We start from the raw sequence: 54,821 nt of genomic DNA, 5'->3' as shown, positions 1-54,821 counted from the left end.
GCTGCTGCTCAGGTCCGGCGCGCCACCACGAAGATCCGGCGGAACGGGAACCAGGTGCTGCCGTCGGCGGTGCGCGGGTAGGCCTCGCGCAGCCGCGGGGCGAGCTCGGCGACGAAGTCGGCGTAGGCGTCGTCGTCGAGGGCGTCGCGGACCGGGCGCAGCGCGGTGCCGGAGATCCACCGCAGCACGGGGTCCTCGCCGTCGAGGCGCTGCAGGTAGGTCGTCTCCCAGGCGTCGACGGTGCAGCCCGCGGCGGTGAGCACGTCGGCGTAGCCGGCCGGGTCGAGCACGGTCTCGGTGCCGCGCAACGAGATCCGGTCCCGCCAGCGCGGCTGCTCGGCGACCTCGCGGGTCAGCACGTGCGAGGGCGCCCCGAAGTTGCCGGGCACCTGCACCCCCAGCCACGCGCCCGGCGCGAGCGCGGCGGCCCAGTCACGGAGCACGTCGACGTGCTCGGGAACCCACTGCAGCACCGCGTTGGAGACGACGATGCCGGTGCCCGCGGGCGGCGTCCAGTCCCGCACGTCGGCCTGCTCGGCGGCCACTCCGGCCTCCCGGGCGGCGGCGACCATGTCCGGCGACGAGTCGAACGCGGTCACCGTCGCGTCCGGCCACCGGCGGGCCAGAACCCCGGTGAGGTGTCCGGGCCCGCAGCCCGCGTCGACCACGCCGTCGAGCCCGGCGGGCGGGTCACCGATCCGCGCCACCAGGTCCAGGAACGGGCGGGACCGGTGGTCGTCGAACGCCCGGTACAGGGCCGGGTCCCAGCTGACCGTCGTCATTCGTCGCCTCCCGGCCGGAGTTCCCCGAGCCGCCCCGCCAGCCCCTCGGCCAGCCGCCGGACGGCGATCGGATCGGTGCCCGGGTCGGGCCGCACCTGCAGCACCAGACCGCCCCCGCCGGGTACGCGGCGTTGCAGCACCCACGCTCCCCCGCCGGGCAGGTCCCGGCGGTGGCGGCTGCGGATCGACTGGGTCACCCGGTCCTGCACCGCCTTCGGCACCGGCCCGGGCCCGGTCAGCCGGAACCGGCGCGGGCGGTCGTCGGCGAGCAGCTCGATGCCGGGCGCGACCTCCTCGACGGCCGCCGGAGTGACGACCAGCGTCGAGGAGCCCCTGTCCCACACCGCCTTCGCGATCTCGTGCCAGCCGATGCGGCCCCCGCCGGGAGGGTGGACCCCCCAGGAGGTGACCACCAGCGTCCCACCGCCGGCGACCGTGGCGGTGCCGGCGACGGTCTCGTCGGGGGCCAGGGCGACGTCGTCGGGCAGCGGGTCACCGCCGCCCAGGATCCGCCGCCACAGGCTCACGAGGCGACCCCGGCCGCCTGTTCGCGCAGCTGGATCTTGTACTGCTCCAGCGGGACGAGGACACCGAACAGGTCGTTGTACTCGTCCGGGTCGGTCGTGTAGTTGGTGCGCTGCAGCTGCGACTTGAGGTCGGCGATCTCCCGCTCGACCAGTGCGAGCCGGATGCCCGCGAGGATGCCGCCGACGTAGCGGACCTCGTCGGAGTTGCGCCGCGGCAGCTCCAGCTCCTCCACCGCCAGCTCGCTGACCAGGCCCTTCACCTCCTCGGTCGGGATCTCGGCGACGATCGCGTCGAGCCACTCCGGACCGTCCAACCCGGACTGCACCCCGCCCGCGAGCATGATCGCGTGCCGGACGGCGGCGAACTGCGGGTGCGTGAAGCCGGACTCGGGCAGCTCGTCGAAGCCGGGGCCGACGACGCCCGGGATCTGCAGCGCGGCCTTGAGCGCCTCGCGCTGCAGGTGCAGCTGCGCGTCACCACGCTTGGGAGCCGGCGCGGCAGGCTTGCGACCGCCACGGGCCGGGACCGATGCACCGGCGGTCTCGCGCACCCGCCGGACGACGGCCTGGATGTCCTCCCAGCCGACCCACCCGGCGAGCCGGCGCGCGTACTCGTCCCGCAGGTCCTCCCGCTTGATCTGGGCGACGATCGGGACACAGCGCTGCAGCGCCGCCACCCGGCCCTCGGCCGTGTTCAGGTCGTGCTCGCGCAGCTCGGTGCGGATGACGAACTCGAACAGCGGCTCGCGGCGCGCCACGAGGTCCTTCACCGCCGTGTCACCGGACTTCAGCCGCATGTCGCAGGGGTCCTGGTTGTCCGGGGCGACGGCGACGTAGAGCTGGGTGGCGAAGCTCTGGTCGCCGGCGAACGCCTTCTCCGCGGCCTTCTGCCCCGCGGCGTCGCCGTCGAAGACGAAGATGACCTCGCCGCGGTCGAAGGAGTCGTCGCCGATCAGCCTGCGGATCACCGACACGTGCTCGGAGCCGAACGCGGTACCGCAGGACGCGACCGCGGTCGGGACGCCGGCCAGGTGCATCGCCATCACGTCGGTGTAGCCCTCGACGACGACGACCTGCCGCGTCTTCGCGATCTCACGCTTGGCCAGGTCGAGGCCGAACAGCACGTGGGTCTTGCGGTAGACCGGCGTCTCGGAGGTGTTGAGGTACTTGGCCTCGATGCCGTCGTCGTCGAACAGGCGGCGGGCGCCGAACCCGACGACGTCACCGCCGAGATCGCGGATCGGCCACAGCAGCCGCCGGTGGAACCGGTCGATGGCGCCGCGGCGGCCCTCCTTCGCGATCCCGGACTTGATCAGCTCGTCGAGCTGGAAGCCCTGGCCGAGCAGGTGCTTGGTGACGGTGTCCCAGCCGCCCGGGGCGTACCCGCAGCCGAAGCGCTCGGCGGCGGCGGAGTCGAACCCACGGTCGGCGAGGAACTGTGCGGCCGGGCGCCCGGCCGGGGTGCGGAGCTGCTCGGCGTAGAACGCCTGGGCCTTCTTGTTGATCTCCAGCAGGCGGGAGCGGGTGCCGCGGTCGCGCTGCACCGACGCGCCGCCGCCCTCGTAGGTCAACCGGACCCCGCAGCGCTCGGCGAGCCGCTCGACGGCCTCGGGGAACCCGATGACCTCCATCTTCATGACGAAGTCGATGACGCTGCCGTGCTCGCCGCAGCCGAAGCAGTGGAACGTGCCGTGCGAGGGACGGACGGTGAACGACGGCGACTTCTCGTCGTGGAAGGGGCAGAGCCCCTTGAGCGAGCCCGCCCCGGCACGGCGGAGCGCGACGTACTCCTCGACGATCTCCTCGATCCGCGTGCGGTTGCGGACCTCGGTGATGTCGGCGTCCCGGATCCGTCCTGCCACGGGGTCGAGTCTAGGTGCGTGGCCGTGCCTGCAGGCGCGGGGTTCCGTCGGCGTTCGCAGTCGTATCCGGATCGGAGCCGGTCGCCGCGGTGGGCTTCCGGCGGCGGCCGAGGCGGCCGATCCCGACGTACATGCCGACCAGCGCGATCACGAGGCCGAGGACGGCCTGGGCGGTGAGCGGCTCGCCGAGCACCGGGACGGCGGCCAGCGCGGTCGTCGCCGGGATGAGGTTGAGCAGCGCGGAGACGTGCACGGTGTCGCGCAGCCGCAGCAGCAGGAACATCAGCGCGAACGCGCCGGCCGAGTTGAAGATCCCCAGCCAGCCGACGGCCAGCCAGCCCCCGCCCGACGACGGCAGCCAGTGCGCCCCGAGGAACGGCCAGGCCACCAGCGTGGCGACCAGCGACGTCGCCATCTGGACCACCACGCTCGTCACGACGGGCGTGTCGTCGTTGAACCGTTTCTGGTACAGCGTGCCTGCGGTCAGCGACGCCATGCCGAGCACCGGGAAGACCACGGCCGCGCCGACGCCGCCACCGAGCTCGTCGGACAGGACGACGTAGACACCGGCCGCGCCGATCAACAGCCCGAGCACCGGTGCGACGCCCAGCTTCGTCCGCAGCAGCAGCGGGGTCAGCAGGCCGACCAGCAGCGGCGCCATCCCCAGGATCAGGCTCGACAGCCCGGCCGGGACGCCCGCCGCGAGCCCGGTGTAGACGCAGGTGAACTGCCCCACCTGCAGCAGCAGCGCGGTGACGGCGAGGTGCAGCCAGGCCCGCCCGTGCGGCAGTGCGGGCCGGGCGACCAGCGCGACGCCGAGCATCACCACCAGCGCGATCAGGAAGCGCCAGAACAGGACGGCGGGGACGTCCAGATACCCCGTCGCGATCTTCCCGGCGATGAAGCCGGACGCCCACAGCGGGACGAACAACACGCTGAGCACGGGAACGATCCACCGCGAAACGGTCACGCCACCACTTCAACGCAACGCTAAGGACCCGGCAAGCGGGGGTGGGAGACGACTCAGTTCGCCGTGCGACCAGGCCCGCACGGCGCGGCACCGGCGCGGCACCGGTGCGGAGCCACGGGGGCACCTCCGAAGTACCTCAGCAGGTGAAGCATCTCCCGGAACCCGTACTCGTGCCGGCAGGCCCCCGGCCGACGCCCGCTCCCCCGGGCACCGCCCCCGACCTCACACCCCTCGGCCGGTCGGCACACCTGAGATATCGGGTGTGCGAACCGGGGCAGGGGTGTGTGGTGCCGCCGAGGAGTGCGGGGACCGCCGGTCACGGCGCACCGCACCGGCTCGGGCGAGGCCGTCCTGTTCGTGGCGGGCGAGCCATGGCGCGGCGGCGACGAGCACCAGCACCAGGAGTGCCGGCGCCACCGCGGCGGCGGCGAGTGCGGTCGTCGTGATCATGGCTCCACCGTGCCCGCCGAACCTGTGCACTTCCTGGGAGTCGTCTGGCAAGAACCTTCACCCTGTGTGATTGGCGACCGGATCGTGACGGCGTGTCCACCCGGGCGGTCGCGCACCCCTCGGAGACGATCACTCTCGTGCGAGGACGACGGTGGCTGGTGCCCGCAGTACTGGGCGCGACGGTGTTGATGACGACGGCCTGCGGGCCGAACGACTCGGTGGGCTCGGCCTTCGGGAGCAGCGACGAGGTCACCCCGGTCGCCGCGGGCAGCGGTTCCGCCGCGGGCGAGCTGGCAGCGCTGCCGGTGAAGGGCCGCGCCCCGAAGACCGGCTACGACCGCAAGCAGTTCGGGCCGGCCTGGGCCGACACCGACCACGACGGCTGCGACCAGCGCAACCAGGTCCTCAAGCGGGACATGGAGAACGAGACCTTCAAGCCGCGTACCCACGACTGCGTGGTCATGTCCGGCGACCTGCACGACGCCTACACCGGCCGAAAGATCAACTTCCATCGCGGGAAGACGAGCTCGGCGGTGCAGATCGACCACGTCGTCGCGCTGTCCGACGCCTGGCAGAAGGGTGCCCAGGCGCTCGACGCGGACACCCGCGAGCGGCTGGCGACCGACCCGCTCAACCTGATGGCCGTCGACGGCCCGACCAACAACAACAAGCGCGACGGCGACGCCGCGACCTGGCTGCCGCCGTACTCGGACTACCGCTGCGCCTACGTCGCCCGACAGGTCGCGGTGAAGACGAAGTACAAGCTCTGGGTGACCGCCGGCGAGCGGGACGCCATCGGACGAATCCTGCAGAGCTGCCCGAAGCGCCCGGCCACGACCGAGGCCGACGCGACGAAGCCCGCGTACACCCTGCGCTGACCACACCCGCTCCGAGCTCGCTCGGAGGTGGCGGCGGTCACACCGTCGTTGCCTTCGAGCGCGCTCGAAGCCCTAGCGTCGTCGCCATGACGACCACGCCCCTCCCCGCCGCCGATGCGACGGCCCGCCTCGAGCGGCAGGAGGTCGGCGGTCCGGCACCCGGCGAGACGCTGGACATCGCCGCGACCGCCGAGCGCTCCGGCGTCACCGCGCACACGCTGCGCTACTACGAGCGGATCGGCCTGATCAGCGTCGACCGCGACGCCGCGGGCCACCGCCGCTACTCCCCCGCGGCCTTCGCCCGGGTCGTGTTCCTGTCCCGGCTGCGAATGGCCGGCATGTCGATGCGCGACCTGCAGCGCTACGTCGCTCTCGCCGAGGACGGCGAGCACACCGTGCCCGAACGCCTCGCCATGCTCCACACGCACCGCGACGCCGTCCGCGCACGGCTCGCCGAGCTGCAGTTCGCGCTCCGCACCATCGAATACAAGATCGACACCTACGGCGGCGAGCTGGCCCCGTAGGGCCGCCCTTCGCACCACCCAGCCCCGCACGGCGACCTGCGTCGTGCGGTGATCCGTCCTGCCCGCACGAAGGAGCACCACCATGACCACCGCTTCGCGCACCCTCGGTTCCCTGACCGTCAGTGCCCTCGGCCTCGGCTGCATGGGCATGAGCTTCGCCTACGGCCCTGCCGACCGCGGCGAGTCGCTGCGGACGCTGAACCGGGCCCTCGACCTGGGCGTCACCTTCCTCGACACCGCCGACATGTACGGCCGCGGCGCCAACGAGGAACTGCTCGCCGAGCTGCTGCGGACCCGTCGCGACGAGGTCACCCTGGCCACCAAGTTCGGCATCCTCGTCGGTGACGACGGCCGTGCCACCGGCGCCGTGGACGGCAGCCCCGAGTACGTGCGCCGTTCGATCGACGGGTCACTGTCCCGGCTCGGCACCGACCACGTCGAGCTCTACTACCTGCACCGGCCGGACCCGGACGTCCCGGTCGAGGAGACCGTCGGTGCGATGTCCGAGCTGGTCACGGCCGGGAAGATCGGCGCGATCGGGCTGTCCGAGGCCTCCGCGGACACCGTCCGGCGAGCCGCCGCCGTCGCCCCGGTCGCGGCGCTGCAGAGCGAGTGGTCGGTGTTCAGCCGCGACATCGAGCACGACGTCGTACCCGCCTGCCGCGAGCACGGCATCGGCCTCGTCCCCTACAGCCCGCTGGGCCGCGGGATGCTCACCGGCTCGTTCTCCGTCGACGAGCTGCCCGCCGGCGACTTCCGGCGCACGCTGCCGCGGTTCCGCGGCGAGAACGCCGACACCAACCTCGCGCTGGTCGACGAGCTGCGCGCGATCGCCGACGCCCGCGACGCCACCGCAGGCCAGGTCGCGCTGGCCTGGCTGCTGAGCCGTGGCGACGACGTCGTCCCGATCCCGGGGACCAAGCGGGTGCGCTACCTGGAGGAGAACGTGGGCGCCCTCGATCTCGTCCTCGACGACGCCGAGACCGCCCGGCTCGACGCGCTGCGCCCGGCCGGCGACCGCTACGACGACATGAGCTGGACCTCGCGGGACACCCTCGCCGTGCGCTGAACCCTCGCCGTGCGCTGGGCCCTCACTGTGCGCTGGGCCCTCGCCGTGCGCTGGGCCCTCACTCTGCCCGGCAGAGCTTCCGGTGCCAGGTGAGGGCCTGGTCGTCGGTCAGCACCGCGACCTGGTCGATCACCACCCGCAGCCGGGCGCCGTCGTCGCCTGCGGCGGCCCAGTCCTCGGCGCGGGCCGGGTCGAGCGCCGCCGGTGCCTGCACGGTGAGCACCGCGACCAGGTCCGCCAGCACATCGCGCTGGCGGGCCTGCTTCGCCAGGTGTGCCGGGTCGCTGAGCACGTAGCGGGTCGCCAGCGCCTTGAGCAGGACGACCTCGGCGCCGGCCTCGGCCGGGACGACCAGGTCGGCGCGGTGGCGGGCGAGCGGGGCGTCGCCGTAGTGGTCGAGGGTGGCGTCGGTCGCCGCGAGCGCGAACCGGCCGACGAGCTCGCTGGTCAGCCGCTTCATCGCGACCAGGTCGTCGCCGGTCGCCTTCGCCACGTCGAACCCGCGCACCGCCTGCACCACCGGCAGCGCGTCGAGCAGCGCGGCCGCCTCGGCGCAGGCCCCGGCGTCGGCACCGAACCGGACCGCGGCCTCCCCGGCGAGCGCCTCCCGCTCGGCGGGTGAGGACAGCACGGCCAGGTCCATCCGGCCGGCGAGCACCGCGTCCTCGACGTCGTGCACGGAGTAGGCGACGTCGTCGGCCCAGTCCATGACCTGCGCCTCCATGCTGCGCACCCCCGGGCGGCCCCCGATCCGGATCCACTCCAGGGCGGGCAGGTCGTCGGCGTAGGCCCCGAACTTGCGCTCGGCGCCACGGCGCGGCCACGGGTACTTCGTCGATGCGTCGAGCGTGGCGCGGGTCAGGTTCAGCCCGCCCGGCATCCGCTTCGGCTCCAGCCGGGTGAGGATCCGCAGGGTCTGCGCGTTGCCCTCGAACCCGCCGCAGTCCGCGGCCGCGATGTCCAGGGCGCGTTCGCCGTTGTGCCCGAACGGCGGGTGGCCGATGTCGTGGGCCAGCCCCGCGGCGTCGACGACGTCGGGGTCCAGGCCGAGCTCCTCCGCGATCCCGCGGCCGATCTGGGCGACCTCGAGGGAGTGCGTGAGCCGGGTGCGCGGCATGCCGGTGATCTCCGCGCCCTCCCCCGGCCCGACGACCTGGGTCTTGCCCGCCAGCCGGCGCAGCGCCGCGGAGTGCAGCACGCGGGCGCGGTCCCGGGAGAACGGGCTGCGCCGCTCGACCCGGCCGCCCTCCCCCAGACCGGACCCCTTGGGCGGCTCGGGGTGGCGGCGTTCGGTGTCCGCGGGGACGTAGCCCTGCTCGCCGCGGACCGCGAGGGTGCTCATCCCAGCTCGTTGGTGGCGGTGTCCACCGACGCGTGCGTCAGCTCGTAGAACAGCAGGCCACCGGTCTCGCGGTAGATGTAGTGCAGCTGCGCCTCCCGGGTCTGCACCACGGGGCCCGTCCGGGTCGGCGACGTCGAGGCGTCCAGCCCGGCGTCGCGCGCCATCGTGCGGGCCCGCAGGCTGTGCCACGGGTCCGACACCAGCAGCGCGGACTCCCAGCCCTGCTCCCGGGCCGTCGCGGCGACCGCCTGCAGGCTGCCCAGGGTGTCCGCGCCCTGTGGCACGGCCTCCACCGCCGAACGCGGGACGCCCTGCTCGATCAGCCAGTCCCGGCTGGCCTCGGCCTCGGTGTAGCGGTCCCCGGACTTCCCGCCGCCGACGGTGACGATCCGCGGGGACACGCCGTCGCGCCACAGCTGCTCGGCGTGCTTGAGCCGTGCGGCCAGGACCGCGCTGGGCTGGCCGTTGTACTGGGCGGCCCCCAGCACGACGACGGCGTCGGTGTGGCTCCGGTCGTCGGTCCGGGCGACCTGCCAGACGCGCGCCGCCGTCACCCCGACGACCAGCAGCAGCACGACCAGCCCGCCGACGACGATCCGGGCACCCCAGGTCATGCCCTCCCGGACGTGGCCACCGCGCGGCGGCGGCATGACCGGCTGCGGATCGCCGCCACGCGGGGACCCGATACCGCGGCGCGAGGACGGGGCGCTCATCCGCCGATCCGCCCGCTCGTCCCGGCCAGCGCGGACGCCGTGCGCCCGGCCCGCAGCGCGATCACCTCGGCGACGATCGACACCGCCGTCTCCGCGGGGGTGCGCGCGCCGAGGTCCAGCCCGACCGGGCCGTGGATCCGCGCGAACCCGGCCTCGTCGACGCCTGCGGCGGTGAGCCGCTCGTGACGCGCGGCCTGGGTGCGGCGCGAGCCGAGCGCCCCGAGGAAACCGCGGCCGTGTGCGAGCCCGTCGAGCAGCACCGCGTCGAACGCCGGGTCGTGGTCGAGCAGGACCAGCACGTCGGCGTCGGTGAACGCGGCGACGGCGGCGCGGGCCTCGTCGAGCCCGGTGACGGTGTGGGCCTGCCAGCCCAGCAGCCCGGCCTGGCCGTGCAGCGCGGCACCCAGCGCACCCTCCCCGACGACGAGCATCGTCGGCACCGGCACCCACACGTCGACCAGGACCTCGGCACCCGCGGCCGTCGTCCGCTCGGTGGTGGTCGCACCGCGGCGCAGCAGGGCGCGGGCGACCTCGGCAGCGGCGTCGGTCACGCCCGGTTCGCCCAGGTCACCGACCTGGTCGGCCAGGTCCTCGCCGGTCAGGACGAGCACCGGGGCGCCCTGCGGGGCGTCGGTGACGAGCGAGACCAGGGCGGCCGGGCGGGACGCCTCGAACGCCTCCCCGAGCGCGGCCGCGGCGGACGCGGGCAACGGGTGCCCGACGAGCGTCGCCCCACCGGCGCACGCGAGCCCCGCGGCCAGCGCGTCGGGCTCGCCGGCGTGCGCCTCGCGCACCAGCTCCTGCCCGGCGGCGGCCTCGGCCACCAGCGGACGGGCGACACCGTCGAGCGCACCCAGGTACAGCTCGCCGCCGACGTCACCGGAGCCGGTGCCGGCGAGCAGCTGCCCCGGCTCGACGGCGCCGAAGCCGTGCCGGTCGAGCACACGGACGACGCCGATCCCGGCCGGATCGGCGCCGGAGGACCAGCGGCGCAGCTCGGCACCCAGCCGGCGGCGGGGGTCGCGCGGCTGCTGGTTCGGCACCTCGGTGGTCAGCACGTCGTCAGGGTATCGACGGGTACCGACATTCCCCGTTCGGGCGGGGGTTTCCCGCGCCGCGCCGCGCCGGGTCCGGGCAGAATCACCGGCGGGATCAGCAGTGGCGGGAACCGGGGCGACCCGGTATCCGTTGACCTCACACGCGGTGTCGTATTCGTCCGGGTCGGCCGTCGCCGATCCCCGGGCACGCCCGCGCCGATGTCCGCCGATCATCAGCCCGACCACGAGTCAGGAGTCATGGACCCCTCCGAGAGTCCCTGCGCCGTCCGGCACCTCGCCGGGCGGCGACCTTCGTCCCCCTCCCCCTGCGCCCGCGAGCGGGTGGCCCGGTGATCCTCACGATCGGCGGCATCCTGCTCGGCGTCCTCGCCGTGCTCGCCATCACCGTGCTGACCGGCTGGTTCGTCGCGCAGGAGTTCTCCTACATGGCCGTCGACCGGTCGCGGCTCTCCGCCCGCGCGGCCGCGGGCGACGCCGGCGCGACGCGCGCCCTGGACATCACCCGCCGGACGTCGTTCATGCTCTCCGGTGCCCAGCTCGGCATCACCGTGACCGGCCTGCTGGTCGGCTACGTGGCCGAGCCGTTGATCGGTGCCGGTATCGGCGAGCTGCTCGGCCTGGCGAGCGTGCCCGCCGGGGTCGGCGTCGCGGTCGGCACCGTCATCGCGCTGCTGCTGTCCACGGTGGTGCAGATGGTGTTCGGCGAGCTGTTCCCGAAGAACCTGGCCATCGCCCGCCCCGAGCCGGTCGCCCGCCGCCTCGCCCTGTCCACCCGGGCCTACCTGGCCGTCACCGGGCCGATCGTGAAGATCTTCGACGCCGCCTCCAATGCGCTGCTGCGGGTGCTGCGGATCGAGCCGGTGCACGACGTCGAGCACGCCGCGACCCCGCGCGACCTGGAGGCGATCATCGACGGCTCCCGTGCCTCCGGGGACCTCGCCCCGGAGCTGGCGCTGCTCCTCGACCGCGCCGTCGACTTCGCCGACCACACGGCCGAGGAGGCGATGATCCCGCGCCCGCGGGTGTCCTGGGTCGCCGCCGACGCGACGGTCGCGAGCCTGATGAGCCGGATGGGCGACCAGCACTCCCGCCACCCGGTGCTGTCCGTGCCGGCCGACGGCGGAGGGGACGCGGAGCCGGTCGGCGTCGTCTGTCTGCGCGACGTGCTGGCCCTGACCGGCCGCGACCCGGCGGATGTGCCGGTCTCGGAGATCATGCGCCCGCCGGTGCTGGTCCCGTCGTCGCTGCCGCTGCCGCGGGTACTGGACCGGCTGCGGGAGGCCGGTGAGGAGCTGGCCTGCGTGCTCGACGAGTACGGCGGCCTGGCCGGCGTGATCACCGTCGAGGACGTGGCCGAGGAGCTCGTCGGCGAGATCACCGACGAGCACGACGCCGCCGGCACCGACCGCGACGTCCGCGCCGGTGACGGCTGGATCGTCGCCGGGGACCGGCACGTCGACGAGGTGGGAAGGCTGATCGGCGCCGAGCTGCCCGAGGGCGAGTTCAACACCGTCGGCGGTCTGGTGACCGCCGAGCTGCAGCGGCTGCCCGAGCCCGGCGACGCCGTCGAGGTGACCGTGCCGGCCCACGACCCGGACGACGACGACCGCACCCTGTGCCTCACCGTCCGCACCGTGGACCGGCGGGTCCCCTCCTCGGTGCACCTGACCTGGGCCGACACCGGCGAGGACAGCACCGAGGGCACCGGGAACACCGGCCGTGGGCAGGGGGTGCGCTCGTGAGCGTCACCGAGATCGTCGTGTCGGTCGCGCTGGTGGTGCTGAGCGCGTTCTTCGTCGCTGTGGAGTTCGCGATCGTCGCCGCACGGCGGCACCGCCTCGAGGAGGCCGCCCGCACGTCGGTGGCCGCCCGCGCCGCGCTGCGCAGCGCCAAGGACGTGTCGCTGCTGCTCGCCGGGTCCCAGCTGGGCATCACGCTGTGCGTGCTCGGGCTGGGTGCGGTGACCAAACCGGCCGTCGACCACGCCGTCGGGCCACTGCTGACCGGCTGGGGGCTGCCCTCGGCCGTCGCCGGGGTGCTGTCGTTCGTGTTCTCGCTGGTCGTGGTCACGTTCCTGCACCTGGTCGTCGGCGAGATGGCGCCGAAGTCGTGGGCGATCGCGCACCCGGAGCGGTCGGCGATCGCGCTGGCGCTGCCGATGCGGGCGTTCATGGTGCTCGCGCGGCCGCTGCTGGTGCTGCTCAACGGGGCGGCGAACCGCTGCCTGCGCGCCGTCGGCGTCGAGCCGGTGGACGAGATGGCCGAGGGCCGCGACGCGGACGACCTGCGCCAGCTCGTCGACCACTCGGCGACCGCCGGGGCGCTCGACGCCGGGCGCCGCGACCACCTCGTCGCGGTGCTGGAGCGGGAGCGCACGCCGATCGGGGAGCTGGCCCGCGAACCCAACACCGTCACCCCCGACGACGACGTCGCCACCATCCAGGACGTCACCCGCACCACCGGGCACCTGCGCCTGGTCGTGCGCGACGGGAACCGCCCGATCGGCTACGTCCACGTCCGCGACACCCTGGTCCGCCCGCCGGCGACGACCGCGCGGGAGCTGCTGCGCCCGCTGGTCGCGCTACCGGCGGACCTGCCGTTCCACGCGGCGGTGAACACGATGCGCGAGCGGCGGGCGCACCTGGCGCTGGTCGGCGACGCCGAAGCACCGCTCGGCGTCGTCACGCTGTCCGACCTGGTCGAACGACTGCTGCCCGCGTCGGGGTGAGCCCGTCACCCGGTCCGGTCGCGTGCGCTGCGACCGGACCGGCGCGGTCCTCCGCTCAGGCACCCCCGACCAGCACGAACGCCCCTGCCGGAAGCCGGCAGGGGCGTCGGACGTGCGGGCGGATCAGCAGCCGATGAGGCGCGTCGCCAGGTAGGCCTCGACCTGGTCGAGCGCCACCCGCTCCTGGGCCATCGTGTCCCGCTCGCGGATGGTCACGGCGTCGTCGGTGAGGGTGTCGAAGTCGACCGTGATGCAGAACGGCGTGCCGATCTCGTCCTGGCGGCGGTAGCGGCGGCCGATGGCACCGGCGTCGTCGAAGTCGACGTTCCAGTGCTGCCGCAGCGTCGCGGCCAGCTCCTTCGCCTTCGGCGTCAGGTCGGCGTTGCGCGACAGCGGGAGCACCGCGGCCTTCACCGGCGCGAGGCGGCGGTCCAGCTTCAGCACGACGCGCTTGTCGACGCCGCCCTTGGCATTCGGCGCCTCGTCCTCGGTGTAGGCCTCGATGAGGAACGCCATCATCGAGCGCCCGACGCCGGCCGCCGGCTCGATCACGTACGGCTTGTAGCGGGTGTCGCTGGCCTGGTCGTAGAACGACAGGTCGACGCCCGAGTGGTTCGAGTGCGTCGTGAGGTCGTAGTCGGTGCGGTTCGCGATGCCCTCGAGCTCGCCCCACTCCTGCCCGGTGAAACCGAACTTGTACTCGATGTCGACGGTGCGCTTCGAGTAGTGGGAGAGCTTCTCCTTCGGGTGCTCGTACTGGCGCAGGTTCTCCGCGTCGATGCCCAGGTCGGTGTACCAGCGGAAACGCTGGTCGATCCAGTACTGGTGCAGCTCCTCGTCCTGGCCCGGCTCGACGAAGTACTCCATCTCCATCTGCTCGAACTCGCGCGTACGGAAGATGAAGTTGCCGGGGGTGATCTCGTTGCGGAAGCTCTTGCCGATCTGGCCGATGCCGAACGGCGGCTTCTTGCGCGAGGTCGTCTGCACGTTCAGGAAGTTCGTGAAGATGCCCTGCGCGGTCTCGGGCCGCAGGTAGGCCATGCCCTCCTCGGACTCCACCGGGCCGAGGAAGGTCTTCAGCATCATGTTGAACTCGCGGGGCGCGGTGTACTGACCGCGGGTGCCGCAGTTCGGGCAGGGGATCTCGGCGAGGTCGTTCGGGTCGGCCTGCTCCGGGTCGCGCCCCTTGCGCTCGGCGAACTCCTCGGCCAGCTGGTCCGCGCGGAACCGCTTGTGGCACGAGGTGCACTCGACCAGCGGGTCGGTGAACGCGTTGACGTGCCCGGACGCGACCCAGGTCTGGCGCGGCAGGATCACCGAGGAGTCCAGGCCGACGACGTCGTCGCGGCCGGTCACCATCGACTTCCACCACTGGCGCTTGATGTTGTCCTTCAGCTCGACGCCGAGGGGGCCGTAGTCCCACGCCGAGCGGGTACCGCCGTAGATCTCTCCGCTGGGGAAGACGAATCCGCGCCGCTTGGTCAGAGCGACGATGGTCTCGATCTTGGCGGAGGTGGGCTTGCTGGCCACGGGCGGAACTCCAGGAAGATGGACGGCTGCTCCCGGTCCGAGCGCCGGACCGGGCACCCCAGATTACCGACCCGCCATGAGTCGGCCGCCCCCGCCCGTACCTGCGGGGTCCTTCCCCCTTGTCGCCTCGCGAGCCCGTCCTCCGTGTGGCGGTCGCGGCGTGGTCCACGAGCCCGGTCCGGGGTCCCGAGGTCCGGGGAGTCCGGGGAGTCCCGGCCGGCGCCCGAGGCCAGGAGGCGCGCCGTCCGCAGCGAACGCTCACGCGTTGCGGGGAACGCGCACCTGATCCGGTGAGCGTGCACGGAACCGGTGAGCGTTCACCGCAGGAGAAGACGTTTCAGGCGGGTCGCGGTCGCGGTGAAGTCGTCGAGGTCCTCCCAGGTCCAGCGCACCACCGCGCGTACCCGGGGCTGCGCCCGCAGCGCGTCCTCGCGACGCTTCTCCCGCACCAGCGCCTCCTGCGGTGACTCGCCCGGCTGCAGCGAGCGCCCGTACTTGGTCAGTCCGTCGAACTCGCCGATCACGCCGGCGTCCTCCCACCAGAAGTCGACCTGCCCGACACGTCTGCCGCCATGATCCCGGACGGCGTGCTGGATCCGCGGCGCCGGGATGCCCAGCCGGTGCATGCACACCCGACTGCGCGACTCGCCCGGGCCGTCGGCCGGCTCTGTGAAGGCGAGCACCGCGCGGGCACCGGCGATACCGCGACGTCCTGCCGCCGTTCGCACCACCTCTTCGAGTTCGGTCACGGTGACCAGATGCCGCCACAACGCCGCGTCGGCGACGACGACCGCGGTCTCGAACGCGCAGGACCGGGCGACGTCGACGACGGTCCGCGCCACCGAGGTCACGGCGAGCCCGTCGAGCAGCACGACCTCGTCGGGAGGCAGCGGGGCCGCGTGCAGGACGACGTTCGCCGTGCTGCGCCCGCCCGATCTGCGGTCCCGGGTGACGTGGATCCGGCGCAGCGGTGTCCGCCAGATCGGCAGTCCGTGCAGGACGGCCGCCGAGATCCCGCTGAACACGCTCCCCGGAGTGAGCACCGGCGCCGTGGCATGCACCAGAAACCGATGTCGCGCAACGGGATCACGGGCCGACGCGGGCGCGGGTAGATACGTTCCCGGGCGCACCCGCAGCAGCGCGCCGGTGGCGACCGCGCGGCGCAGGCTCTCGTCGGTGTGGCCCTCGGTCAGCAGCGACGGCCGGCGGAGCAGCTCTGTCATGCCGGTGACGCTGCCCTGTCCGCGACGACCTGCACCCACGACATCGCCGGCTGTGGATCGCGAGGCAGGGTGTGGACACCGGCAGCACCGCCCCCGGACGCTCACCCGTTTCGGCAGACGCGCACCTGATCACGCGAGCGTTGGCGGAATGGGTGAGCGTTCGCGGAGGAGGCACCGATACGGGCACGCCCGGCAACGGCAACGGCGGACAGCGGCGGGAGTCGCGCCGTGCGGCGGGCACCCGGGCGGACGACCGGGCAGGCGGACGACCGGGCAGGCGGACGACCGGGCACGCGGACGACCGGGCACGCTCAGGCGGGGTCGCTGCGCAGCGACGCGTGGGCGACGGGCGCCGCACCCGGCTCCACCGTCACCAGCGACTCGTAGGTCTGCGGCACGGTGATGTCGGCCTCGGCGAGCAGCGGGTGCACGTGCTCCCGGATCTCGAAGGGGCTCAGCGCGCGGCGGTAGGCGTCGACGGAGGCGAACCGCAGCGTCAGCACCCAGTGCCCCGGGTCGTCGACGGCCCGGCCGGCCTCCCCGCCGAGGCACCCCGGCCGGGCCGCGAGCAGCTCCAGCGCCCGCGTCGCACGCGCGGTGAACCGGGCCTGCTCGCCGGGTGAGTCGGGGGACACGGAGAAGCGGCACACCAGCAGCACGACCGCACGGTAACGAACACGCCTACCATGTGCGGTGCGGTCGGCAGGGCGATGGGAACGCCGGGGGCGGGGCCGCAGCTCCCGGCGGAACGGGACGGTGCACATGTCGACCACAGCGGACGCGACGTCGGAGGCCGACATCGAGAGCGGACGGCACACGGGAGCGGGGCACCCCGACTCCCCCGCACCGGCACCGACCCGGGACCCGCGGACCCTCTCCGCGGCCGGTGACCTGCTGCGGGCGCTCGCGGCACCGGTGCGGATCGCGATCGTCCTGCAGCTGCTGGAACACTCCCGGTGCGTGCACGACCTGGTCGACGCGCTCGGCGTCACCCAGCCGCTGATCAGCCAGCACCTGCGGGTGCTGAAGGCGGCGGGTGTGGTCGAGGGCGAACGCAAGGGCCGCGAGGTGCTCTACTCCCTGGTGGACGACCACCTCGCCCACATCGTCGTGGACGCCGTGGCCCACGTGGAGGAGGAGATGACGTGAGCGAGACGGTGCAGACCGGTCCGGAGCGCTCGACCGCGGGGCCCCGCGGCATCCGCGCGACCCGCCAGCGTGCGGCGGTGATCGCACTGCTCGACCGGCTGGAGGACTTCCGCTCCGCCCAGGAGATCCACGAGGAGCTACGCCGGACCGGCGACGGCATCGGCCTGACCACGGTCTACCGGACCCTGCAGACCCTCGTCGACGGCGGCGAGGTCGACGTGCTGCGGACCTCGTCCGGCGAGGCCGTCTACCGCCGCTGCGCCACCGAGCACCACCACCATCACCTGGTCTGCCGGCGCTGCGGCGCCGCCGTGGAGATCGCCGGCCCGGCCGTCGAGTCCTGGACCGAGAAGATCGCCGCCGAGCACGGCTTCACCGACGTCTCGCACACCCTGGAGATCTTCGGGATGTGCGCGCGCTGCTCCGCCCGGAGCTGACCCCCCGCTCAGCGGTCGCAGCCGGGCAGCCCCGGCCGCTCCCCCAGGCCGAACGGGTCCAGCGGGCGCGGGTCCGGCGTCGGCGTCCACCGGCCGTCGACGACGGCGTAGGTCCACACCGGGCCACGCGCGGCGATCGCGGTGAGCGCCTCGACCAGCCGGTCCACGTCGGCGGTCGTGGTGCGCAGCCCGAGGCTGACCCGGACCGCGTCGTCGCCGCCGGTCAGGCGGGCCAGCAGCGGGTGCGCGCAGAACCGGCCGTCGCGCACCCCGATCCCGTGCTCGGCGGACAGCGCCGCCGCGACCAGCCCGGCCGGGAGATCGCCCAGCACGAAGCTCACGGTCGCGGTCCGGTCCTCGACCTGCGGGAACAGCGACAGCGTGCGCAGTCCCGGGACGGTCGCGAGCCCGGCGTGCAGCCGGTCCGCCAGCTCCCGCTCGTGGGCGGGGACCTCGTCGTCGATCAGCGGGTCCAGCTCCCGGCAGGCCGCCGCCAGCGCCGCGGCACCGACGACGTTCGGGGTGCCGCCCTCGTGGCGCTGCGGCGCGGGCAGCCAGCTCACCTCGGTGGTGTCCCCGGCGACCGCGACCGAGCGGACCGCGCCGCCCCCGGCCAGGTGCGGGTCGGCCGCGTCCAGCCAGTCCCGGCGCCCGACGAGCACCCCGGCACCGTAGGGCGCGTAGATCTTGTGTGCGGACAGCGCGACGTAGTCGGCGTCCCAGCCGGCCAGGTCGACGCGACGGTGCGGCGCGAGCTGTGCGGCGTCCACGCAGACCCGGGCCCCGGCGGCGTGCGCCAGCGCGACGACGTCGGCGACCGGGAGGATCTCGCCGGTCACGTTCGAGGCGCCGGTGACCGCGACCAGCGCGGCCGGGCGGGCGGCGAGCTCGGTGCGCAGCGCGTCCAGGGTGTCGTCGACGGTGCGCCCGGCCCGCACGACGCGGTGCTCGCCGTCCCGCCAGGCCAGCAGGGTCGCGTGGTGCTCCAGATCGAGGGTGACGACCGGGCCCGGCACCGCCCCGGCCAGCAGCGACAGCGCGTCGGTGGTGTTGCGGGTGAACACCACGCAGTCCTCGGCGCGGGCACGGACGAAGCGGGCGACGTCGGCGCGGGCGTTCTCCAGCAGCGACGTGCAGACCCGCGAGGTGTAGCCGGCGCCGCGGTGCACGCTGCCGTAGTAGGGCGCCAGCTCGGTGACGTGGTCGGCGACCGCGCGCAGCGACGGGGTCGACGCGGCGGAGTCGAGGTCGCAGTAGCGGGCGTGCGTGCCGTCGACCAGCGGGACGGTCAGGTCGTCGCCGACGACGCTCGGAAGAAAGTCGGTGCGCGACAGGGCGATGGTCATGATCCGGCCTCCGGATCCAGGGATCCGGGAACGGCGCCACGGATCCGCGCTTGCCGGTCGCGGTTCCGCGCCGGCCCGGTCATCACCCGGGGCACCCCACCGCGGAGGAGGGTTGCCGGCCAGCAAGCCGGGGCTTCGCGCTGGCACTCGTGACCTTCGAGGCGAAGATAGCAAAAGCGTCTCAGAACGCGACAGGTGGCCGCGGTCACAGCGGTTAGGTTGTGATCGGGAGGTGGGCCGATGACGACCGACACGCAGGCACCCACGGAGGTACGCCGGCTGGACACGCCCGAGAGCGCCGAGCTGGCGCGGCTCGCGGGCGTCTTCGACGACCTGCAGTACGTGCTGCGGTGCTGCGAGCACCTGGTCACGGCCGTCGCGAACCCGGATCCGGCGCTGGTCGAGGCACTGTGGACCGGGGCACTGCTGGGCTACGCGCGGTGCTTCTCCGGGCGCACCGCGGTGCTCACGGCGAAAGATCTCGGCGAGCTCGACCTCGAGGGCGCCGTCACCTCCGAGGCGGACGTCGAGAAGATCCACAAGACGTTGCTGAACCTGCGCGACCACTACGCCTCGCGGCACGTGAACCCGCGCGAGGACTACTCGGTGGGCGTCGCCCGGGGCGCGGACGGGACGCCGAGCGGCGTCGCGATCGTCTCCGCGCCGCGGCCCGCGGTCGACGAGCAGACCGTCCGCCTGCTCGGCCGGATCGCCTACGGCCTGTCCGCGCTGGTCGACGCGCGTATGCGCAAGGCCCAGAACGACGTGCTCGGTGTCGCCCGGGACCTGACGCTCGACGAGCTCAACGCGCTGCCGGAGGTGGACCTCACCGCCGAGGAGGCCTGATCGAGTCACCCTGGGCGGGATTGGAACGGCGCACAGCGGCAATGCCACTGCCGACAGTACGACCGTTCCACCGAGAGGTTCCGCCATGACGTCCCGCACGACCACGCCCGACGCCGTCCACGCCGCCCTGAGCGGGGTCTCCTTCCCCGCAGGCAAGGACGAGCTGGCCGCCGGCGCGGAGCGCAACGGCGCCGACGGCGCCACCGTCGAGGCGCTGCGCGCGGTACCGGCGACGGACTACGAGTCGGAGGCCGACGTGCTCGCCGCCGTCGACACCCGCGACGAGTCCGACGAGGAGACCGAGCAGCTGCGCCACCAGCGCCGCACCGAGCACACCCACGACGGGCTGTCGGAGGCGACGAAGGACGTCGACCCGGTCAACCCGATCGAGGAGGAGCTGGGCACCAACCGCAAGAAGTGACCGGCGTCCACGCGGCGTCCCGGGGCCCGGGGCGCCGCGTCGCCGTGTGTGCCGCCGTGCGTGCCGACCTCAGTCGTCGACCAGCTCGGCCCGCATGCTCGACGCCGAGGACACCACCAGCATGAGCAGCGTCCCCATCGGACCCTCCTCCAGCCCGGCGGCCGGGAAGGCGTAGCGCAGGGTCACGTCCCAGCCGTGCTCACCGCGCACCACCCGCGGCGTCCCGAACAACCCCTCGCCGACGCCGAGCCCCACCCGGGCCGGCACGTCGTGTGCCGGGTCGTCGGCGGCCGGCAGGTCCCACGCAACCACGCAGGTGAGGTTGAGGACCGGCAGGCCCTCCTCCAGCTCGGTGCCCTGCACCACGCACAGCACGCCGCCGTGGGCGAAGGTGAGTGCGCCGTCGTCGTCGGTGGTGACGTCGTGGAAGCGCTCCAGCGCCCCCTTGGCGGTGGCGAGCATCCCGGCGAGCACGTCGCCGGTCACTGCGCCGCTCCTGCGCTGTCTGCGCTGTCTGCGCTGTCGACGGCGCCGCCGAAGCGCCGGTCCCGGCGCGCGTAGATCTCGATGGCCTGCCAGATGTGGCGGCGGTCGAAGTCCGGGAACAGCGTGTCCAGGAAGACCATCTCCGCGTACGCGGACTGCCAGAGCAGGAAGTTCGACGTCCGCTGCTCCCCCGACGACCGCACGAACAGGTCGACGTCGGGCATGTCCGGCTCGTCGAGGTACCGGGCCAGCATCTTCTCGTCGATCTTCGCCGGGTTGACCTTGCCGTCGGCGACGAGCTGGGCGATCCGGCGGACCGAGTCGACGATCTCGGCACGGCCGCCGTAGTTCACGCACATGGTCAGGTTCAGGACGTCGTTGTGCTTCGTCTTCTCCTCGGCGACCTCGAGCTCCTTGATCACCGAGCGCCACAGCCGGGGACGCCGCCCGGCCCAGCGGACGCGCACCCCCATCTCGTGCATCTCGTCGACGCGGCGGCGGATGACGTCGCGGTTGAAGCCCATCAGGAAGCGGACCTCGTCCGGGCTGCGCCGCCAGTTCTCGGTGGAGAACGCGTAGGCCGACAACCAGTTCACACCGATGTCGATGCAGCCGCGGGCGACGTCCATCAGCGACGCCTCGCCACGCTTGTGGCCCTCCGTGCGCGGCAGGCCGCGGGCGTTGGCCCAGCGGCCGTTGCCGTCCATCACGAGGGCGACGTGGTTCGGCACCAGCTCCGGCGGGATCGCCGGGGGCCGCGCGCCGGACGGGTGCGGCGGAGGGGGCTGGAACGGCACGCCGCCACCCTACGTCCGCCGCACCCGTCGCTCAGTCGCCGGGAGCGGTACGGGCCGACGACGGCGGCGCGGGCGTGCCCGGCCCGGCCCCGGCGGGCCCGAGATCGTGCACCAGCAGCCCGACGACCGCGGCCAGCCCGGCCGCGATCAGCAGCAGCGCCTTCAGGCCGCCGAGCGCGCCGGCGATCGCCACCCCGGCGACGGCGGCGAGCGCGGCCATCGACCGCATGACGACGGCGGCGGCGATCAGCAGGGCCCCGATCGCGGCGAGGCCGAGCAGCGTGGCCCCGGCATCGACGGTCGTGGCTGTGGTGGCGGTGTTCTCGGCGTTCTCGGCGGTGGCTCTCGCGAGGTGGTGGTCGATCATCGTCGGTCTCCCCTGTCCCCGGGCCGCTGCGGGTCGCGCGCGGCCTCGCTCCGGGAACCAGTAGGGAGTTCAGCCGTTCCAGCGGCAAGCATTCTCATTTCCATCCGGATCCATCCGGCTCCCGCCGGAGCCGCAGACCCGTGCCCGGACTCCGGTGGACTCCAGCGGGCTCTACTCAATTTCACCGAACTCCGGCTCCGGTGGCCGGAGAGCGCCGTACCGTTCGGTGCAGGAGCCGGGGATCGGGGTGTCGGCGATGAGCCTCAGGGAACGGAGCGCGGTGGCCACCGGAACGGGACCGCCCGCGGCGGAACGGCTCGCGTTCCGGCTGCGTCAGCTGCGCAAGACCCACTGGCCCGACCGCTCGGTCACCCAGGAGGAGCTCGGCCGCGCCTGCGGGGTGAGCACGTCGAGCATCTCGTCGTGGGAGAAGGTCGAGCAGCCGACGCTGCCGCCGGAGACCCGCCTCGACGCCTACGCCCGCTTCTTCGCCACCCGCCGCTCGGTCGCCGGGCCGCGCCCGCGGCTGTTCGACGCCGGCGCCCTCGACGCAGAGGAGACCGCCACCCGGGAGGCGATCTACCGGGAGCTGCTGGGCCTGCACGAGATGGTCACCGGCGCCCAGCTCATCGTCCCGGAGCCCCCCGGCGACGTCGACGACGACGTCTGGACGTTCCCGGACGGCGCCCCGATCCGGATCATCTGCGGGGTGCTGCCCGCGGCCCGGCGCTCCCCCACCGCCAGCACCGACGACCCGGACTACGTCGAGCTCGCCGCCACCGCGGACCTCGACGCGCTGTTCGAGCTGCACGGGCACCTGCGCATGCGCAACCCGTCCTCCGACGTCCGCGCGATCCGCTCCGACGTCGCCGACGCCGGCGACATGCAGTCCCACGTGGTGCTGCTGGGTGACGCCGCCGCGGCCCTCGACTGGGCCTGGATCGAGGCCCTCCCGGTGCGGCGCGTCGACCCCGGCGAGGGCCGCGGGCCCGCGTTCACCGCCGACGGCGTGCCGGAGCCGTTGCACGGGCGCCACGAGAACGGCCGGATCCGCGAGGACGTCGGGCTGTTCGCCCGCACCCGCAACCCGTTCCACGTCACCCGCACGCTGACCGTCTGCGCCGGGCTGCACACCCGCGGGGTCTACGCCGCCGTCCGGATCCTCACCGACGGTGGCCTGGCCGAGGCCAACGCCGGCTACCTGCGGGACCGCGCTGCGGGCGCCGAGACGTTCGGGGTCGTCATGCGGGTGCTGACGATGGAGCACACCGTTCCCACCCCGGACCTGCGGAACCCGGCGAACCGGCTGTTCGAGTTCTGAGCGTGGAGCCCGCGGGCCGAGCTCAGATCCGGAACTCCTCGTCGGGTTCCTCGCGCTCGGGCCAGGCCGGGACCTCGCCGTGCTCCAGGCGTTCGACGGTCTCGCGCAGCTCCCGGTGCCGCTCGGGGTCGGGCCGGCGGTCGCTCTCCTCCGGGCGGATCACCGGCAGCATCGGGATCGCGGGCCAGGCACCGTCCTCGGTGCGGGCCCGGACCTGGCGCATCGCGCGGGTCGGCCCGTCGGGGCGGCTCTCCGGTAGCAGCTCGGTCGTGGCGGGGATCTGCTGAGTGGGGGGCAGCGGGATCCGGCGGGTGGACTCGGGCAGGGCGCGGGTCCGGTCGTCGCGGGGGTCGGGCGCGTGGTTCGGGCGTGGGGGAGTCACGGGCACCTCGGGTCGCCGGCGGGGAGGATCGGCTCGGTCAGAGGCTAGCCCGGACCGGACACCACGTCCCGCCCGGCACCCGCGACGGGCCGCTCAGGCACCCGGACGGTCGCCCGGCGCCACCGGATCGAGACCGGCCGCCTCGGCCGCCGCCTCGGCGTCGGCCCCCGTGCCGGGGCGCAGCCGCGCCCGGCGGTCGACCAGCGGCAACGACCGCAGCTGACGTTCCAGGTGCCACTGCAGGTGCGCGGCGACGAGCCCGCTGGCCTCGCGCCGGGTCGGGTCCGCGGAGCCGTCGGCGGTGGCCCAGTCGCCGTGCAGCAGCGCCTCCAGCAGGCCGACCGTCTCCGCCGCCGGGGTCACCGAGCCGGGCGGGCGGCAGCGCGGGCACACCATTCCGCCGCCGGCGACGGTGAACGCCCGGTGCGGGCCCGGCACCGCGCACCGCGCGCACTCGCTCAGCGACGGCGCCCAGCCTGCGTAGCTCATGGTGCGCAACAGGAACGCGTCGAGCACCAGGGCCGGCTCACGAGCGCCGTCGGCCAGCGCCCTGGTCGCACCGACCAGCAGCAGGTACATCCGCAGCGCCGGCTCGCCCTCCTCGGAGACGAGCCGGTCGGCGGTCTCCAGGATCGCGCAGCCGCACGAGTACGCCGACCAGTCCGCGACGACGGCCGGCGCGAACGCGTCGAGCGTCTGGGCCTGGGTGACGACGTCGAGCGTGCGGCCGGTGTAGCACTGCACGTCGACATGGTTGAACGGCTCCAGCCGCGCACCCCAGCGGGACCGGGTGCGGCGCACGCCCTTCGCGACGACCCGGATCTTGCCGCGCTGCTTGGTCAGCAGCGTGATGATCCGGTCGGCCTCGCCGAGCTTCTGCACGCGCAGCACCACACCGGTGTCGCGGTAGAGCTGGGCCATGGTTCCGAGGGTAGCCCCCGGCCCCCGGGAGCCCTCAGAAGCCGAGCTTCCCCAGCTGCTTCGGGTCGCGCTGCCAGTTCTCGCTGATCTTCACGTGCAGGTCCAGGTACACCTTCGTGCCGAGCAGCGCCTCGATCTGACGCCGCGCGTCGGATCCGACCTGCTTGAGCCGGGACCCGCCGCGGCCGATCACGATGCCCTTCTGGCTGGAACGTTCCACGTGGATCACCGCGTGGATCTCCAGCAGGTTCCCCTTGTCGATCATCTCGTCGACGGTGACGGCGATGGAGTGCGGCAGCTCGTCCCGCACACCCTCCAGCGACGCCTCGCGGATCAGCTCCGCGATCAGGGTCTCCTCCGGCTCGTCGGTGATGTCGCCGTCCGGGTAGAGCTGCGGGCCCTCCGGCAGCTTCGCCACCAGCAGGTCCGCCAGCAGGTCGACCTGGAACCCGTCCTGCGAGGACACCGGGACGATGTCGGCGAAGTCCATCAGCCCCGACACCTCCGACAGCCGCTCGGCCACCTGCTCCGGCGGGGAGAGGTCGGTCTTGGTGACCACGGCGATCACCGGGGTGCGCGCAGCGATCTTGCGCAGCTCCTCGGCGATGAACCGGTCACCCCGGCCGACCTTCTCGTTCGCCGGGACGCAGAACCCGATGACGTCGACCTCGGACCAGGTCTCGCGCACGACGTCGTTGAGCCGCGACCCCAGCAGCGTCCGCGGCCGGTGCAGGCCCGGGGTGTCGACGAGGATCAGCTGCGCGTCCTCGCGGTGCACGATGCCGCGGATGGCGTGCCGCGTGGTCTGCGGCCGCGACGACGTGATCGCGATCTTCTTCCCGACCAGGGCGTTGGTCAGCGTGGACTTGCCCGCGTTGGGCCGGCCGACGAAGCAGGCGAAACCGGAACGGAAACCGTCCCCGCCGGGCTGGGGAACCGTCACGCCGCGTCCGCCGCCCCGAGCCGCCCGAGGATCTCCCGGCCGATGGGCAGCGCCGCGGTCGCCGCCGGGGACGGCGCGTTCAACACGTGCAGGATCGACCCCGCACCACCGGCGCCTGCCGGTCCGGGCTGGTCGAGGAACAGGAAGTCGTCGACCAGGGTGCCGTCGGCCTTGACCGCCTGTGCCCGCACACCGGCACCGGCCGGGTGCAGGTCCTCGGCGGTGACGTCGGGCAGCAGGCGCTGGATCTGGCGGACCATCGCCTTCTTCGACAGCGAGCGCTGGACCTCACCGATGCCGTAGCGCCAGTGCTTCTGCGCGACCTTGAGCATCCCCGGGTAGGTCAGCGTCCCGAGCAGCTCCTTCGGCTTGATCGTCGACCAGTCGTAGCCCTCCCGCGCCAGCGCGAGGACGGCGTTCGGGCCGGCGTGCACGTGGCCGTCGACGCCGCGGGTGGCGTGCACCCCGAGGAACGGGAACGCCGGGTCCGGCACCGGGTAGATCAGGCCGCGGACCAGCGACGCCGCGCGGTCGGAGAAGCCGGAGTACTCCCCGCGGAACGGCACGATCCGCACGCCCGGGTCGGCCCCGGCAAGGTGGGCCAGCTCGTCGCAGCGCAGGCCGCCACAGACCACCACGCGCGACCCGAGCAGGTCACCACCACCGGTCCTCACCACGACGTCGCCGGGCCGGCGCGCGAACCCGGTGACCGTGCGGCCGGTGTGGATCTCGCCGCCGTTCTTCCCGATCAGCTCACCGAGCTTCTCGGCGATCGAGCGGTAGTCGCAGATGCCGGTCGAGGGCACCCACAGCGCGGCCAGGCCGCGGACGTCGGGCTCGTGCTCGCGCATGCCGGCCTCGTCGAGCCGGTGGTTCTCGACGCCGTTGGCGTCGCCGCGGCGCTGCAGCTCCTCCATCCGGGGCAGCTCCTCGGGCTCGGTCGCGACGACGAGCTTGCCGCACACCCGGTGCGGCAGGTCGTGCTCGCGGCAGAACTCGACGGTCTCCCGGCACCCGGCGACGGCCAGGCGCGCCTTGTAGCCGCCCGGCGCGTAGTACAGGCCGGAGTGGATGACGTTGGAGTTGTTGCCGGTCTGGTGGTCGGCCAGCGCAGGCTCACGCTCGACGACCGCCACCGACAGCCCGGCGTTGGTCGCGGCGTACGCGGTGGCCAGGCCGACGATCCCGCCGCCCACCACCACGAGGTCGTACGACGGCGTGGCCGGCAGGCCACCTGCCGGGCTCGCTGCTCCTGCGGTCATCGCTGTCCTCCCCCTCGGCCCGCGCTCGTCGTCCCGGGCCGTTCCCTTCGGTCGTTCCGCGCCGGGCGCGGAGGTCGTGTCGTGCTCGTTCCGGTGGTGCGGTGCGGTGCCGTCTGTGCGGTACCGGTGGTGCCGTACCGGGTGCGGCTGCTCAGGTGCGACCGGCCGGGCTCGTCCCGCCGGTCGGCTCGGACGGGTCACCGGCATGGTGCACCGGCGTCGTCGGTTCCGCGGGGACCGCACCGGCGCTGCGGGGCCGCTCGCGATCCGCGGAGCCGTCACCCGAGCCATCCTCGCCGTCGGAGTCGTCGGGCTCCTCGGGCGGGTCCAGCGGGCTGACCAGCACCGACGTGATGCGGATCCGGCCGCGGGCGTCCTTGCCGCCCTCGCCCTGCAGCCGGAGCAGGCCATCGACCTCGGCCGCGGAGCCGGGCAGCGGCACCTTCCCGAGCCGCTGCGCGAGCAGGCCGCCGACGGTGTCGACGTCGGCCTCCTCCAGCGCGGTGCGCAGCTCCTCCTCGCGCGGGGTGCCCTGGAACCGGCCGGCGAACAGCTCCTGGAGGTCCTCGGCGGGCAGCCGCGCCGCGACCCGGAACGCACCGTCCTCGACCTCGGCGACCTCGGGGACCTCGGCGGTGTCGTACTCGTCGGCGATCTCGCCGACGATCTCCTCGAGGATGTCCTCGATCGTCACCACGCCGGCGGTGCCGCCGTACTCGTCGACGACGACGGCGATGTGGTTGTGGCTGCGCTGCATCTCGCGCATCAGGTCGTCGCTGCGCTTGGAGTCCGGCACGAACGACGCCGGGCGGATGATCTCCGGCAGGGACTTCTCCCGGGCGCCGCCGAACTGGGCGTCGTCCCGGGCCCGGACGAGGTCCTTGAGGTAGGCGACGCCGATGACGTCGTCGATGCCCTCACCCAGCACGGGGATGCGCGAGTAGCCGCTCTTGAGCGCGAGCCGGACGACCTTCGCGACCGGGGTGTCCCGCTCGGTCCACACGACGTCCGGGCGCGGCACCATGATGTCGCGCACCGGGGTCTCCCCCAGCTCGAACACCGAGTGGATCATCTTCCGCTCGCCCTCGTCGACGACGCCGCGGTTGCTGGCCATGTCGACGAGCTCGCGCAGCTCGACCTCGGTGGAGAACGGGCCCTCGCGGAAACCGGGGCCCGGGGTGATCGCGTTGCCGATCAGGATCAGCAGCGACGCCAGCGGGGACAGCACCGTGCCGAGCACCCGGACCGGCGCGGCCAGCGCCAGCCCGATCCGGTACGGGTGCTGGCGGCCGAGCGTGCGCGGCCCGACCCCGGCCAGGACGTAGCTGGCCACCACCATGATCACCGCCGCGAGCAGCAGCCCGATCCACGGCGCGGAGAACAGCGGGGCGAGCGCGGCGGCCAGCAGCACCACCGCCGCGGTCTCCCCGGCCACCCGCAGCAGCAGGAGCAGATTGACGTGCCGGGGCCGGTCCGCGACGACCGCGGCCAGCGCCTTCGCCCCGGTCCGCCCGGCGCGCACGGCGGCGTCCACCCGGGCCCGGGACACCGACATCAGGGCCGAGTCGGCCGCGGCGAACACGCCCGCGAGCAGCACGAGCAGGACCGCGAGGACGATCAGCCAGAGGGTGCTCACCGGCCGGGCTCCTCCTCGAAGCCGGCGGCACCGAGCAGCCGGTCGTCGCTGGCGCGCTGGGCGTCGCGGGCGCGCGCCTGGGCGCGGTCCTCACGCCACCGGACGAGCAGCCGGTTCTGCAGTGCGAACATCTCGCGCTCCTCCTCCGGCTCCAGGTGGTCGTAGCCCAGCAGGTGCAGCACGCCGTGCACGGTCAGCAGGTGCAGCTCGTCGGCCAGGGTGTGCCCGGCCTTGCGCGCCTGGTCCCGGGCGAACGGCGGGCACAGCACGACGTCACCGAGCAGCGCCGGCCCGAGGTCCGGTGCGTCGGGACGGCGGGTGTCCTCGGCCATCGAGTCCATGGGGAACGCCATGACGTCGGTGGGGCCGGGCTCGTCCATCCAGCGGACGTGCAGCTCCTCCATCGCGTCCAGACCGACGGCGGTGACCGCCAGCTCGGCCGCCGGGTTCACCTTCATCGCATCCAGCGCGTACCGGGCGACCGACACGATCTGTGCCTCGTCGATCGCGATCCCGGACTCGTTGACGACCTCGATGCTCACGCCGCCGCTGCCCTACCCCGTCGCTCGGTTGTCGTACCCGTCCGTCTGACTGAGGAAAGGGTAGACGGCACCACCGACACTATCGGCGGCGCCCGCCGGGACGGGCCGACGACGCCGTGCCGTTGTGGCTGCCGCCGACCGCCGGACGGCGCTCGTTCTCGGCGTCGAACCGGGCGTAGGCGTCGACGATGTCGGAGACCAGCTTGTGCCGGACGACGTCGGCGCTGTCGAGCTGGGAGAAGTGCACGTCGTCGACGCCGTCGAGGATGTCCCGCACGACCTCCAGGCCGGACCGCGCGTTGCCGGGCAGGTCGACCTGGGTGACGTCACCGGTGACGACGATCCGGGACCCGAACCCGAGCCGGGTCAGGAACATCTTCATCTGCTCGGGCGTGGTGTTCTGGGCCTCGTCGAGAATGATGAAAGCATCATTAAGCGTGCGGCCACGCATGTACGCCAGCGGCGCGACCTCGATCGTCCCGGCCGCCATCAGCTTCGGGATCGACTCCGGGTCCAGCATGTCGTGCAGCGCGTCGTAGAGCGGGCGCAGGTACGGGTCGATCTTCTCGAACAGCGTGCCGGGCAGGTAGCCCAGCCGCTCCCCCGCCTCGACGGCAGGGCGGGTCAGGATGATCCGGTTGACCTGCTTTGCCTGCAGCGCCTGCACGGCCTTCGCCATCGCCAGGTAGGTCTTGCCGGTACCGGCCGGGCCGATCCCGAAGACGATGGTGTGCGAGTCGATGGCGTCGACGTAGCGCTTCTGGTTGAGCGTCTTGGGCCGGATGGTCTTGCCGCGCCGGGACAGGATGTCCAGGCTCAGCACCTCGGCCGGGGACTCGCCCATCGCCTCGGTCCGCTCGGCGGCCTCGACCCCGGCGAGCATCTGCACGGTGCGCCGCACCGTGTCCGCGCCGACCAGCTGGCCGCGGCCTGCGAGCGTGATGAGCTCGGCGAACACCCGCTCGGCGAACGCGACGTCGCCCGCCTCGCCGGACAGGGTCAGCTCGTCGCCGCGCACGTGCACGTCGGCGGCCAGCTCCTCCTCGGCGGTGCGCAGGCTCTCGTCGGCGGAGCCGAGCAGGGCGAGCAGGGCGGTGTCCGGCACGGTGAGCTTCGACCGGACGGTCCGGTCCCGCTCGCCTGACTGCTCGGCCGCCTGGTCGGCGGGCCGCGGGGTGGGGCCGGGTTCGGTGCCGGTCAAGGGTCGGATCGCCTGCCTCGGGTGTCGCGGGGTCTCACGTGCGCGTTCGCGCATGTCGGGCGGGTCGCCCGGCACAGGATGGTACCGGTGGGACGCCCCGGCGCACCCGTGCATTCCCGCCGCCCGCTGCGCCGCCGGGGACCACGAACGGGTCTCAGGCCGCGAGCGTGTTCACCGCGGCGGAGACCTGCTTCCAGGCGGGTGCCCGGACGTCGATCAGCGCGTTGTGGTCGGCGCCCTCGACCCGGACCAGCTCGGCCCGGTCACCCGCCTCGACGGCGTCGTCGACGAACCGCTCGCTCTGCGAGATCGGCACGACCTGGTCGGCGGTGCCGTGCACGCAGATCGTGCGCACACCCAGCGGCAGCGCCTCGATCGGCGAGGTGATCCGATAGCGCTCGGGGTCCGCGTCCGGCGTGGCCCCCACGACGTTCACGACGGCGTCGTCGCCCAGATCGACCGCGGCCTCCAGGTCCAGCACCCCCGCCAGGCTGACGACGCCGGCCGGGCGGACGGTCGGGTTCGCGCCGGGCTGCCCGGCCGGGATCTTCGGGCGCATCGCCAGCCATGCGGCGAGCTGCCCGCCCGCGGAGTGCCCGACAACGATCAGCCGCTTGAGGTCGATCCGGGTGCTGTGCATCGACGCGAGGTGGTCGGCGGCCATCGCGACGTCGTCGAAGGTCGAGGGCCAGCCGCCCTCACCGCCGACGGTGCGGTACTGCACGTTCCAGGTGGCGTAGCCGGCCTCGACGAGCTTGCTCGCCATCGGGCGCATCTGCTCCGGGCCGCCGGCGCCGCGGCGCCAGAACCCGCCGTGCAGCACGATCACCGTGGCCTTCGGCAGCGGGCGGTCCCGCGGGAAGCTGATCTCGCCCCACTGGTCGGGGCGGCCGCCGTAGCCGATGCGCTCGACGGCCGGGCCACGGTCCGCCCTGGCCGGGGCCTTCGACGACGAGCACCCGGCGAGCCCGGCGGCCACGCCGCCCAGGGCCAGGGCGCCGAAGGCACGGCGGCTCAGCGGACGGACGTGCCCCGGGTCACCCACGGCGAGATCATCGCAGGTCACCGGGACGGACCACGGCCGACCACCCGATCGTGGGCCGGTCGGCGGCGCTCAGCTGCTCCATCGGCCGGTGCGCACGGCGAGCGCGCCGAGGGCCACGCAGGCCGCGGTGGAGGCGCGCAGCACCTCCGGGCCGAGCCGGACGGCGACCGCCCCGGCGCCGGTCAGCAGCCCCAGCTCGTGGTCGTCGACGCCGCCCTCGGGACCCACGGCGAGCAGCACCTCACCGGCGTCGGGCAGCGTCACGTCGGCGAGCCCGGTCGTCGCGGACTCGTGCAGCACGAACGCGGCCGCGCAGCTGCCGACCCGGGCCGCGAGCTGCTTGGTCGTGACCGGTTCGCCCACCTCGGGCTGCCACGGGCGGCGGGCCTGCTTGGCGGCCTCGCGCACCGTGGAGCGCCAGCGGCCGAGCTGCTTGTCCCCGCGCGGGCCGTCGTCCCAGCGGGCGACGCAGCGCGCCGCCTTCCAGGGCAGGACGGCGTCGGCACCGGCCTCGGTGGCGGTCTCCACGGCCAGCTCGCCGCGGTCGCCCTTCACCAGGGCCTGCGCGACGGTCACCCGCACCGCCGGGGCAGGCACCCGGGTGACGTCGAGCAGCCGGACGGTCAGCGAGTCCTTCCCGGCGGCGACGGCCTCGGCGCGGGCGAGGCCGCCGCGCCCGTCGGAGAGCACGAGCGCCTCGCCAGGCCGGATCCGGCGCACGGTCGCGGCGTGCCTGCCCTCCGGGCCGTCGAGCTCGGTCTCGGTGCCGGGACGCAGGGCGTCGACGTCGTCGACCAGGAACAGCGGCGCGGTGGTCACCGGCTCAGCGGCCCCAGTCGCGCAGCCGGGAGAACAGCCCGTGCCCGTTGCGGGCGCCGCCGACGAGGTCGGGCTGCTCCTCGCCGCGCAGCCTGGCCAGCTCGCGCAGCAGCTCGGTCTGCTCCTTGTCCAGCTTCGTGGGCACCGCGACCTCGACGTGCACGAGCAGGTCGCCGTGGCCGTCGGTGCGGCCGGTGGCCCGCAGCCGGGGCATGCCCTTGCCGCGCAGGGTCCGCACCGATCCGCTCTGGGTGCCGGCCTCGATGTCGAGGTCGGTGACGGTGCCGTCGAGCAGGGTCAGCGGGAGCGTGGCGCCGAGTGCGGCCGCGGTCATCGGCAGCGGCAGCGTGCAGTGCAGGTCGGAGCCGTCGCGGGTGAAGACCTCGTGCGGCACCTCCTCGACCTCGACGTAGAGGTCACCGGCCGGGCCGCCGCCTGCGCCGACCTCGCCCTGCCCGGCCAGCCGGACGCGCATGCCCTCGGCGACACCGGCCGGGATCCGGACGGCGACCTCGCGCCGGGAGCGGATGCGGCCGTCACCTGCGCACTGGCGGCAGGGGTCGGGGATGACCTCGCCGAACCCGCGGCAGGTCGGGCACGGCCGGGCCGTGACGACCTGGCCGAGGAACGAGCGCTGCACGCTCTGGATCTCCCCGGAGCCGCCGCAGGTGTCGCAGGCGGTCGGGTGGGTGCCCTCGGCGCAGCCGGAGCCCTGGCACAGCGTGCACAGCACCGCGGTGTCGACGGTGAGGTCCCGCTCGACGCCGCTCGCGCACTCGGCGAGGGTGAGCTCCATCCGGATCAGCGCGTCGGCGCCGTGCTGGGTGCGGCTGCGCGGGCCGCGTCCGCGACCGGCCCCGGCCTGCCCGCCGAAGAACGCGTCCATGATGTCGCTGAAGCCGCCGAACCCGGCGAACGGGTCGCCGCCGCCGGCGCCACCGCCGCCTCCGCCGCGGGGGTCCATCGGATCCCCGCCGAGGTCGACGATGCGCTTCTTCTCCGGGTCGGTCAGGACCTCGTAGGCCGTGCTGACCTCCCGGAACCGCTCCTGGGCGGCCGCATCCGGATTGACGTCCGGGTGCAGCTCGCGGGCGAGCCTGCGGTACGCCCGCTTGATCTCCCCCGCGTCGGCTCCCTGCTCGACGCCCAGGATCCCGTAGTAGTCGCGTGCCACGTGGCTTCTCGTCCCTCTACGTCCTCGCAGCACACCACGACCGTGGCGCGTGCGATGTCGGTTCTCGCGTGCTGTCTCGAATCGGGCCCGTCGTGCGGGGCCCGGCGGGCTCGGTGTTCCGTCCGGGGATCGGTGCCCCGTCGGGAACTAGCGCCCGGTCAGGATCTCACCCACGTAGCGGGCGACGGCATGCACCGCCGAGATCGTGCCGTGATAGTCCATCCGGGTGGGGCCGACGATGCCCATCCCACCCAGCGGGGTGCCGCTGCCGTAGCCGATGGTGACCACCGACGCCGACCGCAGGTCCTCCGCCTCGTTCTCCTCACCGATCCGCACCGTGACCAGCCCGGACTCCTGCTGCGCGGCGAGCAGCCGCATCACCACGACCTGCTCCTCCAGCGCCTCGAGCACCGGGCGCAGCGAGCCGGGGAAGTCGGCGTGGTTGCGGGTCAGGTTCGCGGTGCCACCCAGCACCATCCGCTCCTCCGGGTGCTCGACGAGGGTCTCGATGAGCACCGTGGACAGCGGGGTCAGGACCGCGCGCAGGTCCTCGGGCGCGGTCTCGGGCAGCTCGGCGACGGCCGCGGAGGCCTCCACCAGCTTCCGCCCGTTGAGCGCGTTGCCGAGCAGCTCACGGACCCGGACGACGTCGGCCTCGTCGAGCACGTCGCCCAGGTCGACGACGCGCTGGTCCACCCGTCCGGAGTCGGTGATCAGCACCAGCATCAGCCGCGCCGGGGTGAGCCGGACGACCTCGAGGTGGCGGATCGTGGAGCGGGTCAGCGTCGGGTACTGGACGACCGCGACCTGCCGGGTCAACTGCGCGAGCAGCCGCACCGACCGGCGCAGGACGTCGTCGAGGTCGACGGCGCCCTCCAGGAACGTCTGGACCGCCTTCTTCTCCGGCGACGACAGCGGCTTGACCTCGGAGATCCGGTCGACGATCTGCCGGTACCCCTTGTCGGTGGGGATCCGGCCGGCGCTGGTGTGCGGCTGGGCGATCAGCCCGTCCTCCTCCAGCACCGCCATGTCGTTGCGCACCGTCGCACTGGACACGCCCAGGTTGTGCCGGTCCACGATCGCCTTGGACCCGACCGGCTCCTGGGTCGAGACGTAGTCGGCGACGATGGCGCGCAGCACCGCGAAGCGGCGCTCCTCGGCGGCCGTGTTCACGTCCCGGCACCTCCCCCGTCGTCGTGCGGTCCCGTGCGGACCACCGGGCGTTCGGGCCCATTCTAGGCGGCCGGGCGGCGACGGGGTGGCCTCGCCGGAGGGTGACACGGGGCATGGCACCGTGGGCCGGGTGAGCCCGCCCCGCGTCCTCGGCCGGCGTGCGCTGCTGGTCGGTGCCGGTGCCGCCGCCCTCGTCGCGGCCGGCACGTCCGAGCGGTGGCTTCCCTCACCCGTCGTGCAGGGCGGGGACGACCCCGAGGCGCTGCGCCGGGCGGTGCTGGGCGGCGTCGTCGCGCACACCGGGACCGCGACGGCGACCGGCAGGCTCGGGCTGCCCGCCGTGCCGAAGCTGGAGGCGGCGTCGACCCTGCTGTCGACGACGACCCGGATCCGGGTCCAGGTCGCGACGGCCGGGCGCTGGCGGGTCGACGGCCTCACCCCGGTCGGCGAGGTCGACACCTACCGCGACGGCAGCACCGAGCACACCTGGGACTACGGCGCCCAGCGCCTCACCACCGTCACCCCGCTCGCCCCGGTCCGGCTGCCGCGCGCCTCCGACCTCGCCCCGGCCGACCTGGCCCGGCGGCTGCTGCGGGTCACCGCGTCCGAGCCGGTGACCGCGCTGCCCGGGCGCCGGGTGGCCGGGCTCGACGCGGCGGGCCTGCGGATCAGCCCGGCCGACCCGGACACCACCGTCCGGCGGATCGACGTGTGGGCCGTCCCGTCCGGGGGCGGCGCGCTGCCGGTGGCGGTGCAGGTCGTGGCCCGCACCGGTACGCCGGGCCCGGGCGGGTCGCCGCCGGACCCGGACCGGCCGCTGGTGGAGACCGCGTTCGACACCGTCGAGCTCGCGCCGCCACCGCAAGCGGCGCTGGCCCCGGCCGTGCCGCCGGGCGCGGAACGGGTGCGCGCCCGCCCCGACGACCTGGCCGGGACGCTGCGCGGGCTCGACGCGCCGGACCCGCCGGACACGCTGTCCGGGCGCGACCGGGTGCCGCTGCCGGAGACCGGGTTGCTGCCCGGTGTCGCCGTCTACGGCGCAGGCGTGGGCCGGTTCGTGCTGGTCCCGACCGCGCGCGACGTCGTCGACGGGATCGTGCGCGGCTCCGGCGCGGCGGGTGGGGTCGGCATCGAGGGGCTGCGCCCGACCCGCGAGGACCCCGACGTGACCGCCGCCCGGGTCGCGACGCCACTGCTCACCCTGGTCGTCGCACGCCGCGGCGGCCGCGGGTACCTGCTGGCGGGCACGGTCGTGCCGCGGGTGCTGGAGAGGGCCGCCCGGGAGCTGGTGGGGGACGACGCGTGACACACACCGACGAGAGCACCACCCGGGCGCGCCCGGCCGCGTGGCCGCGTGGCCCTCGCGAACCCGGCGGGGCACCGCCCGCGGTCGCCACGCACGCCCTGACCAAGCGGTTCGGCCGGGTGGTCGCCGTGGACGGCGTCGACCTGGAGATCCCGGCCGGCTCCCGGTTCGGGCTGCTCGGCCCGAACGGCTCGGGCAAGACGACGATCGTCCGGATGCTGCTGGGGCTGGTGCACGCCACGTCCGGGCGGATCGAGGTGCTCGGGCGGCCGATGCCCCGCTCCGGGCGCACCGTGCTGCCCCGGGTCGGTGCGCTCGTGGAGTCCCCCGCCGCGTGGCCGGGCCTGTCCGGGCGCGCCAACCTGACCCTGCTCGACGCCGCCGGTGCGCACGGCGGGCTGCTCAACCGGCCCGCGGACCGCCACGCCCGGGTCCGGGAGGCCCTCGACGCCGTCGGGCTGGGCGGGGTGGACCGGCGGCCGGTGAAGGCGTACTCGCTGGGCATGCGCCAGCGGCTCGGGATCGCCTCGGCGCTGCTGCGCCGCCCGGAGCTGCTGCTGCTCGACGAGCCGACCAACGGCCTGGACCCGCGCGGTATCGGCGAGATCCGGCAACTGCTGCTGCGGCTCAACGCGGCCGGCACGACCGTGGTCCTGTCCAGCCACCTGCTCGCCGAGGTCGAGGCGCTGTGCACCCGGGTCGGGGTGATGGACCGCGGGCACCTGGTGCTGGCCGAGGACCTGGACACGCTGCGCGGGCCGACCGGGCGGGTCGTCGTCCGGACGCCGATGCCGGTCGAGGCGGCCCGGCTGCTGGGCCGCGCCGTCGAGCACGCCGACGGCGACCGGCTGTGGGTCCGCGCGCACGACGTGCCAGGGCTCAACGCGCACCTGGTCGGCAACGGGCTGCCGGTCGCTGCGCTGGAACCGGAGCGCCGCACGCTGGAACAGGTGGTGCTCGAACGCACCGGTGAGGGCTCGGACCGGGTCGGGAGGGCGGGCGCATGATCGGCGTCGAGCTGGCGTTGCTGCTGCGCAAGCGGCGGGTGTGGCTGTGCTGGGCGCTGCTGTGCGCGCTGCCCACGCTGGTCGCGGTCGTCGTCACGAGCACCGGGGTGCTGCCGCCGCCCGGGCAGGGGCCGCCGTTCCTGTCGGCGGTGGCGGCCAACGGGCAGATCTTCCCGGCGTTCGCGCTGGCCCTGGTGCTGCCGGTGCTGCTTCCGATCACCGTGGCGATCGTCTCCGGGGACACCGTGGCCGGGGAGGCGTCGACGGGGATGCTGCGTTATCTGCTGATCCGCCCGGTCGGGCGGCTGCGGATGCTGGTGGCCAAGCTGGTGTCGGTGGCGTTCTTCGTGGCCGCCGCGGTCGCGCTGGTCGTCGCGACCAGCTACGCGGTGGGCATCGCGCTGTTCGGCACCGGGGAGAACACCCCGCAGGCAGGGGGGACGCCCGCGGTCGTCGGGTTCGGGGCGGTGCCGTCGCTGTCCGGCCCGGTGATCGAGCCGACCGACCTGGCCACCCGCACGATGCTGACCGTGGCCTACCTGGGGCTGTGCATGCTCACCCTGGGCGCGCTCGGGATCTTCTACTCGACGCTGGCGGACTCGCCGCTGGCCGCCGCGCTCGGGGTGCTGGCCACGGTGGTGACCTCGGCGGCGCTGCAGGCCCTGGACGCGGCCCCGGACCTGCAGTTCTTCCTGCCGACGACGCACTGGCTCGCCTGGATCGACCTCTACCGCAACCCCGTGCTCTACGACCCGGCCGAGACCGGCGCGTGGGTGCAGGCCGGGTGGATCGTCGTCGCGTTCGGGGCGGCGTGGGCGAACCTGTCGACCAAGGACGTCACGAGCTGACCGGCTCCACGCTGAGCCGGCGGGCGGTCGCGATCGCCTCGTCGAGCCGCTCGCGGGTCGCGGTGAGCCGGGTGATCCGCTCGTCGAGCCGGCTGCGCTGCGCCTCCAGCGAGGCGACCATCTCCGGGGTGGTGTGCCCGTCGTGGATGCAGGGCAGCAGCTCCTGGGCCTGCGTGCTGCTCACCCCTGCCGCGAACAGCGCCTGGATCCACCGGACGCGAGCGGGCGCGTCGTCGTCGTAGAAGCGCTGGCCGCCGCTGCTGCGGTGCGAGGCCAGCAGCCCGTGCTCCTCGTAGTAGCGCAGTGCCCGGGTACTGACCCCGGTCGTCTCCGCCAGCTCGCCGATCCGCATGTGCGTGACCCCCGCCACTCGTTGTTGCCCTTGACGTCAGCGTCAACTTCTACCGTCGACGGTACCTCCACACGGGAGGGCACGACCACAGGAGGAGCAATGCAGATCGAGGGTGCGGTCGCGCTGGTCACCGGCGCGAACCGGGGTATCGGACGGGCGTTCGTCACCGAGCTGCTGGCCCGCGGTGCGAGCAAGGTCTACGCGGCCTCGCGGTCCGGGGCGGACCCGGAGCTGCCCGGCGCGGTCCCGCTGAGGCTGGACATCACCGACCCGGAGCAGGTCACCGCGGCCGCCGAGGCGGCGCCGGACGTGACGCTGCTGATCGACAACGCCGGGATCTCGACGTTCGAGCGGCTCATCGACGGCGAGATGAGCAAGGTCCGCGCGGAGTTCGAGACGAACTTCTTCGGCACGCTGTCCATGGTGCGGGCGTTCGCGCCGGTGCTGGAGCACAACGGCGGCGGCGCGATCCTCAACGTCTCGTCGGCGATGGCCTGGATGGGCTACGAGCACTCCAACGCCTACGGCGCGTCCAAGGCCGCCGTGTGGGCGCTGTCCAACGGCCTGCGGGTCGAGCTGGCCGAGCAGAAGACGCAGGTCACGACCCTGATCGTGGCCAGCACCGACACCGACATGATGGCCTGGGCGCACGACATCGAGAAGAACGACCCGCGCGACGTCGCGAACACCGCGCTGGACGGGATCGCCGCCGGCGCGACCGAGGTGCTGGCCGACGACGCCAGCGCCGCGCTGAAGCGGTCGCTGGCCGAGCCGCCGCCGGCGGCCTGACCGGTTACCGGGCGGCCCGGCCTGCAGCGCGCAGGATGTCGCAGCCTGCCGGGGCCTCGGCGATCGGCGCCGTCGACAGCGCCCGGTTCACCAGCCCCGCGACGGCGCGATCACGGGGCAGGCCGGGGTGGTCGGCGTCGTCGCCGGGGCAGACGGTCTGCAGCTCCAGGTTGACCGCGCCGTCGAGCCGGGCCGAGGTGGCCGGGACGACGGTGCGGTCGCCGGTGGTCCACACCGACAGCCACGGCACCGTGTGCCCGACGCGGGCGCGGCCCAGCTCGCCCAGCAGCGCCGAGCCGGGGGCGAGCTGCGGGCAGGCACCGGAGCAGACCCCGGCCGCCCCGGCCGAGGCGGCCAGGTCGGTCCCGGCCAGCGGGGCGGCGAGGGTGACGACGCGGCGGGCCTTGGCGGCGCCGTCGGCACGCGCCACCCACAGCCCGGTGACGACACCGCCGGCGGAGTAGCCGACGACGTCGACCGACGGCGCTCCCCCGGCGACGGCCCGGTTCACGGCGTCGTCGAGGACGGTGACCTGGCGGTTCAGGTCGCCGGTGCCGTCGCCGTCGAGGGCCAGCACGGTGACCTCCCGGCCCTGGTCGCGCAGCGCGTCGGCCAGCGGGGCGAGCGCGGCGCGGGAGCCGCCGTAGCCGGGGACGAGCAGCACGGGGCCGGGCCGGTCCTGCGCGACGCTGCGCCGCGGCTGCGCCGCGTCCTTCTCCGGCAGCTCGGCGACGATCACCGCCACCACCGCGACCACGGCCAGGATCCCCACGACCAGGAACATCAGCCTGCGGCGCGGGCTCACGAACCGCTCCGTGCGGCGTCCGCCGCATCCGCTGCAGTCACCGCGGGCTCGGTCCCTGGCGCCGGGGCGTCCTCGGCGACCAGCAGCTCGGTGACCACCCGGTCGGCCAGCAGCCGTCCGGCGTCGGTCAGCACGGCACGGCCGCGGGCCAGCTCCTCGGCGTCGAGCAGGCCGTCGGCGGCGAAGCGGGCCGCGGCGGTGGCACCGGCGGCGTCGAGCAGGTCGAGCGGCATGCCCTCGGCCAGGCGCAGCCGCAGCATGACGCGTTCGGTGTGCTGCTCGGCGGGGGTCAGCGTCTCGCGCCCGGCCTCGGGGACGGCGCCGTCGGCGAGCATCCCGGCCCAGCGGGCGGGGTGCTTGACGTTCCACCAGCGGGTCCCGGCCAGGTGCGAGTGCGCGCCCGGGCCGACGCCCCACCAGTCGCCGTCGAGCCAGTAGCCCAGGTTGTGCCGGCACTCGGCGCCGGGCCGCGACCAGTTCGACACCTCGTACCAGCTCATGCCGGCCGCGCGCAGCCGCGTGTCGAGCAGCTCGTAGCGGCGGGCGGCGACGTCGTCGTCCGGGGCGGGCAGCTCACCGCGGCGCACCCGGCGGGCCAGCGCCGTGCCGTCCTCGACGATCAGCGAGTACGCCGACACGTGGTCCACACCCGCGTCGAGGACGGCGTCGGCCGAGCGCTGCAGGTCGTCGTCGGTCTCGCCAGGGGTGGCGTAGATCAGGTCCAGGTTGACGTGGTCGAACCCGGCCGCGCGGGCCTCCCGGGCGGCCGCGACGGCGCGGCCCGGGGTGTGCGTGCGGTCCAGGACCGCGAGCACGTGCTGCGCGGCGGACTGCATGCCGAGCGAGACCCGGGTGAATCCGGCCGCCCGGATCCCGGCGAAGAACTCCGGCGAGGTCGACTCGGGGTTGGACTCGGTGGTGACCTCGGCGCCGGAGGCCATCGGGAAGTGCTCCCGGACGGCGTCGAGCATCGCGGCGAGCCGGTCGGCGCCGATCAGCGACGGCGTGCCCCCGCCGACGAACACCGTCTCGACCGTCCGCTCCCCCGCGACGCGCGCGGCGAGCGCGATCTCGGCGCGGGCCGCGGCCAGCCAGCCGTCCGGGGACGACGCGTCGCCCGCCAGCTCGGAGGCGGTGTAGGTGTTGAAGTCGCAGTAGCCGCAGCGCGTGGCGCAGAACGGCACGTGGACGTAGATCCCGAACGGGGCTGACACGCCTGCCGAGTGTGCCAGCCCCCGGTGAGCCGGGCCGCAGCCGTTGCGACCACGGCCGGACGCGGGGATCGTTCACGGTCGTGCACACCGGGCCCGGCACCACCACCACGGAACGTCCGGACCTCTCCGCGCCCGTTCCCCGGCCGGTTCCCAGGATGCGAACGTCACTTTGTCGGTCGTCCGGACATCGTGAGATGCTTGTCGGCGTGCCCGCGCTCCGTCTCCGCCTCGTGGTCCGACGCCACGTGGACCTGAACCGCACGCGCAGCGCGCTCTGTCGCCGTCCGTCCTGACGGCCCACTCGTACGACTCCCGGCCGCCTCCGCGCCTGTCCCGGGCCGGAGTGCGTCCGGCACCGACCACACCGGAGCATCCACCACATGCCGCCCTCGAAGACCGCTCCCGGCCGCGCCCGCGGCCAGGGCCAGTGGAAGCTCGGCCACCGCGAGCCGCTCAACCCCAACGAGCGCAGCAAGCGTGACGACAACCCGCTGAACGTCCGCGCCCGGATCGAGAACATCTACTCCAAGCGCGGGTTCGACTCCATCGACCCCGCGGACCTGCGCGGGCGGTTCCGCTGGATGGGCCTCTACACCCAGCGCAAGCCCGGGATCGACGGTGGCCGCACCGCGGCGCTGGAGCCCGAGGAGCTCGACGACAGCTACTTCATGATGCGCGTCCGGCTCGACGGCGGCGCCGTGAACGTGGCCCAGCTGCGCGCCCTCGGCGAGGTCTCCCGCGACTACGCCCGCGACACCGCCGACGTCACCGACCGCGAGAACATCCAGTACCACTGGATCCGGGTCGAGGACGTCCCCGCGATCTGGGAGAAGCTCGAGGGCCTGGGCATGCAGACCACCGAGGCGTGCGGCGACTGCCCGCGCGTGGTGCTCGGCTCCCCGGTGGCAGGCGTCGCCGAGGCCGAGGTGCTCGACCCGACCCCCGCGATCGACGAGATCGTCGAGCGGTTCATCGGCGACCGGTCGCTGTCGAACCTGCCGCGCAAGTTCAAGTCCGCGATCTCCTGGCAGCAGGACGTCGCGCACGAGATCAACGACATCGCCTTCGTCGGCGTGGAGCACCCGGAGCACGGCCCCGGCTTCGACCTCTGGGTCGGCGGCGGGCTGTCCACCAACCCGATGATCGGCAAGCGGCTCGGCGCGTGGGTCCCGCTCGACCAGGTGCCCGACGTGTGGCACGGCGTCGCCCAGGTCTTCCGCGACTACGGCTACCGCCGGCTGCGCCACCGCGCGCGCATCAAGTTCCTGGTCGCCGACTGGGGCGTGGAGAAGTTCCGCCAGGTGCTGGAGGACGAGTACCTCGGCCGCAAGCTGGTCGACGGGCCCGCGCCGGAGGTGCCGGACCGCCCGATCGACCACGTCGGCGTGTACAAGCAGAAGGACGGCAACAACTACGTCGGCGTCGCGCCGCCGTCGGGCCGGATCTCGGGCACCACGCTGATCGAGGTCGCCGACGCCGCCGCCCGCGCCGGCTCGGACCGGGTCCGGTTCACGCCGTACCAGAAGATCGTCGTGCTGGACGTGGCCGACGAGAAGCTCGACGGCCTCATCGAGGAACTCAACAAGCTGGGCCTGCCCGCGCAGCCCTCGACCTGGCGCCGGTCGACGATGGCCTGCACCGGCATCGAGTTCTGCAAGCTCGCGATCGTCGAGACCAAGGAGCGGGCGATCCGGCTGGTCGAGGACCTCGAGAAGCGCCTCGCCGACGTCGTCCCGGACGTGCCGATCTCGCTGCACCTCAACGGCTGCCCGAACGCCTGCGCCCGTACCCAGGTCGCCGACATCGGGCTCAAGGGCCAGATCGTCACCGACGCCGAGGGCAACCAGGTCGAGGGCTTCCAGGTGCACCTGGGCGGCGGGCTCGGGCTGGACCCCGGCTTCGGGCGCAAGCTGCGCGGCCTCAAGGTCGCCAGCGCCGACCTGGGCGACTACGTCGAGCGCGTCGTGCGCCGGTTCGCCGAGCAGCGCGAGGGCGACGAGCGCTTCGCACAGTGGGTCGTGCGGGCCGACGAGGCCGACCTCAAGTGAGCGGTGATCAGGAATGAGCGAGCGCGCCGCGCCGTTCTACTGCCCGTACTGCGGTGAGGAGGACCTGCGCCCCGCCCAGCGGAGCGAGAAGGTCCCCGGCGCCGCGTGGTGGTGCGCCGGCTGCATCCGCACGTTCGTCGTGACGTTCGTCGGCATCGGCGTGCCCGAGACCTCCGGAGCGGAATCATGAGCATCACCGTGGAGTCCGACCTGCGCGCCACCGCCGAACGGGGCGCCGAGGAGCTCGGACCGGACGCGACCGCCCAGGAGCTGCTGGCCTGGGCCGCGGAGACGTTCGGCGACGGGCTGATCGTCGCGTCGAACATGCAGGACGCGGTGCTGGTCGACCTCACCTCGAAGGCCAAGCCCGACGTCGACGTCCTGTTCCTCGACACCGGCTACCACTTCGCCGAGACCCTGGGCACCCGCGACGCGGTGGACGCCGTCTATCCGGAGCTGACGATCGTCAACGCCCGCGCGGAGCAGACCGTGCCCGAGCAGGACGCGAGCGAGGGCAAGGACCTGTTCGCCCGCCGTCCGGACCGGTGCTGCCACCTGCGCAAGGTCGTGCCCCTGGAGAAGACCCTGGCGCGCTACGACGCCTGGATCACCGGGGTGCGCCGGGTGGAGGCCCCGACCCGGGCCAACACCCCGCTGATCACCTACGACGACAAGTTCGGCCTGGTCAAGATCAACCCGATCGCCGCATGGAGCGACGAGGAGATGCAGGCCTACATCGACGCGAACTCGATCCTGGTGAACCCGCTCGTCGACGCCGGCTACCCGAGCATCGGCTGCGCGCCCTGCACCGCCAAGCCCGCCCCGGGCGCCGACCCGCGGTCGGGCCGCTGGGCCGGCCGCGCCAAGACCGAGTGCGGTCTGCACGCATGACCGGGCCCCTTTCCCCGACGGATCCGAAGGAGCTGACGTGACCTCCGCTGTCACGACCCCGAAGCTGGACGCCCTGGACGCCCTCGAGTCCGAGGCGATCCACGTGTTCCGCGAGGTCGCGGGCGAGTTCGACCGGCCGGTGATCCTCTTCTCCGGCGGCAAGGACTCGACCCTGCTCGTGCACCTGGCGGTGAAGGCGTTCGCGCCTGCGCCGGTGCCGTTCCCGCTGCTGCACGTCGACACCGGGCACAACTACCCCGAGGTCATCGAGTTCCGGGACTCCCTGGTGGAGAAGCTCGGGCTGCGGCTCGAGGTCGCGAAGGTCGAGGACTACCTGGCCGACGGCCGGCTGGTCGAGCGCGCCGACGGCACCCGCAACCCGCTGCAGACCCAGCCGCTGCTCGACGCGATCACCGAGCACCGCTTCGACGCCGTCTTCGGCGGCGGCCGCCGCGACGAGGAGCGGGCCCGCGCCAAGGAGCGGATCATGTCCCTGCGCGACGCGTTCGGCCGCTGGGACCCGCGCAAGCAGCGCCCCGAGCTGTGGAACCTCTACAACGGGCGGCACGCCCCCGGCGAGCACGTGCGGGTCTTCCCGATCTCCAACTGGACCGAGCTCGACGTCTGGCGCTACATCCGGCGCGAGAACATCGAGCTGCCGGAGATCTACTTCGCGCACGAGCGCGAGGTCTTCCGCCGCGACGGCATGTGGCTGGCCGAGGGCCCGTGGGGCGGCCCGCGCGACGGCGAGGTGCTGGAGAAGCACTCCGTGCGCTACCGCACCGTCGGCGACGGCTCCTGCACCGGCGCCGTCGAGTCGACCGCCACCACCCTCGACGAGGTCATCGCCGAGGTCACCGCCTCCCGTCTCACCGAGCGCGGCGCGACCCGCGCCGACGACCGGCTCTCCGAGGCCGCCATGGAGGACCGCAAGAAGGAGGGCTACTTCTGATGGTCGACACGGCCGCCCCCCGCGACCTGCTCAGGTTCGCGACCGCCGGGTCCGTCGACGACGGGAAGTCCACCCTCGTCGGCCGCCTGCTCTACGACACCAAGTCCGTGCTCGCCGACCAGATCGAGGCCGTCGAGCGCGCCTCGGTCGACAAGGGCATGTCCACCCCGGACCTGTCGCTGCTGGTCGACGGCCTGCGCGCCGAGCGCGAGCAGGGCATCACCATCGACGTCGCGTACCGCTACTTCGGCACGCCGACCCGCGAGTTCGTGCTCGCCGACACCCCGGGTCACGTCCAGTACACCCGCAACACCGTCACCGGGGCCTCCACCGCGGAGCTCGCGGTGCTGCTGGTCGACGCCCGCAACGGCGTCGTCGAGCAGACCCGCCGGCACGCGGCGGTGCTGGCCCTGCTGCGCGTCCCGCGCCTGGTGCTCGCGATCAACAAGATCGACCTCATCGACTACGACGAGGCGAAGATCCGCGAGATCTCCACCGAGTTCGCCGAGCTCACCCGCTCGCTGGGCTTCCCCGACGACGCCGTGCAGATCATCCCGCTGTCCGCGCTGGCCGGGGACAACGTCGCCACCCGCAGCGAGCGCACCCCGTGGCACGACGGCCCGACGCTGCTCGAGCACCTCGAGTCCGTCCCGGTCGACGGCCCGGACGCCGAGGCGCCGTTCCGGATGCCGGTGCAGTACGTGATCCGCCCCCGCACGGAAGAGCTCCACGACTACCGCGGCTACGCCGGCCAGGTCGCCTCCGGCACGGTGAAGCCCGGCGACGAGGTCGTCGTCCTGCCCGAGGGGCAGCGCACGACGGTCGCCGAGGTCCGTACCGCCGACGGCCCGCTCGACGGCGCCGGGGCGGGCCTGTCGGTGACGATCCTGCTCAGCGACGACATCGACGCCCCGCGCGGCGCGATGATCGCCGCCGCGGACCACCCGCCGCTGGTGACCTCGGAGCTGGACGCGACCGTCTGCTGGCTGGCCGAGAAGCCGCTGCAGCACGGCGCGCGGATGCTGCTCAAGCACGGCACCCATACCACCCCGGTGATCCTCACGGCGATGACCGCCAAGCTCAACACCAACCGGGTCGCCTACACCGGCGCCCCGGACGAGCTGAAGATCAACGACATCGGTCGTGTGCTGCTGCGCACCGCCGACCCGCTGCCGGTCGACGACTACGCACGCATCCGCACCACCGGCGGGTTCCTGCTGATCGACCCGCCGACCGGCAACACGCTGGCCGCCGGGCTCGTCGGCGACCCCCTCGCGGCGGTCGCCGCGGGCTGAGCCGTCCGGCGGTGCCGGTTGCCGTCCGGCCCGGCGGTCACGCTCGGCCCGGGCATCGCACCGCCCGTTGCCACGCCGTAGCGGTCGGTGCCGCACCGCGCGTTCGCCGCACCGTCCCGGCACCGCACCACCCGTCTGCTCCGAGGGGCGCCCTCGTTCCCATCCGTGGTGACGAGGGTGCCCCTCGGGGCAGCGGTGTCTCCGGGGTAGCGGCGTCTCCGGAGCAGCGGTGTCTCCGGAGCAGCGGTGTCTCCGGGGCAGGGACGCTCGGCGCGGGGCCTCGACCGGGCGCGTGGACTCCGGTCCGGACACGATCACCGGACGCCCCGCTGCCGTCGGTGGCGTCGGCCACGCACCCGTCCGCAGAACGGACACCGGGGCGTACCACCGATCGGGTTCGCCCAGGCCAGCGCCACACCCGCACAACGTGTCCGGACACGTCGGAGATCGTCCCGCCCGCCGGACACCGACTTGTCGCAGCGCCGTAGGACGCCGACCATGGAGTCGTGACCGCGCTCCAGATCCACGCCGACCGCGCCGCCGCACCCGCGGCGGCAGGCCGTGTCGCGTCGGACCCCGCGGTCGCCTGGCACCTCGTGGCGCACCTCGAGCGGTTCTGGCCGTCGCGCCGCCTGGACGCCTTCGACGAGTTCTGTCGTCCCTGCTGACGTTCCCGTCCCGATCTGCGGCCCCCTGGCCGCCCCCCACCTCCGCCGGCCGCGCGCGCTCCGTGTGCGGGCGGTGTCCCGTGCGCCGTCACCGCGCAAGGAAGCAGGCACTCCCCCATGTTCGACCCCACCCTCGCCCTCGCCGGGCTGCTCGTCGGGTTCCTCGTCGGGCTGACCGGGATGGGTGGCGGCGCGCTGCTGACGCCGATCCTGGTGCTGCTGTTCCGGGTCAATCCGCTGACCGCGATCTCGTCGGACCTGCTCACCTCGCTGGTGATGAAGCCCGTCGGCGCCGCGGTGCACGCGAAGCGGCGCACGGTGCACTGGCGGCTCACCGGCTGGCTGGTGCTCGGCGCCGTCCCGGCCGGGTTCGCAGGCGCGGTGCTGATCGGACTGCTCGGCAAGGGCGCGGGGGTGTCCGGAAACCTCAAGCTGATGATCGGGATCGCGCTGGTCGCGTCGGTCGCGACGACGCTGTTCCGCCAGGCCATGGACCGCCGGGCCGTCCGCCGCGGCGTCGTCCCGGACGACGCCCCGATCGACGTCAAGCCGCTGCGGACCGTGCTGATCGGCGTCGTCGGGGGCCTGGCCGTCGGGATGACCTCGGTCGGTGCCGGCTCGCTGATCATTGCGATGCTGCTGCTGGCCCACCCGCAGCTGCACCCGTCCCGGCTGGTCGGCACCGACATCGTGCAGGCGATCCCGCTGGTGGGTGCCGCGACCCTGGGGCACCTGCTGTTCGGCGACGTCTCCTTCGGGCTCGCCGGTGCGCTGCTGGTCGGTGCGCTGCCGGGCGTCTGGCTGGGTGCCCGGCTGTCCTCGGCGGGGTCGGGCCGGCTGATCAAGCCGGTGGTGACCGGGGTGCTGCTCGCATCGGCGCTGTCGCTGCTCGGCGTCGGTCAGGTGGCGACGCTCGCCGCGACCGCCGCCGTCCTCGTCCTCACGGTCGCGCTCATGCCGCGCCGTCCGAGCACGGATCGGGAGGCGCCCTCGGCCGAGCCCGAGCGCCATCTCGATCCGGTCGGCTGAACCCTCCGGGAGTCGCCGAGCCCGGCGTCCACCTCCCGCTGCGGGGTCAGGCCGCGGAGACCGCCCCGGAGCGTTCGCCGGGCAGGCTCCGCAGCACGGCCCGGGCGACGGCGTCGTTGTAGCGCAGGCTCTGCGCGTTCATCCCCGGCCGGGTGAAGGCCCCGGCGACCTTGACCACGGTGTGCGGCCCGACCGCGAACCTCCGCTCGTGCACGCCACCGCCCGGGGTGTACAGGGCGCCGTCGGCCGGGCGCACCGACAGCAGGCCGGTGTTGCGCAGCGGGGTGCCGTCGTCGTCGTGCAGGACGTCCTCGACCGCCTCGCCGCGCGCGAACAGCCCGGCCAGCAGCGGGTCCGTCGTGCGGGACAGGCTCGGGTCGGGCAGCCGTGCGTCGACCAGCACCGGCGCGGTCACCGGCTCGGCCCCGGCGAGTGTGCTGCTGGTGGCGCGGAACCCGCCCTCGTCGAGGGTCACGTCCATCCCGGCGCCGAGGAACTGCAGGTACCCGGCCCGGGAGAGCGCCAGCAGCTCGCGGACCCGGAACCCGGGCGGGCCCGACGCGACGGAGTTGAAGAAGCTCCGCCACCACGGCAGGTCCCTCGCCCGCGAGCGCGGGGACAGCACGCCGGAGCCGTCGAGCCGGGTGGTCTCGGTGTACACCGACAGCATCGCGACGAAGGCACCCAGGTGCGGGGTGTGCCGCTCGTCGACGTGCCGGCGCAGGTCCTCGGCGATGCGCTCGCGGACCATCGGCTGCAGCGACGCCAGGTCCGGTGCGGTGACGCCCTCCAGCGGCCGGTCCAGCGCGACGAGGTCGAGCCGGTCCAACGGGTCCGGCACCAGGTCGACGACGAGCGCGGCCTCCTCCGGCGACCCGTGCGGGGTGTCCGCCCAGGCCGCCGCGAACTCGTCCCAGCCGCCGCGGACGCGGTCCGGGTGGCCGTGGAACAGCTCGTGGTACCAGCCCCAGCCGATCTCCTTGGCCATCAGCGGCCACACCTGCGTCGCGACGTCGACGGGGCCGCCGGAGGCGATCAGCGCGTCGGTGGTCTCCGGCGGCAGGAACCGCGGAAGCGGCGGACGCCCGCCGCGCAGCTGGTAGTGCGTCTTGGAGTGGTACGTGGAACCACGCGGCGATCCCGCGATCAGCACCGGTTCCCGGCCGGACGGGGTGTAGCGCAGCGCGTCGGGGTCGTCCGGGTCCGGGCCGAACCGGCCGCCGCGCCCCTCGAACAGCAGCACTGCGAGGTCGACGAACGCCAGCCCCAGCCCGCGGGCCAGCACCGTCTCCCCCGGCGCGATCACCGACAGGTCCGAGTCGGTCGTCTGCTCCGGTGCCAGGTAGCGCAGCCCCAGCTCGGCTGCGCGGGCGGCCAGTGCGCGCTCGTCGTCGGTGGGGGTGGCGTCGAGGTGCCCGGAGGCGAGCACGACGGTGTCGGCGCGCAGCTCGGTGCCGTCGGCGAGGGCGACGACCTGGTCCGCCCCCTCCTCGTCCAGTGCGGTCGCCACGGTGCGGTGCAGGTGCACCCGCAAGCCATCGGGGGCGCGGGCGATCACCTCGCGGAGCACGAACTCCAGGTAGTGACTCTGCAGCCGCCGCGTCGGGAACGTCGACGCCGTCACCGCCGCCAGCTCGGCGGCGAGCTCCGGGCCCAGCTCGGCGTCGGGGTCGCCGTGGGTGCGCAGCTGCTGCGCCCACTCCCAGAACGACGGGCCGGGCGCGATCGGGCCCTCGCAGACCACCGAGTCGTCGGTGAACATCGTGACGTCGGCGGCCATCGAGTTCATCGCCAGCAGCGACGACTGGTCGTGCCGCCAGATCCGGCCCGCCCCGGCCGGATGCGGGTCGACCAGGTGGACGTCGAGTCCGGGGCCGGCCAGGACGTCGCCGTAGAGGCCGGGGGCGCCGGCGACCAGGCGTTCCAGCACGCCGGCACCACGCGGACCGGCCCCCACCACGACGACGGCGGGGGCACGGTGGGTCGGAACGGGATCGCGGGACATGCACGGCTCCACGGGCGGGCGACGGGGCGGGGGCCTCGTCGTCACACCGCGGGGCGCAGGCGGCACAGGTCCAGATGCCTGCGCTTCACCAGCCGGACGCCCACGCCACCACGGTAGGCCGGTCCGGGCGGACCGGCCACCGTGGCGGCGTCACAGCGTGGGCGGAGTCAGGGCGTGAGCCCGAAACGGATGGGCACTGCTCAGGCGGGCCCGGCGAGGGTGACCTCGAGCGGGCGGTCGGTGCCCCGGTGCCCGGCGACGGCGTCGCCGAGGATCTCCAGGAGCGCCTCGTGGGTGACGGGCTCGGCCGCGGCCAGGGGCCCGTCCTCCCACACCAGGGCCACCGGCTGCTCGGGCAGCCAGGACAGGTCCTTCAGGCAGTCCTCGAGCGCGTCGAGGTTCTCGCCGTACCAGGAGGGGAAGCTCAGGGCCCGGCCGACGGCGGTGAGGAAGGCCGCGCGGTCCGCGGCCTTCTCCACCACTCCGACCAGGCCGGCCGAGCCGACCCGTTCCCGCACCGCCTCGACGGCGTGCGCGGTCCCGGCGGGGTCACGTGGCAGATCGGTCACTTGGACGTGTCTACCACGGAGAACGAGCGGTAGTGGTCGCCCGTGTAGTAGTACTCGCCGCCCGATCCGGCGACGATCCGGCGGGCGCCGCGGTCGCTCGAGCCAGGGGTCTTCACCGTGTACTCCTTGTAGTAGCCCGAGGGCTTCTTCGGCAGGATGCCCTCGCGGTTGGAGAACGTCGTGTTGTCCTGCTTGTACGGGAACGGGCCACCCGAGCGGATCAGCTTGTAGGTGTCGGTGGCCTCCGGCGGCAGCGACGACAGCGCGACGACCGGCAGGCCGGACTCCTGCCCCGGCACAGCGGCCGGAGCACTCTGAGCAGCGGGAACGGTCGTGACGGCGGTGGCGGCGGTCGCCGGGGCGGCGAGCGCGGCGGTCGGAAGGGCGAGGCCCAGCGCGGTCAGGAGCGACACGAGCAGTCCGACGGCGAGGGCACGCGGACCACGGCGGGATGAGTCGTTCGAGTGCACGTTCATGGTCCGGACGCTAGGTCGGGCCACTCGATCGGGGACAGGGCTCCGATCGAAACGCCATCCGCCCGTCACCTGGCGTCAACACGTCGATCCCGGGCCGATGCCCGCCCGTCGACCGCCCGGCGCGTGTGTCCGCCACCGCACGACCGGTTACCGACGGTACGGGTCCGGTCGTGGCCCGGTGACACCCTCACGCGTCTGCCGGGAGCGCTGTGAGGCCGGGTCCGGGTACAACGGGACCCGCACCACGTCCGGCCCCGACCGATGGTTCGACCACCGATGGTTCAACGGAGAACGTCGCATGACCGCAGAGCTGACCCGCTCCCCGGCCACGTCCGGTGACCCGGCACCGCCCACACCCTGCCCGGCCCCGGCGCTCACGGCGGTACCCGCCTCCGTCGAGACACAGCAGCCCGCCCGGCCGCGCGGCTCGGCCGACCGGCTCCTCGACCAGCTCGAGGACCTGGTGCGCCGGCACCGCGCCCTGGCCGGTGGCGACGCCGCGGCCGACGCGCTGCACACCGAGCTGATCGCCGCCGAGCTGGAGCAACAGCTGGCCGTGCTGCGCAGGATGCCACCGCACCGGATGCCCTGAAGCAACCGGATGCCCTGAAACACCGGCTGCCCTGAAACACCGGACGCGCTGACAGCCGGAGCGGCTTCGCACGGTGACCGGCGCCACCCCGCCCCGGCCCGTGGACGTCCTAGGGTGACCCGGGTGAGCATCGACGCCGATCCTCCCGAGCTGGTCCACCTCGACGTCGCCTGCGGCGTCGCGACGATCACGCTGGACTCCCCGCACAACCGCAACGCGCTGTCCGCGCAGGTCCGCCGCGAGCTGATCGCGCACCTGGACACCGCGATCGCCGACCCCGGCGCCCGGGTGATCGTCCTGACCCACACCGGCACCGTGTTCTGCGCCGGGATGGACCTCAAGGAGTCCAAGGGCGCAGGCGCCGAGCAGCAGGGTGTCACCGAGGTCCCGCGCATCCTGACCACGATCTGGGACTCCCCCACCCCGGTCGTCGCGCGGGTCGCCGGACCGGCCCGCGCCGGCGGCGTCGGCATCGTGGCCGCCTGCGACGTCGCGGTCGCCGCGCAGGACGCCACCTTCGCCTTCTCCGAGGTCCGGATCGGCGTGGTGCCCGCGGTCATCTCGGTGACCGTGCTCCCGCGGCTGGCCGCCCGGTCCGCACACGAGCTGTTCCTGACCGGCGAGACGTTCGACGCCCGCCGCGCCGTGGACATCGGTCTGATCAACAGCGCGGTGCAGGCCGACGACCTCGACGCCGAGGTCGGCCGCTACACCGGCATGCTCCGTCTCGGCGCCCCCGGGGCGCTGGCCGGGGCGAAGGAGATGCTGCGGCGGGAGCGTCCGGCGACCATGGCCGAGGACTTCGCGGCGATGAACGCGCTGTCGGCGTCCTACTTCGCCTCCGAGGAGGGGCAGGAGGGCATCCGCGCGTTCGGCGAGAAGCGCAGGCCGAGCTGGGTGCCGCAGGACTGAGCCGCGGGCCGGCCCGGCGGCGGGGCAGGCGCACCACACCTACCCTGGGGACCGTGACCGTCCCCGTCAGCACCGACCCGGCCGCGGCGGCGGAACTCCTCGCCGGGCGCCGGCTGGTCGCGCTGACCGGCGCCGGCCTGTCCACCGACTCCGGGATCCCGGACTACCGCGGCCCCGGATCCCGGCCGCGCAACCCCATGACCTACGACGAGTTCGTCTCCGGCGAGGCCGCGCGGCGCCGGTACTGGGCGCGCAGCCACGTCGGCTGGGCCCGGATGCGCCGCGCCGGCCCCAACCCCGGGCACGTCGCGCTGGCCGCGCTGGAACGCGCCGGGGCACTCGACGGGCTGATCACCCAGAACGTCGACGGCCTGCACACCGCGGCCGGCCAACACACCGTCGTCGACCTGCACGGGCGCATCGACGAGGTCGTCTGCCTGGCCTGCCGCGCCACCACCTCGCGCGAGGAGCTGCAGCACCGGCTGACCGCGCTCAACCCGGGCTTCACCGAGTCGCACAGCGCCGAGGTCGAGACCGCACCGGACGGCGACGCCGCCGTGGAGATCACCGACGGGTTCCGGGTCGCGGACTGCACCGGCTGCGGTGGGGTGCTCAAGCCGCACGTGGTGTTCTTCGGGGAGAACGTGCCGAAGGACCGGGTCGCCCGCTGCTACGCGATGGTCGGCGCTCTCACCCCGGACGACGGCGCGCTGCTCGTCGCTGGGTCCTCGCTGACGGTCATGTCCGGGCTGCGGTTCGTGCGCGCCGCCCGCAAGGCCGGGGTGCCGGTGGTGATCGTGAACCGCGGCGTGACCCGGGGCGACGACCTGGCCGACCTGCGCGTCGACGCCGGCTGCTCGGAGGTGCTCGGCGCCCTCGCGCTCAGTCCGAGCGCCGCTGCTCCGGGGCCCGTTCCGGGCGCCGGTCGAACCGCTCGGTGACCCGGTCGATCCCGATCGCGACGGCTGCCGTGAGCGGCAGCAGCACCACCGTCACGAACACGACCTGGAAGACGAACGGCAGCTGCGTGAGCCACAGCTCGAACGCGTCCCAGCCGTCGATGATCGTGCGCACACCTCACACGGTAGCCCCTGCGTTCCCGGGTTAGGTTCGGGCCCATGTTCGCCGTGTACGCCAGTGAGCCCAACGCCGACGCTCCACTCGACTCCCTCGTCGTGGGTGAGCGGCCCGAACCGGAGGTCCCCGAGGGCTGGGTCTCCGTGAACGTCTCCGCCGCCAGCCTCAACATGCACGACCTGTGGACGCTGCGCGGCGTCGGGATCAAGCCCGACCAGTTCCCCATGATCCTCGGCTGCGACGGCGCCGGGACGCTCGACGACGGCACCGAGGTCGTGCTCTACCCGATCATCGGCGACCCGGACTGGCGCGGGGACGAGACGCTCGACCCGAAGCGCACGCTGCTGACCGAGAAGTACCCCGGCGCGATGGCCGACCGGATCGCAGTGCCCGCGCGCAACGCGATCCCCGCACCGCAGGGCCTCACCCCGAGCCAGGGCGCCGTACTCGGTACCGCGTGGCTGACCGCGTACCGGATGCTGTTCACCCGCTCGGAGCTCAAGCCCGGCCAGACGGTGCTCGTCCAGGGCGCCTCCGGCGGGGTCTCGACGGCGCTGGTCCAGCTCGGCCGCGCCGCGGGCTTCCAGGTGTGGGTCACCGGCCGCGACGAGGAGAAGCGTGCGCTGGCCGAGCGGCTCGGCGCACATGCCACGTTCGAGTCCGGTGCGAAGCTGCCCGGCAAGGTCGACGCCGTGATGGAGTCGGTCGGCGAGGCCACCTGGAAGCACTCGATGCGGGCGCTTCGCCCGGGCGGGCGGATCGTGACCTGCGGGTCGACGTCGGGCCCGAACCCGCCCGCGGACCTGCAGCGGCTGTTCTTCCTGCAGCTCGAGGTCGTCGGCTCGACCATGGGCACCCGGCAGGAGCTGGCCGACCTCATGCAGTTCGTCGCGACGGCCGGCATCGCCCCGGAGATCGGCACCGAGCTGCCCATGACCGACGCTCCGGAGGCCTTCGAGGCGATGTCCGCGGGCCGCACCGCGGGGAAGATCGTGCTCACCCGCTGAGCCGGGTGGTGCAGTATCGCCGGGCCCGGGCGATGCGTTACGTGATACGGGTGTGATGTGGTCGTGATGCACTCGTCCGGCGGTGGCCGGTGGTCATCCACCCAGGTCGTGGGACTGCTCGTCACCGCTGAGTGACGACCGCCCGGCGCCCGGAGCGGGTTTCCCCAGGACAGTGTCGGATTTGCGGCCGATGGCAAGTACAGTCTGTCATCGTGTCCGAGCCTTACAGTCGAAGGGCGTCGGGGACCGCCACCATGGCGGGCCCGGCGCCTGGAGCCGCGGGTGTCGTCGAATTCCTGGACCGGGTCGACCACGCCGTGGCCACCGCCCTGTCCACCAACCCCTCAGCGACCGAGGTCAGCCGGGACGGATGGCGCGTCCTGCTGATGCTGGCGCGCGGTACCGGCCGCAGCATGGGTGAGGTCGCGGGTCACACCGCGCTCCCCGCCCCCACTGCCACCCGGATCGTCGACCGCCTGGTCACCCAGAAGCTCGCGTACCGCTCCGCGGACCCGCTCGACCGGCGCCGGGTGCTCGTGCACCTGTCCGCCGAGGGGCGGACCGTCGTGGAGTCGGTGTGCCAGCGGGTGCAGCGCATCCTCACCCCGGGCCGTCGCCGCCCGGGATCCCCCGCGCCGACGGCGACGTGCGAGAGCACGATCCCCGGCCCGCGCCCGGCAGGCTCCGCCGTGTAGACGCGTCGAGCCGCCTCCCAGCACTCCCCCACCCCCACAGACACCACGGGCCCGACCTCCTCGCGGAGGGCGGGCCCGTTCTCGTGTGCGGTGTCGCGCTACTTGTTCGTCGCGGCTACTTCTTGTTCTCCGTCGCCTGCCCGCCACCGGTCGACAGCGCGGCGACGAAGGCCTCCTGCGGGACGTCGACGCGGCCGATCGTCTTCATCCGCTTCTTGCCCTCCTTCTGCTTCTCCAGCAGCTTGCGCTTACGGCTGATGTCACCGCCGTAGCACTTGGAGAGCACGTCCTTGCGGATCGCACGGATGGTCTCGCGGGCGATGATCCGGGCACCGACGGCGGCCTGGATCGGCACCTCGT

60 protein-coding genes and 1 riboswitch (1 of these 61 running past the window's edge) are annotated in these 54,821 nt (G+C 73.9%); of the genes, 26 read left to right on the top strand and 34 right to left on the bottom strand.

Annotated elements, in window-relative coordinates; all coding sequences use genetic code 11:
- Positions 1-8: 8 nt before the first annotated feature.
- The 5 genes from ACLE50_RS16130 to ACLE50_RS16110 form a co-directional block, all read right to left on the bottom strand.
- A complete protein-coding gene (locus tag ACLE50_RS16130; protein ID WP_410944374.1) occupies positions 9-782 on the bottom strand; it encodes a trans-aconitate 2-methyltransferase in 774 nt (257 codons plus the stop codon).
- Positions 779-1,309 (bottom strand): hypothetical protein, encoded by a 531-nt coding sequence (locus tag ACLE50_RS16125; protein ID WP_410944373.1) that lies wholly within the window; start codon positions 1,307-1,309, stop codon positions 779-781. Before ACLE50_RS16125 ends, ACLE50_RS16130 begins: the two co-directional genes overlap by 4 nt.
- Positions 1,306-3,171, bottom strand: coding sequence for a DNA primase (gene dnaG, locus ACLE50_RS16120; RefSeq protein ID WP_410944372.1), 1,866 nt, complete (start codon positions 3,169-3,171; stop codon positions 1,306-1,308). The genes ACLE50_RS16125 and dnaG overlap by 4 nt, the downstream gene beginning before the upstream one ends.
- 10 nt (positions 3,172-3,181) lie before the next feature.
- A complete protein-coding gene (locus ACLE50_RS16115) occupies positions 3,182-4,114 on the bottom strand; it encodes a DMT family transporter (RefSeq protein ID WP_410944371.1) in 933 nt (310 codons plus the stop codon).
- A 249-nt stretch (positions 4,115-4,363) separates the two neighbouring features.
- Positions 4,364-4,591, bottom strand: coding sequence for a hypothetical protein (locus ACLE50_RS16110; RefSeq protein WP_410944370.1), 228 nt, complete (start codon positions 4,589-4,591; stop codon positions 4,364-4,366).
- 92 nt (positions 4,592-4,683) lie between these two features.
- On the opposite strand from ACLE50_RS16110, the gene ACLE50_RS16105 reads away from it, so the two are divergent.
- From ACLE50_RS16105 to ACLE50_RS16095, 3 genes are all read left to right on the top strand, one after another.
- Positions 4,684-5,469: an HNH endonuclease family protein gene (locus tag ACLE50_RS16105; protein ID WP_410944369.1), complete on the top strand. Its 786-nt coding sequence runs from the start codon at positions 4,684-4,686 to the stop codon at positions 5,467-5,469.
- Positions 5,470-5,555: 86 nt separating this feature from the next.
- Complete coding sequence (locus tag ACLE50_RS16100; protein WP_410944368.1) at positions 5,556-5,993, top strand: MerR family transcriptional regulator; 438 nt, start codon at positions 5,556-5,558, stop codon at positions 5,991-5,993.
- Positions 5,994-6,075: 82 nt separating this feature from the next.
- Positions 6,076-7,062 carry an aldo/keto reductase gene (locus tag ACLE50_RS16095; protein ID WP_410944367.1) on the top strand — a complete coding sequence of 329 codons (987 nt, stop codon included), beginning with the start codon at positions 6,076-6,078 and terminating at the stop codon, positions 7,060-7,062.
- Between the two features lie 58 nt (positions 7,063-7,120).
- On the opposite strand, the gene ACLE50_RS16090 is transcribed toward ACLE50_RS16095, so the two are convergent.
- The 3 genes from ACLE50_RS16090 to ACLE50_RS16080 form a co-directional block, all read right to left on the bottom strand.
- Positions 7,121-8,404: a deoxyguanosinetriphosphate triphosphohydrolase gene (locus ACLE50_RS16090; RefSeq protein WP_410944366.1), complete on the bottom strand. Its 1,284-nt coding sequence runs from the start codon at positions 8,402-8,404 to the stop codon at positions 7,121-7,123.
- Positions 8,401-9,018: a YdcF family protein gene (locus ACLE50_RS16085; protein ID WP_410944466.1), complete on the bottom strand. Its 618-nt coding sequence runs from the start codon at positions 9,016-9,018 to the stop codon at positions 8,401-8,403. Before ACLE50_RS16085 ends, ACLE50_RS16090 begins: the two co-directional genes overlap by 4 nt.
- Positions 9,019-9,113: 95 nt before the next feature.
- Positions 9,114-10,175 carry an XdhC family protein gene (locus ACLE50_RS16080; protein WP_410944365.1) on the bottom strand — a complete coding sequence of 354 codons (1,062 nt, stop codon included), beginning with the start codon at positions 10,173-10,175 and terminating at the stop codon, positions 9,114-9,116.
- A 329-nt stretch (positions 10,176-10,504) separates the two neighbouring features.
- Between ACLE50_RS16080 and ACLE50_RS16075 the strand changes: the two genes are divergently transcribed.
- Entirely contained in the window at positions 10,505-11,917 is a 1,413-nt protein-coding gene (locus ACLE50_RS16075) for a hemolysin family protein (RefSeq protein WP_410944364.1), read from the top strand.
- Entirely contained in the window at positions 11,914-12,903 is a 990-nt protein-coding gene (locus ACLE50_RS16070; protein WP_410944363.1) for a CNNM domain-containing protein, read from the top strand. The genes ACLE50_RS16075 and ACLE50_RS16070 overlap by 4 nt, the downstream gene beginning before the upstream one ends.
- A 123-nt stretch (positions 12,904-13,026) precedes the next feature.
- Here the strand turns inward: ACLE50_RS16070 and ACLE50_RS16065 are convergent, their stop codons facing one another.
- From ACLE50_RS16065 to ACLE50_RS16055, 3 genes are all read right to left on the bottom strand, one after another.
- Positions 13,027-14,433 carry a glycine--tRNA ligase gene (locus ACLE50_RS16065; RefSeq protein ID WP_410944362.1) on the bottom strand — a complete coding sequence of 469 codons (1,407 nt, stop codon included), beginning with the start codon at positions 14,431-14,433 and terminating at the stop codon, positions 13,027-13,029.
- Between the two features lie 317 nt (positions 14,434-14,750).
- Entirely contained in the window at positions 14,751-15,656 is a 906-nt protein-coding gene (locus tag ACLE50_RS16060) for a hypothetical protein (protein WP_410944361.1), read from the bottom strand.
- 311 nt (positions 15,657-15,967) lie between these two features.
- Positions 15,968-16,315 (bottom strand): antibiotic biosynthesis monooxygenase family protein, encoded by a 348-nt coding sequence (locus ACLE50_RS16055; protein ID WP_410944360.1) that lies wholly within the window; start codon positions 16,313-16,315, stop codon positions 15,968-15,970.
- Between the two features lie 103 nt (positions 16,316-16,418).
- Between ACLE50_RS16055 and ACLE50_RS16050 the strand changes: the two genes are divergently transcribed.
- Complete coding sequence (locus tag ACLE50_RS16050; protein WP_410944359.1) at positions 16,419-16,805, top strand: ArsR/SmtB family transcription factor; 387 nt, start codon at positions 16,419-16,421, stop codon at positions 16,803-16,805.
- The gene (locus tag ACLE50_RS16045) at positions 16,802-17,242 is read left to right on the top strand and encodes a Fur family transcriptional regulator (RefSeq protein WP_410944358.1); all 441 of its coding nucleotides are present in this window, start codon (positions 16,802-16,804) and stop codon (positions 17,240-17,242) included. Before ACLE50_RS16050 ends, ACLE50_RS16045 begins: the two co-directional genes overlap by 4 nt.
- A gap of 8 nt (positions 17,243-17,250) precedes the next feature.
- Here the strand turns inward: ACLE50_RS16045 and ACLE50_RS16040 are convergent, their stop codons facing one another.
- Positions 17,251-18,588 (bottom strand): aminotransferase class V-fold PLP-dependent enzyme, encoded by a 1,338-nt coding sequence (locus tag ACLE50_RS16040; RefSeq protein ID WP_410944357.1) that lies wholly within the window; start codon positions 18,586-18,588, stop codon positions 17,251-17,253.
- 41 nt (positions 18,589-18,629) lie between these two features.
- A riboswitch (SAM riboswitch) is annotated at positions 18,630-18,743 on the bottom strand.
- Between the two features lie 85 nt (positions 18,744-18,828).
- Between ACLE50_RS16040 and ACLE50_RS16035 the strand changes: the two genes are divergently transcribed.
- A complete protein-coding gene (locus ACLE50_RS16035) occupies positions 18,829-19,434 on the top strand; it encodes a hypothetical protein (RefSeq protein WP_410944356.1) in 606 nt (201 codons plus the stop codon).
- Between the two features lie 85 nt (positions 19,435-19,519).
- Entirely contained in the window at positions 19,520-19,855 is a 336-nt protein-coding gene (locus ACLE50_RS16030; RefSeq protein WP_410944355.1) for a DUF2795 domain-containing protein, read from the top strand.
- A gap of 69 nt (positions 19,856-19,924) precedes the next feature.
- Here the strand turns inward: ACLE50_RS16030 and ACLE50_RS16025 are convergent, their stop codons facing one another.
- Genes ACLE50_RS16025 through ACLE50_RS16015 form a run of 3 tightly spaced genes read right to left on the bottom strand, consistent with a single transcriptional unit; the run spans position 19,925 to position 21,505 of the window.
- A complete protein-coding gene (locus ACLE50_RS16025) occupies positions 19,925-20,317 on the bottom strand; it encodes a hypothetical protein (RefSeq protein ID WP_410944465.1) in 393 nt (130 codons plus the stop codon).
- Positions 20,318-20,337: 20 nt separating this feature from the next.
- Entirely contained in the window at positions 20,338-21,138 is an 801-nt protein-coding gene (locus tag ACLE50_RS16020) for an isoprenyl transferase (protein ID WP_410944354.1), read from the bottom strand.
- Positions 21,139-21,169: 31 nt separating this feature from the next.
- Positions 21,170-21,505 carry a hypothetical protein gene (locus tag ACLE50_RS16015; protein ID WP_410944353.1) on the bottom strand — a complete coding sequence of 112 codons (336 nt, stop codon included), beginning with the start codon at positions 21,503-21,505 and terminating at the stop codon, positions 21,170-21,172.
- Positions 21,506-21,785: 280 nt separating this feature from the next.
- Here ACLE50_RS16015 and ACLE50_RS16010 point away from each other — a divergent pair, with 280 nt between their 5' ends.
- Entirely contained in the window at positions 21,786-22,826 is a 1,041-nt protein-coding gene (locus ACLE50_RS16010) for a helix-turn-helix domain-containing protein (RefSeq protein ID WP_410944352.1), read from the top strand.
- Between the two features lie 22 nt (positions 22,827-22,848).
- Here ACLE50_RS16010 and ACLE50_RS16005 read toward each other — a convergent pair whose 3' ends face one another.
- From ACLE50_RS16005 to hrcA, 11 genes are all read right to left on the bottom strand, one after another.
- Entirely contained in the window at positions 22,849-23,208 is a 360-nt protein-coding gene (locus ACLE50_RS16005; RefSeq protein WP_410944351.1) for a hypothetical protein, read from the bottom strand.
- Positions 23,209-23,301: 93 nt separating this feature from the next.
- A complete protein-coding gene (gene recO, locus ACLE50_RS16000) occupies positions 23,302-24,129 on the bottom strand; it encodes a DNA repair protein RecO (protein ID WP_410944350.1) in 828 nt (275 codons plus the stop codon).
- A 34-nt stretch (positions 24,130-24,163) separates the two neighbouring features.
- The gene (era, locus tag ACLE50_RS15995; RefSeq protein WP_410944349.1) at positions 24,164-25,072 is read right to left on the bottom strand and encodes a GTPase Era; all 909 of its coding nucleotides are present in this window, start codon (positions 25,070-25,072) and stop codon (positions 24,164-24,166) included.
- Positions 25,069-26,334 (bottom strand): L-2-hydroxyglutarate oxidase, encoded by a 1,266-nt coding sequence (gene lhgO, locus ACLE50_RS15990; protein ID WP_410944348.1) that lies wholly within the window; start codon positions 26,332-26,334, stop codon positions 25,069-25,071. The genes era and lhgO overlap by 4 nt, the downstream gene beginning before the upstream one ends.
- Positions 26,335-26,485: 151 nt before the next feature.
- Positions 26,486-27,970, bottom strand: coding sequence for a hemolysin family protein (locus tag ACLE50_RS15985; RefSeq protein ID WP_410944347.1), 1,485 nt, complete (start codon positions 27,968-27,970; stop codon positions 26,486-26,488).
- Entirely contained in the window at positions 27,967-28,512 is a 546-nt protein-coding gene (gene ybeY, locus ACLE50_RS15980; RefSeq protein WP_410944346.1) for an rRNA maturation RNase YbeY, read from the bottom strand. The genes ACLE50_RS15985 and ybeY overlap by 4 nt, the downstream gene beginning before the upstream one ends.
- Positions 28,513-28,591: 79 nt before the next feature.
- Positions 28,592-29,713, bottom strand: a complete 1,122-nt coding sequence (locus ACLE50_RS15975; protein WP_410944345.1) for a PhoH family protein — start codon at positions 29,711-29,713, stop codon at positions 28,592-28,594.
- A 154-nt stretch (positions 29,714-29,867) separates the two neighbouring features.
- Positions 29,868-30,758, bottom strand: a complete 891-nt coding sequence (locus tag ACLE50_RS15970; protein WP_410944344.1) for an alpha/beta hydrolase family protein — start codon at positions 30,756-30,758, stop codon at positions 29,868-29,870.
- A gap of 69 nt (positions 30,759-30,827) precedes the next feature.
- Positions 30,828-31,577: a 16S rRNA (uracil(1498)-N(3))-methyltransferase gene (locus ACLE50_RS15965; RefSeq protein ID WP_410944343.1), complete on the bottom strand. Its 750-nt coding sequence runs from the start codon at positions 31,575-31,577 to the stop codon at positions 30,828-30,830.
- Between the two features lie 4 nt (positions 31,578-31,581).
- Entirely contained in the window at positions 31,582-32,751 is a 1,170-nt protein-coding gene (gene dnaJ / locus ACLE50_RS15960; RefSeq protein WP_410944342.1) for a molecular chaperone DnaJ, read from the bottom strand.
- A gap of 147 nt (positions 32,752-32,898) precedes the next feature.
- On the bottom strand, positions 32,899-33,924 hold the full coding sequence (hrcA, locus tag ACLE50_RS15955; protein WP_410944341.1) for a heat-inducible transcriptional repressor HrcA: 1,026 nt from the start codon (positions 33,922-33,924) through the stop codon (positions 32,899-32,901).
- 130 nt (positions 33,925-34,054) lie between these two features.
- On the opposite strand from hrcA, the gene ACLE50_RS15950 reads away from it, so the two are divergent.
- The 3 genes from ACLE50_RS15950 to ACLE50_RS15940 are packed head-to-tail and all read left to right on the top strand — an operon-like array spanning position 34,055 to position 37,085.
- The gene (locus ACLE50_RS15950) at positions 34,055-35,230 is read left to right on the top strand and encodes a hypothetical protein (protein ID WP_410944340.1); all 1,176 of its coding nucleotides are present in this window, start codon (positions 34,055-34,057) and stop codon (positions 35,228-35,230) included.
- Positions 35,227-36,237 (top strand): ABC transporter ATP-binding protein, encoded by a 1,011-nt coding sequence (locus tag ACLE50_RS15945; protein ID WP_410944339.1) that lies wholly within the window; start codon positions 35,227-35,229, stop codon positions 36,235-36,237. Before ACLE50_RS15950 ends, ACLE50_RS15945 begins: the two co-directional genes overlap by 4 nt.
- Positions 36,234-37,085, top strand: a complete 852-nt coding sequence (locus ACLE50_RS15940) for an ABC transporter permease (RefSeq protein ID WP_410944338.1) — start codon at positions 36,234-36,236, stop codon at positions 37,083-37,085. Before ACLE50_RS15945 ends, ACLE50_RS15940 begins: the two co-directional genes overlap by 4 nt.
- On the opposite strand, the gene ACLE50_RS15935 is transcribed toward ACLE50_RS15940, so the two are convergent.
- A complete protein-coding gene (locus ACLE50_RS15935; protein WP_410944337.1) occupies positions 37,075-37,455 on the bottom strand; it encodes a MerR family transcriptional regulator in 381 nt (126 codons plus the stop codon). The genes ACLE50_RS15940 and ACLE50_RS15935 overlap by 11 nt on opposite strands.
- 81 nt (positions 37,456-37,536) lie before the next feature.
- On the opposite strand from ACLE50_RS15935, the gene ACLE50_RS15930 reads away from it, so the two are divergent.
- Entirely contained in the window at positions 37,537-38,226 is a 690-nt protein-coding gene (locus tag ACLE50_RS15930) for an SDR family oxidoreductase (RefSeq protein ID WP_410944336.1), read from the top strand.
- A gap of 4 nt (positions 38,227-38,230) precedes the next feature.
- On the opposite strand, the gene ACLE50_RS15925 is transcribed toward ACLE50_RS15930, so the two are convergent.
- Together ACLE50_RS15925 and hemW are read right to left on the bottom strand one after the other, a co-directional pair.
- Complete coding sequence (locus ACLE50_RS15925) at positions 38,231-39,031, bottom strand: esterase/lipase family protein (protein ID WP_410944335.1); 801 nt, start codon at positions 39,029-39,031, stop codon at positions 38,231-38,233.
- Positions 39,028-40,245, bottom strand: a complete 1,218-nt coding sequence (hemW, locus tag ACLE50_RS15920; protein WP_410944334.1) for a radical SAM family heme chaperone HemW — start codon at positions 40,243-40,245, stop codon at positions 39,028-39,030. The genes ACLE50_RS15925 and hemW overlap by 4 nt, the downstream gene beginning before the upstream one ends.
- Positions 40,246-40,625: 380 nt before the next feature.
- On the opposite strand from hemW, the gene ACLE50_RS15915 reads away from it, so the two are divergent.
- The 7 genes from ACLE50_RS15915 (at position 40,626) to ACLE50_RS15885 (ending at position 47,128) form a co-directional block, all read left to right on the top strand.
- The gene (locus ACLE50_RS15915; RefSeq protein WP_410944333.1) at positions 40,626-42,293 is read left to right on the top strand and encodes a nitrite/sulfite reductase; all 1,668 of its coding nucleotides are present in this window, start codon (positions 40,626-40,628) and stop codon (positions 42,291-42,293) included.
- Positions 42,294-42,306: 13 nt separating this feature from the next.
- Positions 42,307-42,483, top strand: coding sequence for an Insertion element protein (locus ACLE50_RS15910; protein WP_410944332.1), 177 nt, complete (start codon positions 42,307-42,309; stop codon positions 42,481-42,483).
- On the top strand, positions 42,480-43,184 hold the full coding sequence (locus ACLE50_RS15905) for a phosphoadenylyl-sulfate reductase (RefSeq protein WP_410944331.1): 705 nt from the start codon (positions 42,480-42,482) through the stop codon (positions 43,182-43,184). Before ACLE50_RS15910 ends, ACLE50_RS15905 begins: the two co-directional genes overlap by 4 nt.
- Positions 43,185-43,221: 37 nt before the next feature.
- The gene (cysD, locus tag ACLE50_RS15900; protein ID WP_410944330.1) at positions 43,222-44,136 is read left to right on the top strand and encodes a sulfate adenylyltransferase subunit CysD; all 915 of its coding nucleotides are present in this window, start codon (positions 43,222-43,224) and stop codon (positions 44,134-44,136) included.
- A complete protein-coding gene (locus tag ACLE50_RS15895; protein ID WP_410944329.1) occupies positions 44,136-45,431 on the top strand; it encodes a sulfate adenylyltransferase subunit 1 in 1,296 nt (431 codons plus the stop codon). The genes cysD and ACLE50_RS15895 overlap by 1 nt, the downstream gene beginning before the upstream one ends.
- Positions 45,432-45,937: 506 nt before the next feature.
- Positions 45,938-46,099: a hypothetical protein gene (locus ACLE50_RS15890; protein ID WP_410944328.1), complete on the top strand. Its 162-nt coding sequence runs from the start codon at positions 45,938-45,940 to the stop codon at positions 46,097-46,099.
- Positions 46,100-46,216: 117 nt separating this feature from the next.
- Positions 46,217-47,128, top strand: a complete 912-nt coding sequence (locus ACLE50_RS15885; protein ID WP_410944327.1) for a sulfite exporter TauE/SafE family protein — start codon at positions 46,217-46,219, stop codon at positions 47,126-47,128.
- A 46-nt stretch (positions 47,129-47,174) separates the two neighbouring features.
- Here ACLE50_RS15885 and ACLE50_RS15880 read toward each other — a convergent pair whose 3' ends face one another.
- The 3 genes from ACLE50_RS15880 to ACLE50_RS15870 form a co-directional block, all read right to left on the bottom strand.
- Positions 47,175-49,133, bottom strand: a complete 1,959-nt coding sequence (locus ACLE50_RS15880; RefSeq protein ID WP_410944326.1) for an FAD/NAD(P)-binding protein — start codon at positions 49,131-49,133, stop codon at positions 47,175-47,177.
- A 200-nt stretch (positions 49,134-49,333) separates the two neighbouring features.
- Positions 49,334-49,702, bottom strand: a complete 369-nt coding sequence (locus ACLE50_RS15875) for a barstar family protein (RefSeq protein WP_410944325.1) — start codon at positions 49,700-49,702, stop codon at positions 49,334-49,336.
- Positions 49,699-50,178, bottom strand: coding sequence for a guanyl-specific ribonuclease (locus ACLE50_RS15870; RefSeq protein ID WP_410944324.1), 480 nt, complete (start codon positions 50,176-50,178; stop codon positions 49,699-49,701). The genes ACLE50_RS15875 and ACLE50_RS15870 overlap by 4 nt, the downstream gene beginning before the upstream one ends.
- 298 nt (positions 50,179-50,476) lie before the next feature.
- Here ACLE50_RS15870 and ACLE50_RS15865 point away from each other — a divergent pair, with 298 nt between their 5' ends.
- The 3 genes from ACLE50_RS15865 (at position 50,477) to ACLE50_RS15855 (ending at position 52,623) form a co-directional block, all read left to right on the top strand.
- Positions 50,477-50,770 (top strand): hypothetical protein, encoded by a 294-nt coding sequence (locus ACLE50_RS15865; protein WP_410944323.1) that lies wholly within the window; start codon positions 50,477-50,479, stop codon positions 50,768-50,770.
- A 123-nt stretch (positions 50,771-50,893) separates the two neighbouring features.
- Positions 50,894-51,682 (top strand): enoyl-CoA hydratase-related protein, encoded by a 789-nt coding sequence (locus ACLE50_RS15860; protein ID WP_410944322.1) that lies wholly within the window; start codon positions 50,894-50,896, stop codon positions 51,680-51,682.
- 53 nt (positions 51,683-51,735) lie between these two features.
- Entirely contained in the window at positions 51,736-52,623 is an 888-nt protein-coding gene (locus ACLE50_RS15855; protein ID WP_410944321.1) for an NAD-dependent protein deacetylase, read from the top strand.
- On the opposite strand, the gene ACLE50_RS15850 is transcribed toward ACLE50_RS15855, so the two are convergent.
- Positions 52,565-52,756, bottom strand: a complete 192-nt coding sequence (locus tag ACLE50_RS15850) for a hypothetical protein (RefSeq protein WP_410944320.1) — start codon at positions 52,754-52,756, stop codon at positions 52,565-52,567. The genes ACLE50_RS15855 and ACLE50_RS15850 overlap by 59 nt on opposite strands.
- Before the next feature lie 44 nt (positions 52,757-52,800).
- Here ACLE50_RS15850 and ACLE50_RS15845 point away from each other — a divergent pair, with 44 nt between their 5' ends.
- Positions 52,801-53,766 (top strand): zinc-binding dehydrogenase, encoded by a 966-nt coding sequence (locus ACLE50_RS15845; RefSeq protein WP_410944319.1) that lies wholly within the window; start codon positions 52,801-52,803, stop codon positions 53,764-53,766.
- Positions 53,767-54,020: 254 nt separating this feature from the next.
- A complete protein-coding gene (locus tag ACLE50_RS15840; RefSeq protein ID WP_410944318.1) occupies positions 54,021-54,461 on the top strand; it encodes a MarR family winged helix-turn-helix transcriptional regulator in 441 nt (146 codons plus the stop codon).
- A 115-nt stretch (positions 54,462-54,576) separates the two neighbouring features.
- Here the strand turns inward: ACLE50_RS15840 and lepA are convergent, their stop codons facing one another.
- Positions 54,577-54,821 carry the end of a translation elongation factor 4 gene (lepA, locus tag ACLE50_RS15835; RefSeq protein WP_410944317.1) on the bottom strand. The gene runs 1,615 nt beyond the window's last position, so 245 of the gene's 1,860 nt are visible here — the last part of the coding sequence; its start codon lies beyond the right edge, outside the window — the gene reads right to left on this strand; its stop codon occupies positions 54,577-54,579.

The sequence above is a fragment of the Pseudonocardia phyllosphaerae genome, from assembly GCF_046546475.1.
Taxonomy (GTDB): domain Bacteria; phylum Actinomycetota; class Actinomycetes; order Mycobacteriales; family Pseudonocardiaceae; genus Pseudonocardia; species Pseudonocardia phyllosphaerae.
The sequence above is the reverse complement of the archived record's forward strand: the minus strand, read 5'-3'. Positions and strand labels throughout refer to the sequence as shown.

What these genes read in the sequence shown, in the direction of transcription:
- ACLE50_RS16130 (WP_410944374.1), bottom strand. Translation starts at nt 782, where the DNA reads ATGACGACGGTCAGCTGGGACCCGGCCCTGTACCGGGCGTTCGACGAC.
- ACLE50_RS16110 (WP_410944370.1), bottom strand. Translation starts at nt 4,591, where the DNA reads ATGATCACGACGACCGCACTCGCCGCCGCCGCGGTGGCGCCGGCACTC.
- ACLE50_RS16100 (WP_410944368.1), top strand. Translation starts at nt 5,556, where the DNA reads ATGACGACCACGCCCCTCCCCGCCGCCGATGCGACGGCCCGCCTCGAG.
- ACLE50_RS16095 (WP_410944367.1), top strand. Translation starts at nt 6,076, where the DNA reads ATGACCACCGCTTCGCGCACCCTCGGTTCCCTGACCGTCAGTGCCCTC.
- ACLE50_RS16090 (WP_410944366.1), bottom strand. Translation starts at nt 8,404, where the DNA reads ATGAGCACCCTCGCGGTCCGCGGCGAGCAGGGCTACGTCCCCGCGGAC.
- ACLE50_RS16085 (WP_410944466.1), bottom strand. Translation starts at nt 9,018, where the DNA reads ATGACCTGGGGTGCCCGGATCGTCGTCGGCGGGCTGGTCGTGCTGCTG.
- ACLE50_RS16060 (WP_410944361.1), bottom strand. Translation starts at nt 15,656, where the DNA reads ATGACAGAGCTGCTCCGCCGGCCGTCGCTGCTGACCGAGGGCCACACC.
- ACLE50_RS16050 (WP_410944359.1), top strand. Translation starts at nt 16,419, where the DNA reads ATGTCGACCACAGCGGACGCGACGTCGGAGGCCGACATCGAGAGCGGA.
- ACLE50_RS16040 (WP_410944357.1), bottom strand. Translation starts at nt 18,588, where the DNA reads ATGACCATCGCCCTGTCGCGCACCGACTTTCTTCCGAGCGTCGTCGGC.
- ACLE50_RS16035 (WP_410944356.1), top strand. Translation starts at nt 18,829, where the DNA reads ATGACGACCGACACGCAGGCACCCACGGAGGTACGCCGGCTGGACACG.
- ACLE50_RS16030 (WP_410944355.1), top strand. Translation starts at nt 19,520, where the DNA reads ATGACGTCCCGCACGACCACGCCCGACGCCGTCCACGCCGCCCTGAGC.
- ACLE50_RS16025 (WP_410944465.1), bottom strand. Translation starts at nt 20,317, where the DNA reads ATGCTCGCCACCGCCAAGGGGGCGCTGGAGCGCTTCCACGACGTCACC.
- ACLE50_RS16015 (WP_410944353.1), bottom strand. Translation starts at nt 21,505, where the DNA reads ATGATCGACCACCACCTCGCGAGAGCCACCGCCGAGAACGCCGAGAAC.
- recO (WP_410944350.1), bottom strand. Translation starts at nt 24,129, where the DNA reads ATGGCCCAGCTCTACCGCGACACCGGTGTGGTGCTGCGCGTGCAGAAG.
- lhgO (WP_410944348.1), bottom strand. Translation starts at nt 26,334, where the DNA reads ATGACCGCAGGAGCAGCGAGCCCGGCAGGTGGCCTGCCGGCCACGCCG.
- ACLE50_RS15940 (WP_410944338.1), top strand. Translation starts at nt 36,234, where the DNA reads ATGATCGGCGTCGAGCTGGCGTTGCTGCTGCGCAAGCGGCGGGTGTGG.
- ACLE50_RS15930 (WP_410944336.1), top strand. Translation starts at nt 37,537, where the DNA reads ATGCAGATCGAGGGTGCGGTCGCGCTGGTCACCGGCGCGAACCGGGGT.
- ACLE50_RS15915 (WP_410944333.1), top strand. Translation starts at nt 40,626, where the DNA reads ATGCCGCCCTCGAAGACCGCTCCCGGCCGCGCCCGCGGCCAGGGCCAG.
- ACLE50_RS15910 (WP_410944332.1), top strand. Translation starts at nt 42,307, where the DNA reads ATGAGCGAGCGCGCCGCGCCGTTCTACTGCCCGTACTGCGGTGAGGAG.
- ACLE50_RS15905 (WP_410944331.1), top strand. Translation starts at nt 42,480, where the DNA reads ATGAGCATCACCGTGGAGTCCGACCTGCGCGCCACCGCCGAACGGGGC.
- ACLE50_RS15895 (WP_410944329.1), top strand. Translation starts at nt 44,136, where the DNA reads ATGGTCGACACGGCCGCCCCCCGCGACCTGCTCAGGTTCGCGACCGCC.
- ACLE50_RS15885 (WP_410944327.1), top strand. Translation starts at nt 46,217, where the DNA reads ATGTTCGACCCCACCCTCGCCCTCGCCGGGCTGCTCGTCGGGTTCCTC.
- ACLE50_RS15880 (WP_410944326.1), bottom strand. Translation starts at nt 49,133, where the DNA reads ATGTCCCGCGATCCCGTTCCGACCCACCGTGCCCCCGCCGTCGTCGTG.
- ACLE50_RS15870 (WP_410944324.1), bottom strand. Translation starts at nt 50,178, where the DNA reads ATGAACGTGCACTCGAACGACTCATCCCGCCGTGGTCCGCGTGCCCTC.
- ACLE50_RS15865 (WP_410944323.1), top strand. Translation starts at nt 50,477, where the DNA reads ATGACCGCAGAGCTGACCCGCTCCCCGGCCACGTCCGGTGACCCGGCA.
- ACLE50_RS15845 (WP_410944319.1), top strand. Translation starts at nt 52,801, where the DNA reads ATGTTCGCCGTGTACGCCAGTGAGCCCAACGCCGACGCTCCACTCGAC.
- ACLE50_RS15840 (WP_410944318.1), top strand. Translation starts at nt 54,021, where the DNA reads ATGGCGGGCCCGGCGCCTGGAGCCGCGGGTGTCGTCGAATTCCTGGAC.